General features: G+C 74.2%; 47 protein-coding genes (1 of these 47 running past the window's edge). 27 read left to right on the top strand and 20 right to left on the bottom strand.

Going from position 1 to position 57,671, the window contains the following annotated elements; genetic code table 11:
* Positions 1-60: the 3' end of a polysaccharide pyruvyl transferase family protein gene (locus Q6347_RS14870; protein ID WP_304607753.1), read on the top strand. Its footprint begins 738 nt before the window's first position; the window shows 60 of its 798 coding nt (coding positions 739-798); its start codon lies off the left edge, out of view; its stop codon occupies positions 58-60.
* A 48-nt stretch (positions 61-108) separates the two neighbouring features.
* On the opposite strand, the gene Q6347_RS14865 is transcribed toward Q6347_RS14870, so the two are convergent.
* Both Q6347_RS14865 and Q6347_RS14860 read right to left on the bottom strand, forming a co-directional pair.
* Positions 109-801, bottom strand: coding sequence for a 2-C-methyl-D-erythritol 4-phosphate cytidylyltransferase (locus Q6347_RS14865; RefSeq protein WP_171247677.1), 693 nt, complete (start codon positions 799-801; stop codon positions 109-111).
* Between the two features lie 99 nt (positions 802-900).
* Positions 901-1,689 carry an NAD-dependent epimerase/dehydratase family protein gene (locus Q6347_RS14860; RefSeq protein ID WP_304607752.1) on the bottom strand — a complete coding sequence of 263 codons (789 nt, stop codon included), beginning with the start codon at positions 1,687-1,689 and terminating at the stop codon, positions 901-903.
* A 220-nt stretch (positions 1,690-1,909) separates the two neighbouring features.
* On the opposite strand from Q6347_RS14860, the gene Q6347_RS14855 reads away from it, so the two are divergent.
* Positions 1,910-3,205 (top strand): SpoIID/LytB domain-containing protein, encoded by a 1,296-nt coding sequence (locus Q6347_RS14855; protein ID WP_304607751.1) that lies wholly within the window; start codon positions 1,910-1,912, stop codon positions 3,203-3,205.
* Here the strand turns inward: Q6347_RS14855 and Q6347_RS14850 are convergent.
* Together Q6347_RS14850 and Q6347_RS14845 are read right to left on the bottom strand one after the other, a co-directional pair.
* Complete coding sequence (locus Q6347_RS14850; RefSeq protein WP_171247687.1) at positions 3,199-3,387, bottom strand: Trm112 family protein; 189 nt, start codon at positions 3,385-3,387, stop codon at positions 3,199-3,201. The two genes, Q6347_RS14855 and Q6347_RS14850, sit on opposite strands and share 7 nt — an antisense overlap.
* A 17-nt stretch (positions 3,388-3,404) precedes the next feature.
* Positions 3,405-4,832: a phosphomannomutase/phosphoglucomutase gene (locus tag Q6347_RS14845; protein ID WP_304607750.1), complete on the bottom strand. Its 1,428-nt coding sequence runs from the start codon at positions 4,830-4,832 to the stop codon at positions 3,405-3,407.
* A gap of 64 nt (positions 4,833-4,896) precedes the next feature.
* Here Q6347_RS14845 and manA point away from each other — a divergent pair, with 64 nt between their 5' ends.
* Positions 4,897-6,105: a mannose-6-phosphate isomerase, class I gene (manA, locus tag Q6347_RS14840; RefSeq protein ID WP_304603304.1), complete on the top strand. Its 1,209-nt coding sequence runs from the start codon at positions 4,897-4,899 to the stop codon at positions 6,103-6,105.
* Between the two features lie 5 nt (positions 6,106-6,110).
* Here the strand turns inward: manA and Q6347_RS14835 are convergent, their stop codons facing one another.
* On the bottom strand, positions 6,111-6,503 hold the full coding sequence (locus Q6347_RS14835) for a DUF3499 domain-containing protein (protein WP_171247672.1): 393 nt from the start codon (positions 6,501-6,503) through the stop codon (positions 6,111-6,113).
* Positions 6,504-6,570: 67 nt separating this feature from the next.
* Between Q6347_RS14835 and Q6347_RS14830 the strand changes: the two genes are divergently transcribed.
* A complete protein-coding gene (locus Q6347_RS14830; RefSeq protein ID WP_304603303.1) occupies positions 6,571-7,002 on the top strand; it encodes a metallopeptidase family protein in 432 nt (143 codons plus the stop codon).
* Positions 7,003-7,015: 13 nt separating this feature from the next.
* Here Q6347_RS14830 and Q6347_RS14825 read toward each other — a convergent pair whose 3' ends face one another.
* The 3 genes from Q6347_RS14825 to Q6347_RS14815 are packed head-to-tail and all read right to left on the bottom strand — an operon-like array spanning position 7,016 to position 12,264.
* Positions 7,016-8,626, bottom strand: coding sequence for a DUF5719 family protein (locus tag Q6347_RS14825; protein WP_304607749.1), 1,611 nt, complete (start codon positions 8,624-8,626; stop codon positions 7,016-7,018).
* On the bottom strand, positions 8,623-11,877 hold the full coding sequence (locus tag Q6347_RS14820) for a glycosyltransferase (RefSeq protein ID WP_304607748.1): 3,255 nt from the start codon (positions 11,875-11,877) through the stop codon (positions 8,623-8,625). Before Q6347_RS14820 ends, Q6347_RS14825 begins: the two co-directional genes overlap by 4 nt.
* Positions 11,878-11,925: 48 nt before the next feature.
* A complete protein-coding gene (locus Q6347_RS14815) occupies positions 11,926-12,264 on the bottom strand; it encodes a WhiB family transcriptional regulator (RefSeq protein WP_304603300.1) in 339 nt (112 codons plus the stop codon).
* Between the two features lie 175 nt (positions 12,265-12,439).
* On the opposite strand from Q6347_RS14815, the gene Q6347_RS14810 reads away from it, so the two are divergent.
* Complete coding sequence (locus Q6347_RS14810) at positions 12,440-13,162, top strand: TIGR03089 family protein (protein WP_304603299.1); 723 nt, start codon at positions 12,440-12,442, stop codon at positions 13,160-13,162.
* Position 13,163: 1 nt separating this feature from the next.
* Here the strand turns inward: Q6347_RS14810 and Q6347_RS14805 are convergent, their stop codons facing one another.
* Positions 13,164-14,471: a UDP-glucose/GDP-mannose dehydrogenase family protein gene (locus tag Q6347_RS14805; protein ID WP_304603298.1), complete on the bottom strand. Its 1,308-nt coding sequence runs from the start codon at positions 14,469-14,471 to the stop codon at positions 13,164-13,166.
* Positions 14,472-14,633: 162 nt separating this feature from the next.
* Between Q6347_RS14805 and Q6347_RS14800 the strand changes: the two genes are divergently transcribed.
* The 3 genes from Q6347_RS14800 (at position 14,634) to Q6347_RS14790 (ending at position 19,524) form a co-directional block, all read left to right on the top strand.
* Positions 14,634-16,721, top strand: coding sequence for an N-acetylmuramoyl-L-alanine amidase (locus tag Q6347_RS14800; protein WP_304607747.1), 2,088 nt, complete (start codon positions 14,634-14,636; stop codon positions 16,719-16,721).
* A 75-nt stretch (positions 16,722-16,796) separates the two neighbouring features.
* Positions 16,797-18,170 carry an LCP family protein gene (locus Q6347_RS14795; protein WP_304607746.1) on the top strand — a complete coding sequence of 458 codons (1,374 nt, stop codon included), beginning with the start codon at positions 16,797-16,799 and terminating at the stop codon, positions 18,168-18,170.
* Position 18,171: 1 nt separating this feature from the next.
* The gene (locus Q6347_RS14790) at positions 18,172-19,524 is read left to right on the top strand and encodes an LCP family protein (protein WP_304607745.1); all 1,353 of its coding nucleotides are present in this window, start codon (positions 18,172-18,174) and stop codon (positions 19,522-19,524) included.
* Here the strand turns inward: Q6347_RS14790 and purE are convergent.
* Together purE and Q6347_RS14780 are read right to left on the bottom strand one after the other, a co-directional pair.
* A complete protein-coding gene (gene purE / locus Q6347_RS14785) occupies positions 19,521-20,033 on the bottom strand; it encodes a 5-(carboxyamino)imidazole ribonucleotide mutase (RefSeq protein WP_304603294.1) in 513 nt (170 codons plus the stop codon). The two genes, Q6347_RS14790 and purE, sit on opposite strands and share 4 nt — an antisense overlap.
* Positions 20,033-21,265 carry a 5-(carboxyamino)imidazole ribonucleotide synthase gene (locus Q6347_RS14780; protein ID WP_304607744.1) on the bottom strand — a complete coding sequence of 411 codons (1,233 nt, stop codon included), beginning with the start codon at positions 21,263-21,265 and terminating at the stop codon, positions 20,033-20,035. Before Q6347_RS14780 ends, purE begins: the two co-directional genes overlap by 1 nt.
* Before the next feature lie 45 nt (positions 21,266-21,310).
* Between Q6347_RS14780 and Q6347_RS14775 the strand changes: the two genes are divergently transcribed.
* Entirely contained in the window at positions 21,311-21,799 is a 489-nt protein-coding gene (locus Q6347_RS14775) for a GtrA family protein (RefSeq protein WP_246246680.1), read from the top strand.
* 2 nt (positions 21,800-21,801) lie between these two features.
* Here Q6347_RS14775 and Q6347_RS14770 read toward each other — a convergent pair whose 3' ends face one another.
* Positions 21,802-23,148 carry an ATP-binding protein gene (locus Q6347_RS14770; RefSeq protein WP_171247663.1) on the bottom strand — a complete coding sequence of 449 codons (1,347 nt, stop codon included), beginning with the start codon at positions 23,146-23,148 and terminating at the stop codon, positions 21,802-21,804.
* A 6-nt stretch (positions 23,149-23,154) separates the two neighbouring features.
* Entirely contained in the window at positions 23,155-23,841 is a 687-nt protein-coding gene (locus Q6347_RS14765) for a response regulator transcription factor (protein ID WP_171247662.1), read from the bottom strand.
* Positions 23,842-23,984: 143 nt separating this feature from the next.
* Here Q6347_RS14765 and Q6347_RS14760 point away from each other — a divergent pair, with 143 nt between their 5' ends.
* The 8 genes from Q6347_RS14760 (at position 23,985) to Q6347_RS14725 (ending at position 35,577) form a co-directional block, all read left to right on the top strand.
* The gene (locus Q6347_RS14760; protein WP_304607743.1) at positions 23,985-25,328 is read left to right on the top strand and encodes a sensor histidine kinase; all 1,344 of its coding nucleotides are present in this window, start codon (positions 23,985-23,987) and stop codon (positions 25,326-25,328) included.
* Entirely contained in the window at positions 25,325-25,996 is a 672-nt protein-coding gene (locus Q6347_RS14755; protein ID WP_304607742.1) for a response regulator transcription factor, read from the top strand. Before Q6347_RS14760 ends, Q6347_RS14755 begins: the two co-directional genes overlap by 4 nt.
* A 43-nt stretch (positions 25,997-26,039) precedes the next feature.
* A complete protein-coding gene (locus Q6347_RS14750; protein ID WP_304607741.1) occupies positions 26,040-26,687 on the top strand; it encodes a hypothetical protein in 648 nt (215 codons plus the stop codon).
* A 19-nt stretch (positions 26,688-26,706) separates the two neighbouring features.
* Complete coding sequence (locus Q6347_RS14745) at positions 26,707-27,105, top strand: TIGR03618 family F420-dependent PPOX class oxidoreductase (protein ID WP_304603289.1); 399 nt, start codon at positions 26,707-26,709, stop codon at positions 27,103-27,105.
* Positions 27,106-27,308: 203 nt separating this feature from the next.
* Positions 27,309-28,139: an ABC transporter ATP-binding protein gene (locus Q6347_RS14740; protein ID WP_369810865.1), complete on the top strand. Its 831-nt coding sequence runs from the start codon at positions 27,309-27,311 to the stop codon at positions 28,137-28,139.
* Positions 28,139-30,700, top strand: a complete 2,562-nt coding sequence (locus tag Q6347_RS14735; RefSeq protein WP_304607740.1) for an ABC transporter permease — start codon at positions 28,139-28,141, stop codon at positions 30,698-30,700. The genes Q6347_RS14740 and Q6347_RS14735 overlap by 1 nt, the downstream gene beginning before the upstream one ends.
* A 79-nt stretch (positions 30,701-30,779) precedes the next feature.
* Complete coding sequence (locus Q6347_RS14730; protein ID WP_304607739.1) at positions 30,780-35,147, top strand: FtsK/SpoIIIE domain-containing protein; 4,368 nt, start codon at positions 30,780-30,782, stop codon at positions 35,145-35,147.
* Between the two features lie 181 nt (positions 35,148-35,328).
* Entirely contained in the window at positions 35,329-35,577 is a 249-nt protein-coding gene (locus Q6347_RS14725; protein WP_171247655.1) for a WhiB family transcriptional regulator, read from the top strand.
* Between the two features lie 100 nt (positions 35,578-35,677).
* Here Q6347_RS14725 and Q6347_RS14720 read toward each other — a convergent pair whose 3' ends face one another.
* Complete coding sequence (locus Q6347_RS14720) at positions 35,678-37,153, bottom strand: sensor histidine kinase (protein ID WP_304607782.1); 1,476 nt, start codon at positions 37,151-37,153, stop codon at positions 35,678-35,680.
* 63 nt (positions 37,154-37,216) lie between these two features.
* Here Q6347_RS14720 and Q6347_RS14715 point away from each other — a divergent pair, with 63 nt between their 5' ends.
* The 6 genes from Q6347_RS14715 (at position 37,217) to Q6347_RS14690 (ending at position 44,206) form a co-directional block, all read left to right on the top strand.
* The gene (locus Q6347_RS14715; RefSeq protein WP_304607738.1) at positions 37,217-37,717 is read left to right on the top strand and encodes a DUF2505 domain-containing protein; all 501 of its coding nucleotides are present in this window, start codon (positions 37,217-37,219) and stop codon (positions 37,715-37,717) included.
* Between the two features lie 274 nt (positions 37,718-37,991).
* Positions 37,992-39,320, top strand: a complete 1,329-nt coding sequence (locus tag Q6347_RS14710) for an ABC transporter substrate-binding protein (protein ID WP_304603285.1) — start codon at positions 37,992-37,994, stop codon at positions 39,318-39,320.
* 129 nt (positions 39,321-39,449) lie between these two features.
* Entirely contained in the window at positions 39,450-40,622 is a 1,173-nt protein-coding gene (locus tag Q6347_RS14705; RefSeq protein ID WP_171247652.1) for a carbohydrate ABC transporter permease, read from the top strand.
* Positions 40,619-41,536 carry a carbohydrate ABC transporter permease gene (locus Q6347_RS14700; protein ID WP_171247651.1) on the top strand — a complete coding sequence of 306 codons (918 nt, stop codon included), beginning with the start codon at positions 40,619-40,621 and terminating at the stop codon, positions 41,534-41,536. Before Q6347_RS14705 ends, Q6347_RS14700 begins: the two co-directional genes overlap by 4 nt.
* Positions 41,537-41,621: 85 nt before the next feature.
* Positions 41,622-43,175 (top strand): glycoside hydrolase family 1 protein, encoded by a 1,554-nt coding sequence (locus Q6347_RS14695; RefSeq protein ID WP_304603284.1) that lies wholly within the window; start codon positions 41,622-41,624, stop codon positions 43,173-43,175.
* Positions 43,176-43,195: 20 nt separating this feature from the next.
* On the top strand, positions 43,196-44,206 hold the full coding sequence (locus Q6347_RS14690; protein ID WP_304603283.1) for a LacI family DNA-binding transcriptional regulator: 1,011 nt from the start codon (positions 43,196-43,198) through the stop codon (positions 44,204-44,206).
* Positions 44,207-44,232: 26 nt separating this feature from the next.
* Here the strand turns inward: Q6347_RS14690 and Q6347_RS14685 are convergent, their stop codons facing one another.
* From Q6347_RS14685 to Q6347_RS14675, 3 genes are all read right to left on the bottom strand, one after another.
* Entirely contained in the window at positions 44,233-45,252 is a 1,020-nt protein-coding gene (locus tag Q6347_RS14685) for a 1-acyl-sn-glycerol-3-phosphate acyltransferase (protein ID WP_304603282.1), read from the bottom strand.
* A gap of 2 nt (positions 45,253-45,254) precedes the next feature.
* The gene (locus Q6347_RS14680) at positions 45,255-46,076 is read right to left on the bottom strand and encodes a patatin-like phospholipase family protein (RefSeq protein ID WP_369810864.1); all 822 of its coding nucleotides are present in this window, start codon (positions 46,074-46,076) and stop codon (positions 45,255-45,257) included.
* A gap of 135 nt (positions 46,077-46,211) precedes the next feature.
* Positions 46,212-49,838, bottom strand: a complete 3,627-nt coding sequence (locus Q6347_RS14675; protein ID WP_304603281.1) for a proline dehydrogenase family protein — start codon at positions 49,836-49,838, stop codon at positions 46,212-46,214.
* Positions 49,839-50,047: 209 nt separating this feature from the next.
* Between Q6347_RS14675 and Q6347_RS14670 the strand changes: the two genes are divergently transcribed.
* Both Q6347_RS14670 and Q6347_RS14665 read left to right on the top strand, forming a co-directional pair.
* Positions 50,048-51,325 (top strand): Glu/Leu/Phe/Val dehydrogenase, encoded by a 1,278-nt coding sequence (locus Q6347_RS14670; RefSeq protein WP_304603280.1) that lies wholly within the window; start codon positions 50,048-50,050, stop codon positions 51,323-51,325.
* Positions 51,322-52,146: a putative protein N(5)-glutamine methyltransferase gene (locus Q6347_RS14665; RefSeq protein WP_304607781.1), complete on the top strand. Its 825-nt coding sequence runs from the start codon at positions 51,322-51,324 to the stop codon at positions 52,144-52,146. The genes Q6347_RS14670 and Q6347_RS14665 overlap by 4 nt, the downstream gene beginning before the upstream one ends.
* Here Q6347_RS14665 and Q6347_RS14660 read toward each other — a convergent pair.
* The 3 genes from Q6347_RS14660 to Q6347_RS14650 are packed head-to-tail and all read right to left on the bottom strand — an operon-like array spanning position 52,112 to position 54,947.
* Positions 52,112-52,945 carry a tryptophan-rich sensory protein gene (locus Q6347_RS14660; RefSeq protein WP_304603279.1) on the bottom strand — a complete coding sequence of 278 codons (834 nt, stop codon included), beginning with the start codon at positions 52,943-52,945 and terminating at the stop codon, positions 52,112-52,114. The genes Q6347_RS14665 and Q6347_RS14660 overlap by 35 nt on opposite strands.
* A 54-nt stretch (positions 52,946-52,999) precedes the next feature.
* Positions 53,000-53,770 carry a hydrogen peroxide-dependent heme synthase gene (gene hemQ / locus Q6347_RS14655; RefSeq protein ID WP_171247645.1) on the bottom strand — a complete coding sequence of 257 codons (771 nt, stop codon included), beginning with the start codon at positions 53,768-53,770 and terminating at the stop codon, positions 53,000-53,002.
* Positions 53,771-53,798: 28 nt separating this feature from the next.
* Positions 53,799-54,947: a ferrochelatase gene (locus Q6347_RS14650; RefSeq protein ID WP_304603277.1), complete on the bottom strand. Its 1,149-nt coding sequence runs from the start codon at positions 54,945-54,947 to the stop codon at positions 53,799-53,801.
* Positions 54,948-55,106: 159 nt separating this feature from the next.
* Here Q6347_RS14650 and Q6347_RS14645 point away from each other — a divergent pair, with 159 nt between their 5' ends.
* Positions 55,107-56,996, top strand: a complete 1,890-nt coding sequence (locus tag Q6347_RS14645; RefSeq protein WP_304607737.1) for a hypothetical protein — start codon at positions 55,107-55,109, stop codon at positions 56,994-56,996.
* 154 nt (positions 56,997-57,150) lie between these two features.
* The gene (locus Q6347_RS14640) at positions 57,151-57,576 is read left to right on the top strand and encodes an Hsp20/alpha crystallin family protein (RefSeq protein ID WP_171247642.1); all 426 of its coding nucleotides are present in this window, start codon (positions 57,151-57,153) and stop codon (positions 57,574-57,576) included.
* Positions 57,577-57,671: the final 95 nt, after the last annotated feature.

The following is a 57,671-nucleotide window of genomic DNA, read 5'->3' as shown; positions in this document are numbered from 1 at the left end:
CGCCCGCCCTCGGGTATCGACCGGCTCAAGGAGGGCCTGGTCGCGGCTCTTCCTGTCTAGGGCCACGTCGGGCGTGACGGTCCGTCACGCCCGACGTGCCCCGCTCAGTCACTCCCAGTCGGCCTGCGCCATGATCTGGTCGGCGATGACCAGATCGGTCCGGGTGGTGATCTTGATGTTGTAGTCCTCGCCCTTGACGATCTTGACACGGTGGCCGGTGAACTCCGCCACCAGGTCGGCGTCGTCGGAGATCCGGTGGTAGTCCGAGGCGATGGCCTCCTCGTACGCCTTCTCGAGAAGCTCCCGCTGGAACACCTGGGGTGTCTGGCCGAGCCAGCTGTGCGAACGGTCCAGCGACCCGGTGATGAACTCCTCGTCGTCGACGGTCTTGAGCTGCACCACCGTCGGCATGCCCAGCATCGCCGCCCCGTTCTCCACCCCCGCGTCCAGCACGCGCTCGATCAGCTCGCCGTTGACGAACGGGCGCACCCCGTCGTGGACCATCACGATCGTCCCGGACGTGGCCTGGAGCCCGAGCTGCGCCGAGATGAACCGCTCCGCTCCGCCGTCGACGAGCGTCACCGGGAGCCCGGCGTCCTCGATGAGGATCTGGTGGTAGACCTCGCGGTTCTCGGGGCTGATCGTCACGATGATCTCGTCGACGAGCGGGTGCACGAACTCACGCACCGTCTTCTCGAGGATCGTGACACCGTTGATCTTGACCAGCAGCTTGTTCCCGCCGAAGCGGACGCCACGGCCGGCGCAGGTGACGATGGCCGAAACCTTGTGGGACTTGTACATCAGTGCTGTTCTCTCCTCGGGGGAATCCGCCTCGGGCGGGGTCGGACCGGCATCACGGGCGTGGTCGACGTGGCCGGTGATGAGGGCTGCCGCACCGGCTCAGGCGAGCAGCCCCTCGCGGGCATCGGCCACGAACCGACGGATGGCGTCGAGCTCGTCCTCGACGTCCATGAGGTAGCCCTCGGGCCCGCCGAAGAGCGCGGCGTGGCGGGTACGCATGTCGCGGGTGTACGCGAGCGGCGGTTCGGGCACGTCGGCGAGCTGACCGGTGATGTCCCGGCCGAAGACCTCCCGGGCGACCGTCGCGCTGTCGATCGCCGGCGTCGCCACGTTCAGCGACTCGAGCCCGTGGTCGAGCGCGACCCGGACGTCCGCCCAGAGCCGGCGCAGGTCGTAGTACTGGAAGCGGCCATCGGGACGGATGTGCTCGACGCGGTAGTCGTTCAGCAGGTCGTAGACGATGCCCTTCTTGATCGAACGACCGTAGAGCTGCGGCAGCCGGACGGGAAGCAGGTCGAAGGCGTCCCCGAGTCGTCGTTCCATGTGCAGCCTGTTCGCCCCGTACGGGGTCAGCCCTGCCTCGGTGAGCGGGGTCGACTCGTCGGGGGACGTCCCGCCGGGATAGACGCACACGGTCGAGGCGAGCACCAGCTTGTCCGCCCTGACCGTCGAGAGCAGGTCGACGTAGGCGTCGATCTCGGCGCGGTCGGCCGCACCGTCCTGGTTGATGCGGTGCGAGTCCGCACGGGCGGCCGCGGTGACGACGAGGTCGTACTCCTGACCACGGATGTCATCGATGTTCGAGGTGTTGTACAGATCGTCGAACGCGAACTCTGCCGCGAGGTTCGACCCGATGAATCCGGTGTAGCCGATCAGCGCAGTCCTCACGCCACTCCCTCCGTACGTCGCTCGCGGGCCGCGAGGTCCGGACCATCGTAGACGACGGCCCGGCGGCCGCCCGCGCGGTGACCCGGGACGACGCCGACGCGGACGGACCGGTCCGGGATGCCTCGTCGAGTGACCTGCGCCACAGTAGAATGAGCACATCACGCGGGGGGTCAGGACGATGCACCGCAGGACTCGGTCACACAAGGCTCTGGTGGCGGTCATGACCGCGGCCCTGATCGCGTCGTCGGTCGCAGGCCCGACGGTCGCGGCCGAACCCGTCACGGAACAGTCCGAGGCCGTGTCCGCGGCACCCGACGCGTTCCGGCTCGAGGGCAGCGGGTACGGGCACGGCGTCGGGATGCCCCAGTTCGGTGCGTACCAGATGGCTCGTGAGGGCCGCACGGCGACCGGCATCCTCAAGCACTACTACACGGGTGTCGGGACCCCGTACCGCGACGTGCCCGGCGCGATCCGCGTCCAGGTCTACGGGCCTGACCCCTACGGTTACGAGGGCTACGGCGACACCGGCGTCAAGACGTGGGTGTCCATCGACTCCGGTTCGTGGCGGGTACGGGACGGCCGCGGCGACACCCTGGTGGCAGGCAGCGGAGCGACGACCCTGGCGATCAAGGCCACCAGCACCGGGAAGGTCAAGGTGTGGACCCGTGGCGCCGCCTACTGGGCCAAGGTCGTCCGCATCTACTGGTCGGGCACCCGCTACTACCGGCCGGCAGGCACGCCGGCCGTGGCGACCGTCGTGGGTGCGCACGGCGCCTACCGGCACGGACGGCTGACCACGACCGTCAGGGAAGGGATCCCCAACCTCACCAACGACGTCCGGCTCAACACCGAGTACCTGTACGGCATCGCCGAGATGCCGTCCTCGTGGGGTGCCTCCGGCGGCGAGCGCGCCCTGCGGGCGCAGGCGATCACGGCGCGGTCCTATGCGCTCTCGCAGCGGACGAACAAGAACCTGTGCCGGTGCCACGTCGTCGACGACGTCCGGGACCAGAACTTCACCGGCTGGAAGAAGGAGAACGAGGGCACGAACGGCTACTACGGGACGATCTGGAAGACCGCGGTCGACCGGACGAGCTCGTCGACGATGGAGGGGCGCGTGCTGGAGCACGACGGTAAGCCCGTGGCGGCCCACTACTTCTCCTCCAGCGGTGGCCGGACCGCGAACTCCGAGGACGTCTGGTCGTCCGTGGTCCCGTACGAGAGGTCGGTATCCGATCCCTACAGCCTGCGAGCCCCGGGGAACTCGTACTCGTCGTGGACCCGTACCCTCACCCAGGCCTCCGCCAGCAAGCTCTTCGGCCTGCCCACGGTGGTCTCGGTGGAAGTCACGGCACGTTGGAGCAGCGGTCAGATGCGCTCGATCACCGCGACGAACCTCCACGGCACGACGTCGACGATCTCGGGAAAGGCCGATCAGATGCGCCGGTGGATCGGCCGGGCGACCACGGCCGGCAACCTGCCCGCCGCGTGGATCACCGGGATCCGCGGCTACTGACCGGGACGGACCTCGCGCGCCTCGCTCTCCAGCAGGACCGGGATGCCGTCGCGGACGGGGTAGGCCAGCGGGCGGTCCGGGTCGGTCGAGCGCAGCTCCGGGGCGCCGTCCGGACCGACGGCGTCGACGAGCTCGGCGCCCGTCACGGGGCAGCGCAGCACGCTGCGCACCCAGGGGTCCATCCAGGGGGTCTGGTCGTTCACAGGGCCTCCTCGTGCACGAGGGACAGGACGTCGTCCCGGAGCTTGGTCATGATGTCGTGGTCGGCGGCCTCGACGTTGAGGCGCAGCAGGGGTTCGGTGTTGGACGCGCGCAGGTTGAACCACCACTTGGGGTGCTGGTCGTCCCAGTGGGTGACGGTCAGGCCGTCGAGGGTGTCCACGACGGCCTCGGGGTAGGCGCGCTCGTAGGCGTCGCGCACCCGCTCGGTGGTCGCACCCGGATCGGTGACCCGCGAGTTGATCTCCCCCGACGCGCTGTAGGGGGTGTACATGTCGGCCAGCGCGCTGGCGGGGTGGGGCTGCGAGCCGAGCGCGGCCAGCACGTGCAGCGCGGCCAGCATGCCGGTGTCGGCGAACCAGAAGTCGCGGAAGTAGTAGTGGGCGGAGTGCTCGCCGCCGAAGATCGCCGAGTGCTCGGCCATCGTCTCCTTGATGAAGGAGTGCCCCACCCGGGTGCGCACCACGGTGGCGCTCTCGCCGAGCAGGTCGGTCACCGCCCGGGAGGTGATGAGGTTGGCGATGACCGTCGCGGGCCGTCCGGCGGCCTGCTCGCGGGCGATCTCGCGCATCCCGACCAGGGCGGTGATCGCGCTCGGGGAGACGGCCGCGCCGGTCTCGTCGACGACGAAGCAGCGGTCGGCGTCCCCGTCGAAGGCCAGGCCCAGGTCGGCGCCGTGGGACACCACGGCGCGCTGCAGGTCGGCCAGGTTCGCCGGCTCCAGCGGGTTGGCCTCGTGGTGCGGGAACGTGCCGTCCAGCTCGAAGTACAGCGGCACCACCTCCAGCGGCAGGCCGGGGAGCCCGGCGGCGTCGCCCAGGACGGCGGGCACCGTCAGCCCGGCCATGCCGTTGCCGGCGTCGACCACGACCTTCAGCGGCCGGATCCCGGACAGGTCGACCAGCGAGCGCAGGAAGGCGGCGTAGTCGCCCAGGACGTCCTGCTCGACGACCTCGCCCGGCGTGCCGGCGGCCTCCGGCTCGGCGCCGTCGAGGATCTGCTGGGCCCGGTCGCGGATCTGCGCGAGGCCGGTGTCCTGCCCCACGGGCCGCGCCCCGGCCCGGCACATCTTGATTCCGTTGTACGCGGCCGGGTTGTGCGAGGCGGTGAACATCACCCCCGGCGCCTGCAGACTGCCCGAGGCGAAGTACAGCCCGTCGGTCGAGCACAGACCCACGTCGACCACGTCCACGCCGCGAGACGTCACGCCCGCGGCGAACTCCCGGGCCAGCGCGGGGCCGGTGTCCCGCATGTCCCGGCCGACCACCACCCGCGCCGCCCCGTCGGGCACCGCCGCGACCTCGGCGAAGGCCACCCCCAGGGCCCACGCCACCCGCGGCGACAGCTCCGCGGGCACCAGCCCCCGCACGTCGTAGGCCTTCACGATCTTCGTCAGGTCCGTCGTCACCCGCCCAGCCTACGGCGCGGAGGACGGGCGTCCGGCACGACGACGAGTGTGGTTGGGTGGGTCCGTGACCGTGCTGCACCCGCTCGCGAACCCCGTGCAGCGCTACGACTGGGGATCCCCGACGCGCATCCCCACGTTGCTCGACCTCCCGGTCGACGGCCTCCCCGTCGCCGAGCTCTGGCTGGGCGCCCACCGCAGCGCACCCAGCACGTCGGCAGGGGTCCCGCTGCACGAGATCGTGCGCGCCGACCCCGCGGCCGTCCTGGGCGACCGGGTCGCCGACCGCTTCGGCCCGCGCCTGCCCTACCTGCTCAAGGTGCTCGCCGCCGACAGGTCGCTCTCCCTGCAGGTCCACCCGCGGCCGCACCTGGCCCGGGCCGGGTTCCACCGGGAGAACCGTCTCGGGATCCCGGTCGACGCCCCCGAACGCTCCTTCCACGACGACCAGCACAAGCCGGAGATGGTCGTGGCGCTCACGGAGTTCGACGGCCTCGCAGGGTTCCGTACCCCACGCAGCACCCTGGCGCTCCTGGAGGGTCTCCCGGGCCCGCTCGTGGCGGAGGTCCGGTCGGCGCTCCGTGCCGACCGGTCGGCGACCGGTGTGCGGGCGGCCTTCTCGGCCCTGCTCTCGAGCCGCGGCGCGGCGTCCTGCCGTCAGGCCGTGGACGAGACCGTCGCGGCGGTCCGCGCCCGCCTGGAGGCCGGGTCACCGTCGGAGCGTGCCGACGCGACCGTGGTGGCGCTCTCCGCGGAGCACCCGGGCGATCCCGGGGTGATCGCCTCCCTGCTGCTCAACCGGGTGACGCTCGACCCCGGTGAGGCGCTCTACCTGCCTCCGGGCGAGGTGCACGCCTACCTGTCCGGCGTGGCGGTGGAGGTGATGGCGTCCAGCGACAACGTGCTCCGCGCCGGGCTGACCAGCAAGCACGTGGACGTCGAGGCGTTGCTGGAGTGCGCGTCGTTCGCGCCGCGCCGCCCCGCGACCCCGGAGATCACCACGTCGGGCGGCCGGGGACAGGTGGTGACCTATCGCGCACCGGTGCCGGAGTTCGCCCTGACGACGGCGGACGTCGACCCCTCCGAGGCGGTCGACCTCCCGGCCTCGGGCCCGCGGATCGTGCTCTGCCTGGACGGTTCGGTGGAGCTCACCGCCGGCGGTTCCGGAGCGGAGCCGCTCCGGCTGTCCCACGGGGCGTCGGTCTTCGTCCCCCACGACGCCGGGACCCTCTCGGTGGCCGGGGCGGGGCACGTCGTCTGCGCCTGGGTGCCCTGACCGGCTCAGACGCCCGCGGCCGGCCCGCCGTCGGACTCCGCCCGGAGCACCCGGAGGTGGCCACGGCGCGCCGTCTCGGTCACGGTCGCCGGCTCCGCGGACACCGGCGTCCGGGTGGCCCGGCCGCCCCGTCCGGCCTCCCGCACGGCCTCGGCCAGCGCCGAGAGGTCGTCCTTGGAGGGGGCCGGCGTGTGGAACTCGGGCTGCAGCCGCACGACCTCCCAGCCGCGCGGCGCGGTGAGGCGCTCCGCGTGCTGGGCGCACAGGTCGTAGCTGTGCGGTTCGGCACGCTGCGCGAGCGGCCCCAGCACCGCGGTCGAGTCCGCGTACACGTAGGTGAGGGTCGCCACCGCCGCCTGCGTGCATGCTGTCCGCGAGCACTGCCTCACCGATCTCACCCACGGAGAATACGTGCCGCGCACGGACCTGCGCTCCAGGCGCGCCGTCGGTCGATAGTCTCGGAGCGTGAACCTCACCGCACCGGGGTCAGGACCGCGTCGCCGGGACCGGCGAGGGCGGGGACCACGGGGTCCTCTGATACCCGCCGACCTGCCCGCCCATCGCTCCCGCGCCGAGCGGTTCGACGACGCCGTCCTCGCGTCGCTCGAGTCCATCGAGCGCCGGTGGCCGGCCGTGGCCGGTGCGGAGCTCGGCGTCGAGGACGTGCCGCCCTCCGACCCCGCTCCCTGGGAGTCGTCCGGCGTGCCGCTCGGGCGGGTCTTCCCCGCGACGTCGGGCCGGCCGGCACGGATCGTGATCTACCGCCGGCCGGTGGAGACCCGCTCGACGGACCCCGAGGACCTCGCCGAGCTGGTGCACGACGTCGTCGTGGAGCAGGTGGCGCACCTGCTGGCGCGGACGCCGGAGGAGATCGACCCGCGGTTCGGCGAGCGCTGACCCGCACCGGTCGTCACGGCACGTCGACGCGGCGGACCTCCTCCAGGCCGTCCGTCTCGGCGGACGGCGTCGGGTCGAGAGTGGCCACCAGCGAGCCGTCCGTGCCGGTCCCGTCGGACGCCGTGAGGCGCACGGACCAGACCACCCGCGCGGCGGGGGCCGCGCCGTCGTCGGACGACGCGGGGTCGACGACGACCGCGACCTCGGCCGCCACGTCGTCCGCGGCGACCTCGACGGTCCCCCCGACCGGGACCTCGACCTGTTCCTCGCCGGTCAGGCTCCCGTCGGCCGCCACACCCCGCAGGCGCACGGGCACGACTCCCGAGGGATCCACGTCCGGGGAACGGTCCGCCGGGACGGCGGACAGCACCACCGTCGCACCCTGTGCCACGGCCGGGAGGCCGACCTGCCCCGCGTCGACGGGTCCCGCCGGCAACGACCGCCCCGCGTTCCACGCCACGTCGTAAGGGGTGCCGTCCACGACCGAGTCCTCCGGCTGCTCCCCGGGCAGCGCGAAGCGGGCCGCCCCGACCACCGGGACGTCGGCGTCGACGACGACCGTGTACGTCCCGGGCTCGAGGCCTCCCAACGGCACCGACGTCACCGCGCCCACGGCCAGGTCGACGACCTCGGCGCCGCGCAGCGTCACCCGGCCCTCCGGCCCGTACACGCTGACCCGGGCGACACCGGGCCGGCCGTCGGGGGCCAGGAGCCACAGCGCAGCCGCCTGCGGCGCGTCAGGAGCCTCGCCCCGGCCGACCACCCCGCTGGCCACCATCACCCGGGCCGGCGGGTCGCCCGGCTCCAGCAGGTCGACACCGGTCGGCACGAGCCCGTCGATGCCCTGGGTCTGCCACGAGGCCGTCACCCGGGCGCCGGTGGCACGGACGTGGACCGCGAGGCGGCGCTGCTCGGGGGCGAGCGAGTCGAGCCGGAGCACCTCCTGCTCCCCCGGCGCCACCGTGAACGCACCCTGACCGCCGATCGACACCGGGCCGTTCGGCCCGTACACCTCCAGGCTCACGGCGGCCGGCTCCACACTCGGGTTCTGCACCGTGAGCAGTGCGGTCCGGCCGACCTCGCTGCCGCCGCCCACCAGCCAGTGGTCCGTCGCCGGAGCGCGGCACGACGCGGCCGCAAGCCCCCGCAGGTCGCCCGCGGCGGTGCTCCCCGCGAGGGCTGCCGCGACGCGCAGCGGGGCACCGGCCCGCGGCTCGGCCCGGAGCACCCGGACGCCCCGGACCTGCTCGGACAGCACGTCCACCGCCGGACCCGCCGTGATCCCCCGTGCCCGCGTGCCGTCGAGACGCGCGAGGAGCGGCGTCCCGGCCGCACCCTCGACGGCGGCCGCCACGGCCGAGCGGCTCTCGACCGGGGCGGCCCCGAACTGGTCGTCCCCCACGTCGGAGCCGGCGGGCAGGCGCACCGGGCGCGGACACACGGCCACGGACGTCGGCGGCCGCACCTCGACCTGCCGCATGGCCGCGGCGACCGCGACCTCGTCCGCGGCCGTCCACCGCTGCGTCCACTGCTCGCCGACCGCCGCGGTCGCGACGAGCGCTGCGGCGACGAGCGTGCCGGAGACGACCAGGCCCGCGCGGCGCAGGGTCGGGGCGGCCCTCATCGGTTCCTCCGCCGGGACAGCGGCAGGGCCAGCAGCACGTAGACCACCAGCACCAGGCCGCACAGCGCGAACCAGGGCGGCCGTGACGGCGCGGCGTACCCGACGTGGACCTCACCGGCGTCCGCCCCGAGCACGAAGGCCTGCCGACCGTCGACCTCGGTCGCCGGCAGCCGCCGCCCGTCGACGTCCGCGCGCCATCCGGCACCGGCGGACTCCGCGAGGACCAGGACGCGGTCCGGGTCGCCGGTCCCCACGACGTCGTCCACGGTGCGGCCGTCGCTGTCGAGGGTTCGCACGGGGGCAGAGGCCCGTCCGTCCTCCGGGGCCGTGCGCAGCACGGTGGCCCAGGCGGGGCGCGGCCCCGCGGGGTCGACGCGCCACAGGAGCACGGAGCTCTCCGTCACCCGGCTCAGACCGGGCACGAGGTCGAGGGTCGTGACGAGCTCGGGGTCGCCGTCGGGAGGCACCTGGACGGCGCCCACACCGAGAGCGGACAACCGGTCCGCCAGCTCGGGGCTCCGGCCCGCGGCCACCTGGGCGGTGAGCGTGTCGAGCGCGGCGACGTCCGGCCGCTCCCGACCCGGCACGAGACCGGCCTCACGGGCCCGCACGACGACCGAGGAGTCGAGCATGCTCGAGCCGTCGCGACGGAGCAGCGTGTACTCCACCACCCCGTCGACCCGGTCGACCTGCAGGACGCGTGCCGACCGGGGGGCGGCCTGGAGCTCCTGCCCGACCGCCGGGACCACCCCGGCCGCGGCGGCCCGCAGCTCGCCGACGGCGGCGCCCCGGGCGTCGTCGTACCACCAGGCGCCGAGCCCGAGGACCGGGACGAGCAGGGCGACGACCGCCAGCGTGCCCGTGAGCAGTCGCACCGGACGACGGGTCCCGGGCTCCGGGACGGCGGTCAGCGCGGCGACCCCGAGCCCGAGCAGCACCACGGAGAGTCCGGGCGCCGCCCAGCCGTGCACCGCGCCGCCCGCGTCGTCGGCGGCCACGACCGTCCCGCTCGCGACGAGGGCCAGCAGGAGTCCGAGGACGGCGACACCGACGGCGAGCTGCGCCGCGCGGCGGTGGCGACCCCGGAGGAGTCCGGCGGCCGCGAGCGCCAGGAGCCCGGTCCCGAGCACCCACGGCCCGGCCTCCTGGAGGGGCTGCCACGGCAGGTCGAGCCCGGCCGCCCACGGCTGCGGCGGGGTCGGGTGGCCCAGCAGCAGGGTGAGACCGTCGACGGCCCCGGCAGGCGTCGGCGTCCCGACGGAGGCCAGCAGCGGACGCCATCCGCCGGTGGTCCAGGTGGCGACGGCGTGCCACCAGAAGGGCAGCGCGAGGACGACCGTGGGGAGCAGCACGACCAGGACGCGACGCCAGTGCGTCCGGGCGACGACCAGTCCCACCACGCCGGTGAGCAGGGCGACCGCGGCGAGCGCCGGGGCACCGGCGACGACGACGCCCAGCAGCAGGCCGGCCGCCGCGGCCGCACCGAGCGACCCCCGGGGCGCCGCCGGGGGGCCGACGTCGTCGCGGGCCTGGCGGCCGAGCGCACGCAGCACCGCCAGGAGCAGCCACGGCAGGGCCAGGTGGGCGAGCACCGCGCCGAGACGACCCGTGGTGAGGGACTCGAGGAAACCGGGCCATGCCGTCCACACGAGCGCCGCCGCGACCCGCGCCCACACAGACCGGCTGACCGCTCCGGACCCGAACCAGGCGCCGAGCGCGGCCAACGGCAGCGCCGCCAGGACGAGCGCGTTGACCGCCGTCTGTGCGGCACCGCCGACCAGGGCGGTGAGGATCACCAGCACCGCCAGCCACGGGTCCGCCGGGGCCCCGGTGCCGAGACCGTCCTGCACCCATCCGGAGGTCGCCGCGTCGGCCACCTCGCCCAGGGCGGCGGGGGCGGGGAGCAGCGCACCCCCGACGACGCGCCCGCCGTCGGCGAGCACGCCCTGCCAGGACCCGAACGCGGCCAGGGCCAGCAGTGCCGTGCTCACCAGCACGACCGACAGGCCCGTCCGGCGGCGTCGGGCCAGGGCCGTCAGCTCGGCACGTTCGAGGTCGGTGACCGCCCGCCGGGTCCGGTGCGCCTCGGCCCGGGTGAGACGGGCGTCCCGACGGCGGGCGACGACGTCGCGCCAGCCCGCCTGCAGCGGGCGCAGGACCCGCCGCGGCATCCGGCGCGTGCGGGCGGCACGCCGCCTGCCCCTGATCAGCGGGACCAGCCGCAGCACCGTCGCCACCGGGGCGACGAGCTCGTCGCGCGCCTGCGCCGGACGGGTGAGGGCCAGCCGGTAGGCCGCGGCGACGGGCGCCCACACGATCATGGCGACCATGGCCAGCGGGAGCACCGGCAGGGGGACACCGACGAGCCGGGTGTACAGCTGGCTGCGCCGCCGCGCGTAGGCGGAGGCGGACCGGCGTCCGCGGTGCCGGTGACCGCGGGACCCCCGCAGGCCGCGCAGCGATGCCTGTGCGTGATGGACGACGGCGTCCGGGACCACGACGACACGGTGCCCGGCGAGTCGCGCGCGGCGGCACAGATCGAGGCTGTCGCCGAACCGGCCGAGCTCCGGGTCGGTGCCACCGAGGTCGGTCCACACCGTCCGCCGCACGAGCGCCCCGGCCAGGCCGACGGCGAGGACGTCCTCGCGGGCGTCGTGCTGGCCCTGGTCGATCTCCGAGTCGTCGATCCCGGTCATCCGACGGCCGAGCGGCGAGACGGTGTAGCCGACCTCGACCAGGACACCGGGCCGGTCGGGGTCCGGGGGCAGCGGCTGGCCGTCGTCGTCCAGGGGCCACCGCCGTTGCTTGCAGCCCGCGACCGCGACCGCCGACGAGTGCTCGACGGCGCGCAGCAGGGCCGCCAGGGCGTCGGGGGCCGGCGCCGAGTCGTCGTGGAGGATCCACAACCAGGTCGTGCTCTCCAGACCCAGCGCGGTCAGGGCCCGGTCGACGGCCTCGCCGAGGGTGCGCGAGCCGGACGCCCCGACGTACTGCCGGTCCCCGAGGCGCAGGTCGGGATGCTGTCCGGTGGAGGGGGCGGCGTCGACGTCGACGACGACGACGTCCTGGGGTTCCCGGACCTGCGCGGCCACCGCGTCGAGGGTGGCCGGGAGGAAGGGGGTGCGTCCACGGGTGACGACGACGGCCGCCACCGTCACGGACTGCCGGGCCGGCACGCCCGTCACCGACCCGGGGGCCACGTCGTCGCGCGCGGCCCCGTCAGGTGTCCGGGTCAGGTGCGGTGCAGTCATCCTGAGCGCCATGATGCGGCGCCCCGACCCCGGCGTGTGGGATATCGGTCAGACGGCGCGCCGCTTGAGCTTTCGCCGTTCGCGCTCCGAGAGCCCGCCCCAGATGCCGAAGCGCTCGTCGTTCTCGAGCGCGTAGTCCAGGCATTCCGACCGGACCTCGCACGAGGCGCAGACCTTCTTCGCCTCGCGGGTGGACCCGCCCTTCTCCGGGAAGAAGGCCTCCGGGTCCGTCTGGGCGCACAGGGCTCGTTCCTGCCACCCGAGCAGGGTTTCCTCCTCGACGACGTCGTCGCTGCCGAAGAGCGGGAGGACCGGGGCGACCCGATCCGTCTCCTGACCGATGTCAGACGGGAAGGCCCCCTGGTCCCCGTCGAGCAAATTCCACATGGCGTGCCCCTCCATGCCGTCCTCGAAGAAACTGCATACCTGGAATTACACGCGTGTCATCTCGGGTCGTCAAGCCGAAATGTGCTAGGTGGCGCATTTCCATGACGTGTTCACACGGCACTGAGGTCCCGTTGAGGTACCTCTGAGGTTCCTGGACACCTCGTAGGGTGGTCCGGTGACCACCCCAGACACCACCGCGACCGGCCTCCTCGCCCGACTCACCGCCCTCGGCGGACGGCCCGCCCTGACCTGGTACGGCGACGACGGCGAACGGATCGAGCTGTCCGGCGCCGTGGTGGACAACTGGGTCGCCAAGACCGTCAACCTGCTCGTCGAGGAGTTCGACACCGAGCCGGGCAGCGACGTCGTCGTCGACCTGCCCGTCGGCTGGCGGCAGGTCGTCTGGGCGCTGGCCGCCGCCCGGTGCGGGGCCGACGTGGCGCTGCTCGACCCGGCCGCGGACTCTCCGGACCGCGCGGACGCGGACGTGGTCGTCACCTCCCGCCCCGACGCGTGGACCGGGACCGACCAGCTCGTCGCCGTCGCGCTGCCGGCCCTCGCCCGTCGCTTCGAGGGTGAGCTCCCGCCGGGCGCCGTCGACGCCGCGGGAGCGGTCATGACCTACGGCGACGCCATCGTCGTCGACCCGGCGGCCGGTGCGGGCACCCCGCTGACCGCGCTGGCCGGCGGCGAGCCCGTACCGACCACCGACGACGATGCCGGGCGCGTCCTGGTGCGCGGGACCGGGGCGGTTGCCGAGGTCCTCGCCCAGGTCCTCACCGTGTGGGCAGCAGGGGGTTCGGTCGTCCTGACCTCGGCCGCGACGGCGCAGGCCCTGGACGGCGACCCCGAACGGCTCGAGCGGCTCGTGGCCACCGAGCAGATCACGCGGGCCTGACTCAGGGACGGCCGAGGGCGCGGTAGGTCCAGCCGGCGGCCTGCCAGGCGTCGCGGTCCAGGGCGCCGCGTCCGTCCAGGACCTGGGGACGGGCCACGAGGCCGGCGGCGCGGGCGGGGTCCAGGTCGCGGTAGTGGCGCCACTCGGTCAGCACCAGCACCACGTCCGCGCCCGTGAGCGCGGCCTCGAGGTCGCGCTCGTAGGCCAGGGAGGGTTCCTTGCGGCGGGCGTTGTCGATCGCCTGGGGGTCGTGGACCACCACGTGCGCGCCGAGCCCGTCCAGGCGTGCGGCCACGTCCAGGGCCGGCGAGTCGCGCACGTCGTCGCTGTCGGGCTTGAACGCCGCCCCCAGCACCGCCACCCGCGCCCCGGCCACGTCCCCGCCGAGGACCTCGACGGCCAGCTCGACCATCCGTGCCCGCCGCCGGGTGTTGATCGCGTCGACCTCGCCCAGGAACGCCACCGCCTCTCCGGCCCCGAGCTCGTCCGCGCGGGCCATGAACGCCCGGATGTCCTTGGGCAGGCACCCCCCGCCGAACCCGAGCCCGGCATTGAGGAACCTGCGCCCGATGCGCTGGTCGTGCCCGATCGCGTCCGCCAGCCGGGTCACGTCGCCGCCGGCGACCTCGCACAGCTCGGCCATCGCGTTGATGAACGAGATCTTCGTGGCCAGGAACGAGTTCGCCGCGACCTTGACCAGCTCGGCGGTGGCGTAGTCGGTGACCACCTGCGGAGTCCCCTCGGCCAGCGGGGTCGCGTACACCTCGTCCAGCAGCGCCGCGGCCCGCCGGCCGACCTCCCCCTCCGGGACGCCGTACACGATCCGGTCCGGGTGCAACGTGTCGGCCACCGCGAACCCCTCGCGCAGGAACTCCGGGTTCCACACCAACGTGGCGCCCACCGCCTCGACCCGGGCGGCCAGCCCGGTCGCGGTACCCACCGGCACCGTCGACTTGCCCACCACCACGTCACCCACGGCCAGGTGCGGCACCAACGAGGACACCGCCGCCTCGACGAACGACAGGTCCGCCGCCCCCGAGCCCGCCGCCTGCGGCGTGCCCACACAGACGAAGTGCACCCGCGCACCGGCCACCGCCGCCACGTCCGCCGACACCGACAGCCGCCCGGCACCCACCGCCCGCGCCAACAGCTCGTCGAACCCCGGCTCGAAGAACGGCGACTTGCCCAGCGCCAACGACTCCACCCGCGCGGCGTCGACGTCGACCCCCACGACCTCGTGGCCCAGCGACGCCATGGACGCCGCGTGCACGGCACCCAGATACCCCAGACCCACCACGGAGACCCGCATGCCTGCGAGTCTAGGTCGCGGACCCGCGCACCCCCAGGCGTCAGGGATGGCCGCTGTGTGAACACTCGGCGGCCGGCGGGTGCGGGTGAAACTTGCTGGTCGAGGCGCCGGACGGCCGCGTCGGGCGTGCGGGTGCCCAGGGGCGCTCGTAGCGTTCCTCGGGTGACCCACGCCGCACGCGCCGGGTGGAGGTCGTTGACGACCGCCCTCGTCGGCCTGCTGACGTTCTCACTGGTCGCCGTCCCCGGCGCTCAGGCGGTGCCCTCCGCCCCCGACAGCGGGACGCCGACGGCGTCCGGGGCGGCAGGACCGCTCGGGGCGGCACCCGACAGCCGGCCGGAACCGGTCCGGGCGACGACCGACCGGACGGCGTTCGTGCCGGATCCCCGCGGCGGACAGCGCCGGGGCGGCCGGGCGCACGACACCTCGGGAGACACCGGAGCCGCCGGCGACGCGCTCCTGGCCACCGCGGACGTCACCGGGTTCGGGGTCGTGGGCGTGACCTGGACCGGCGGTGTCGCCGCCCGGGCGCTCGACGTCGAGGTCCGCACCTCCCGGACGGCCGGTGCCACGTCCGACGGCGACACCGGCTGGGGACCCTGGGAGCACGTCGCCGTCGAGCCGTCGCCGCAGGGCACGCTGGACGGGACGGAACCGGTCGTCGTCGGTGACGTCGCGCAGGTGCAGGCCCGCGTGACCGGCCCGGCGGCCGGGTCCGTGCGCGACCTGGAGCTCTCCGTCGTCGATCCGGGGACGTCGCCGGCCGACGACGACGTGCCCGTACCGCCGACGGCGGCCTCGCCGCACGGTGCCGCCGTCGCCGCGGTACCGGTCCCGGACCGCCCCACGATCGTGTCACGCGCCGCCTGGGGTGCCGACGAGTCGATCATGAGCTGGACACCGCGGCAGGGCGACGTCCGCGCGGCCGCCGTCCACCACACCGCCGGCACGAACTCGTACTCCGAGGGTCAGGTCCCCGGGATCATCCGCGGGATCTACGCCTACCACGCCCAGACCCGTGGTTGGGGAGACATCGGCTACAACTTCGTCGTCGACAAGTTCGGCCGGCTGTGGGAAGGACGGGCCGGCGGGATCACCGCGCAGACGATCGGCGCCCACGCCCAGGGGTACAACAGCGTCTCCACCGGTGTCAGCGTCCTCGGCAACTACGAGACGGCGACCGTGTCGAACGCCGCCGTCGGCGCCGTCGTGGACCTCCTGGCCTGGAAGCTCGCGCTGCACGGCGTGCCTGCCGACGGTTCGACCACGGTCGACGGCACGCCCCTCGCCCACGTCTTCGGCCATCGGGACGTCGGCTACACGGCCTGTCCGGGCAGGACCCTGTACGAGAAGCTGGGCGAGATCCGGCGCCGCGCGGCCGCCATCCAGGAAGCGGCCGCAGCCCTCGACGTGCCCGACGGAACCTTCGTCGAGCGTCCGAACGGGACCTTCGCCCTGGTCGAGCAAGGCCGGAAGCACGTCGGCGGCTGCTCGATCGTGCGTGAGTACGGAGCCTCCTGCAGGAAGGCGATACCCATCACCTGGGCTCAGTCGAACGCCCTCGAGCCGGGTGGCCGGCTGCAGCAGACGGTCCGCACCACGGACGGTCGGCTCTACCGCATCGTGGACGGCACGAAGCGTGAGGCCCTCGACATGGAGTCCCTGCGTCGCATCAACAAGGAGACACCGGTCGTGCGGATGGCGTTCAGCGCGATCGACCGGCTGTCCTACGGGTCGCCCGTGGTGCGGTCGGCCGTGGTGGTCGTGAACCGGGACACCGGGCGGAAACGCCTCGTGGTGGGTGGCCGCAAGCACGGCTACCTCAACAACCCGCTGTACCGGCGAACCCCGCTGGGCGAGCTCGACACGGCACGACTTGACGGGCCGAGCGTGTCGTTGATGCCCCGGATCCCGCCCACCACCGGAGTGGTGGTCCGCAGGAACGGACGCGAGTTCCTCGTGTCACGACAAGGGCTCGTGCGCATCGACGGCACCGGCAACGTCCGCGCCTCGGCCGTGACCCAGCACTGGAGCAAGGCACTGATGCTCTCCGTCCCCCGGCTCCCCGGCCGGCCCGAGCTCGTCGTGGTGCGCGTCCGGAACCAGAGCCAGCTCTACGTCCTCCGGGACGGCGTGCTGCGTCCCGTCTCCCGGGCCCGCGCCGAGAACCTCAACGACGGCGTGAGGCCACCGGTCCACGTGATCCTCAAGGTCACGAAACGGCAGCTGCCGGAGGGCCCACCGCTCTAACCCTCACAGGATTTCTACGGGAACGGCGGTCCGCTGACGCAGAGATGTGGCCCGTGGCATCTATGCTCGCCTTTCGTGACCTACCCGCCTGCCCGCCACATCGCACCGCGAGACGGCTCCGCGACCGGGCCGGCGCACGCCCGCACGCAGCAGGGCACGTCCATCCTGCGCCTCGGCGCGCTGGTCATGACGGCCGTGCTCGCCTTCGTGGGTGTCGGCGCCGCGACGGCCGCCGTCACGCTCAGCGGGAACATCGCCGCCATCGACGCCGACGCCGCGCTGGGCGAGGACCGTCCGGAGAAGGTCGTCCCCGACGACCCCAACGCCGGCGCGCCGCTCAACATCCTCCTGCTCGGCTCCGACTCGCGCGAGGGGAACAACGGCAACGACGACGGCACCGAGGGTGCTCGGGCCGACACGACGATGATCATGCACCTGGCGGCGGACCGGTCCCGGGTGGAGCTGATGTCGATCCCGCGGGACACCACGACCGACATCCCCTCGTGCCCGACGTCGTCGGGTGGCGAGACACCCCCGCTGTACGGGGTGAAGTTCAACGCGGCGTTCTCCCAGGGGTACGACTACGGCCATGACGTCGAGTCCGGCGCGCTGTGCACGATGAAGACCGTCGAGACGATCTCCGACGTCCGCATGGACGGATTCGTGGTGGTCGACTTCTCCGGCTTCCGGAACATGATCGACGCGCTGGGTGGTGTCGAGATGTGCATCCCGAACGACATCGACGCCCCCAAGGCGGACAACCTGGTCCTGTCGGCGGGCGTGCAGAACCTGGACGGCAAGACAGCGCTGCAGTACGCCCGGGCACGCACGGGCCAGGGCCTGGGCGACGGCTCCGACATCGGACGCATCGCCCGCCAGCAGGAGATGATGGCCGCGCTGGCGCGCACGGTGCTGGAGCAGAACATGCTGACCGACTCGGCGCGACTCCTGCAGTTCCTCGGCGCGACCACGGGTTCCCTGACGATGAGCAGCAACTTCGCCTCGGTCCAAGGACTCGCCGGGCTGGCGTACAGCGCGCGGGGGGTGCGGCCTGGGAACATCGCCTTCATGACCGTCCCGTGGCACTACGACCCGGACAACCCGGCCAACGTGGTGCTCGACGCGGAGGCTGCCTCCGTGTGGGACGACCTGCGGCACGACCGTCCGCTGAGCGAGGTCGTCGCCGGTGCCGACGAGTCGGGCTCCACCGCGGGGGACGGGGACGGCGGGTCGTCGGAGGGCGGGTCGTCGGACGGCGGGTCCGGGACGCCCGAGGGCGACGCGGCCGCCGAGTCCGACGTCACGACGACGTCGGCCACGGACTCCGGCGCCGACGGGTCCGGCGGATCGACGGCGACGCCGAGCGACGAACCATCCCCCGGCCAGACCCGCGACCCCCGCGAGGAAGCCTTCACCGGGGCCGACGTGACCGCGGTCTGCGAGGGTTGACATGACCGACGAACGACGTATCCCGCCGAGCTTCACCCCCGCCGGGGGACGCAGCTCGCGACCGGCGTCGACCAACGACGCGATCTCGGTCGGCGGTTCCGAGCGACCGTCCCGCCCCACCGGGCGGGTCGGTCGGCGCGACGACGCCGTCCCGATGGAGCCCCGGGAACCCCGCGTCCGCCGCCAGTCGTCGCGCGAGATCCCCGTGGCGCCCGACCGACGCTCCGCCACGCCGGACCGCGCACCGCGCTCCTACCCTCCGGGCGGCGGCCGCACGGCGCGACCGGCGTCCCACGCGCCGGCCGCGCGCTCGAGCCAGCCCTCCGCGGCACGCGCGGGCGCCGCCCCGCAGCGCCGCACGCCGCCGCCCGCCGGCCCGCCCGCCGGGCCGCGCACGGGTTCCGGCGACGACGGCTTCCGCGTGCGCAAGGGGCGCGTCGCGATCCTCGTCCTGGCCGGGGTGCTCGTGCTGCTCCTGGCCTGGCCGGTCGGCCTGCTCGTGTGGGCCAACGGCAAGATCCAGCACACCGAGGCGCTCTCCGACGCGTCCGGGACCCCGGGGACCACGTATCTGCTCGCCGGGTCCGACGCCCGCGGGTCCGGGGGCGTCGACGACGGGACGTCCGGCGCCCGCACCGACACGATCATGGTGCTGCACTCCCCCCGCAGCGGGCCCGCCTCCCTCATCTCGATCCCCCGGGACACCTACGCGGAGATCCCGGGCGAGGGCGCCAACAAGATCAACGCCGCCTACGCGTGGGGCGGCCCGCCGCTGCTGGTGGAGACGGTCGAGGGCCTGACCGGCCTCACCGTCGACCACTACGCCGAGGTCGGGTTCGGCAGCCTCGAGGAGATCGTCGACGCCGTCGGCGGCGTCGAGCTGTGCTACGACGAGACCGTCAAGGACAAGCGCAGCGAGCTCGACTGGGAGGCCGGCTGCCACGTGGCCGACGGCGCCACCGCGCTGGCGTTCTCCCGGATGCGCTACTCGGACCCGAAGGGCGACATCGGCCGGGCCGAACGGCAGCGCCAGGTCATCGGTGCCGTCGCCGACACCGCCGTCCAGCCCGGCGTGCTGCTCAACCCGCTCGACCAGGTCCAGCTCGTCGACGCGGGCACCGGCGCGCTGGTCGTCGACGAGGACACGGGGATCGTGGACCTCGGGCGGCTGGCCCTGGCCTTCCGGGCGGCGACGGGACCGGAGGGCGTCACCGGCACCCCGCCGATCGAGAGCCCGAACTACCAGCCCGGAGGCGTCGGCTCCACCGTGCTGCTGTCCGACGACGCCGACCAGTTCTGGCTCGACGTCCGCGACGGCGACCTCGAGCCGGGCAGCACGGTCGGCGGGCTCTAGCCGCGGGCGGCCCGCAGCCGGTCGCCCTTGGCCCGCGCCGCCTCGCGCAGCTCGTCCTGGAAGGCCACCATCCGCTGCCGCAGGGCCAACGACTCCGCGTCGGTCCCGGCCCCGAGGATCTGCGCGGCGAGCAGACCCGCGTTGCGGGCGCCGCCGATCGAGACCGTGGCCACCGGCACGCCCGCGGGCATCTGCACGATCGACAGCAGCGAGTCCATGCCGTCGAGGTGCTTGAGCGGCACCGGCACGCCGATGACGGGCAGCGGCGTCACCGCGGCGAGCATGCCCGGCAGGTGGGCCGCACCGCCGGCCCCGGCGACGATCACGCGCAGACCCCGGTCCGCGGCCGTGCGGCCGTAGTCGATCATCTCGGTCGGCATGCGGTGGGCGGAGACGACGTCGACCTCGCAGTCCACGCCGAGCTCGGCCAGGGCGTCGGCGGCTGCCTCCATGACGGGCCAGTCGGAGTCCGACCCCATGACGATGCCGACGGCGGGAGCGGTGCTCATCAGTCCTCCTGCGAGGTCTCGGGTGACTCGCCGCGCAGCAGGGCGGCGGCGGTGGTGGCACGACGGCGGACCTCGGCGAGGTCCTCGCCGCAGACGTTGACGTGGCCCAGCTTGCGGCCCGGGCGGACGCCCTTGCCGTACAGGTTGACGTGGGCGTCGGGGACCCGCTCGCCCACGGCGGGCAGGGCGTCGGTGAGCCGCTCGAGCGAGGATCCCAGCACGTTCGCCATGACGGTCCACCGCGCGACCGGCTCCGTCGACCCCAGGGGCAGGTCCAGGACGGCGCGCAGGTGCTGGGCGAACTGGCTGGTGACGGATCCGTCGATGGTCCAGTGCCCGGAGTTGTGGGGCCGCATCGCCAGCTCGTTGACCAGGACGTGCCGGGCACCGTCCGGCCCGGTCGTCTCGAACATCTCCACCGCGAAGACGCCGGTGACGTCCAGGCCCTCCGCGATCCGCACCGCGACCTCACGGGCCTCCTCGGCCTCCCCGGCCGACAGGTCGGGTGCCGGGGCGATCACCTCGGCGCAGACGCCGTCGCGTTGGATCGACTCCACGACGGGCCAGGTCCGGATCTCGCCCGAGGGGCGCCGGGCGACGAGCACGGCGAGCTCGCGGGTGAAGGGGACCTTGTCCTCGACGAGCAGCTCGGGGCCGCCGTCCAGGTGCGCCGCGATCCAGTCGTCGGCCTCCTCGGCGCCGCGGACCACGCGCACGCCCTTCCCGTCGTAGCCGCCCCGGGCGGTCTTGACCACGGCCTCGCCGTCGGCCGTCCCGGCGAGGAAGCCCGCCAGCGCCTCGCGCGCCGCGGCGGGGTCGCTCGGCAGGGCCGTCCACCGCGGGCAGGGCACGCCGAGCGCAGTGAGCCGACGGCGCATGACGATCTTGTCCTGCGCGTGCACGAGGGCCTCCGGACCCGGCCGCACCGGGGTCCCGTGGTCGATGAGGTCGGCGAGGAGCGCGTTCGGGACGTGCTCGTGCTCGAAGGTCAGCACGTCCGCGGCGGGGCGCCCGTCGGCCGGTGCGATCAGGTCCCGGATCGCCGCGTCGTCGGACGCCGCGCCCACCGGGGCGTCGACGACCACCTGGGCGGCGGAGGTCGAGGGGTCCTCGACGAGCACGCGCAGCCGCACGCCGAGCGCGGCGGCGGCGGGCGCCATCATGCGGGCCAGCTGGCCACCGCCGACGACGGCGACGACCGGGGATGCGGGATGCGGGGTGGCGGCAGTCACGGACGACGAGAATACCGTCCCCGCCCGGGCGATAGGCTGGCGGCCATGTCCCCGTCGGCCCCCGCACCCGCGCCCCCCGGGCCGTCGATCTGGCCGGTCCGGTTCGTGACGCTGATGTGGCGGCGTCGCGTGGAGCTGCTGCGCTTCGGGACCGTGGGCGGCCTGGCGTTCGTGGTCGACCTCGCGCTGTTCAACCTCATGCTGCACGGTCCGGTCGACGTCCTGGCCGACAAGCCCGTCACGGTCCGCGTCATCGCCGCGGCGGTCGCGACCCTGGTGTCGTGGATCGGCAACCGGTACTGGACGTTCGCCGCCCGACGCACCCGGCGCCGGGTCCGCGAGCTGGTCGAGTACGCCGCGGTCAACGTCGGCGGGGTCGCCATCTCGGCCGGCTGCCTGGCCTTCTCGCGCTACGTGCTGGGGCTGGACTCGGCGCTGGCGGACAACGTCGCCGCCAACGGCGTCGGCCTCGTGCTCAGCATGATCTTCCGCTACGTCATGTACCGCACGGTGGTGTTCCGCGGCGAGGGCTGACGTCAGCCCTCCTCGTGGTGCAGCCACCCGCGCCGGCGCCCGCGCGACGAGATCGTCGTGCCCGGTGGCAGGACGACCCGCGGGTCGAGGGTGCGCGGGACGCCCGCGAGGAAGATCCGGAAGACGGGCGGGCGGCGCTGCGCGAGCTCCAGGCGCCCGCCGTCGGCGGCCACGAGGTCGCGCGCCAGCGCGAGGCCGAGACCGGTGCTGCCCCCGGTGGAGGCCCCGCGCTCGAAGATCCGCGGGGCGATCTCGTCGTCGACCCCGGGCCCCTGGTCCGAGACCTCGAGGGCCACGGCGTTCTTCGGTCCGGAGGGCTTGGAACGGATCGTCGTGGTGCCGTCGCCGTACTTCAGGGAGTTCTCCAGCAGGGTGGCGATCACCTGGGCGAGAGCCCCGGGCGTGGCGAGCACGCGGTGGTCCTCGGCGACGTCGATCACCAGCTCACGGCCCGCCCCGGCGAACGTGTCCGCCCACTCCTCGTGCTGCTGGCGCACGACGTCGAGGAGCACGACGGCCTCCGTGGTCCCGCCCTGGGAGCGGCGTGACGTGGCGAGCAGGTCGTCGACGACCGTGACGAGCCGTTCGACCTGTTCGAGCGAGACCCGGGCCTCGTCGACGACCTCCTCGTCACGAGAGGTCAGCATGATCTCCTCCAGCCGCATCGACAGCGCGGTCAGCGGGGTGCGCAGCTGGTGGGAGGCGTCCTGCGTGAACTGCCGCTCGGCCGCCAGGCGCCCGGCCAGCCGGTCCCCGGACCGGGCCAGCTCGGCCGCGACGAGGTCGATCTCCTCGACCCCGGACGGTTCCAGGCTCGGCCGGACCTGGCCGGACCCGAGCTGCTCGGCCGAGGCCGCCAGGTAGACCAGCGGGGCCGACAACCGGTTGGCCTGCCAGACGGCCATCGCCACCCCGGCCGCGATCGCCACCACTCCGGCGACGACGACGAGCGCGACCATCTGGGCGGCCTGGATGTAGGCCCCGCTGGCGGACACCTCGAACGAGACCCAGGCGCGTCCGCTCTCGGTCTGGCGAGCCTTGACGATCACCGGGTCGGAGGCCTCGTCGCCGTAGGTGAGCTGTTCGCCCCCGGGCAGGCTGACGGTCACCCGGGCGGGCAGGTCACCCTCACGCCCCTCGGCAGCACGCTGCAGCTGGTCGTCCGTGGGCCGCTCGTCCCGTTCGACGGCGCGCGAGACGGTCAGCGTGAACGCGTCGACGCGGTCGGAGATCCGCTGCTCGGCACCGGCGACGACGTACCGCGCCCCGAAGATGCCCAGCGGGACACCCAGCAGGAGGACGGCGACGGCGAGCGCCGAGATCGTCGCCTGGAGGACGCGACGACGCACGGCGCCTCAGACCTGCTGACCGAGCTCGAACCGGAACCCCAGCCCCCGGACGGTCGAGATGTACCGCGGCGCGTTGGCGTCGTCGCCGAGCTTGCGCCGCAGCCAGGACACGTGCATGTCGAGGGTCTTGGTCGATCCGACGGGGTCGGACCCCCACACGTCCCGCATGAGCGTGTCCCGCACGACCACGGAGCCGGCGTTGGCCACCAGCACCTTGAGCAGGTCGAACTCCTTGGTGGTCAGGTGCAGCTCCCGGTCGCCCTGGAACGCGCGGTGCGCGGACACGTCGACGCGCACGTCCTGCGCACGCATCTCCTCGTCCTCGGCGGCCTCGCCGTGGGTCCGCCGCAGCAGCGCCCGCACCCGCGCGAGCAGCTCGGCCAGCCGGAACGGCTTGGTCACGTAGTCGTCGGCGCCGGCGTCGAGCCCGACCACGAGGTCGACCTCGTCGGCGCGTGCGGTGAGCACGAGGATCGGCGTCGACAGGCCCCGACCACGGATCTCGCGGGCGACGTCGAGCCCGTCGACGTCCGGCAGGCCGAGGTCGAGGACGACGATGTCCGCGTCTCCGGCGTGGTCGATCGCTCCTTGACCTGTTCCTTGCACGACGACGTCGTAACCCTCACGAGAAAGGGCCCGCGCCAAAGGCTCGGCAATCGCCGGGTCGTCCTCGGCCAGCAGTACGTGGGTCATTCCCTCATGCTAGCGGCATTACCCCTGGGCACGGCACGTCGGACACGACGGTGAGATCACCCGACGTGCGGCATGTCACGAACCGTCACGGATCAGACCCTGGGGGGACGTCCCCGGCCTTCCGTCTGCCTAGGCTAGCGGCCATGGGCTGGTCAGGACGGGTCAACCGGTGGTTCGAGGGGCACCGGTTCGGGGTCGACGCCGTCGGGGCCGGGACGCTCGCCCTGGCGGTGCTGGTCAGCGCCACCGATCTGTCGGGCGCCGGCCGGGGCCCCGCCGTGCTGGCCTGGTCCCTCGCCCTCGTCGTCCCCCTCGCCTGGCGACGTACCCACCCGGTCGCCTCCGTCGTCGCCGTGTACGCCGTGGGCCTCGCCCACCTGCTCTCCGGCCTGCCCCTGCTGCTGCCCGGGGACGTCGCGGTGCTCGCCGCCCTGTGGGCCGTCACCGTCTACGGACCACGCTGGGCCCACGTCACCGCGATCGTCTCCGCCGTCGCGGGATGCTTCCTCCTCGGTCCGGTGCTGGTTCTGCAGGACGCCTGGTTCGGAGGGCTCGCGGACACGCTCGGGATCAGCCTGTTCTGCTCGACCGTCGCGCTGGCCGTGTGGGCGCTGGCCCTGGTGCGCCGCTACCGGCGCGTCACCGTCGAGGCGCTGCGGGACCGCGCCGAGCGGCTCGAGGTCGAGCGCGACCAGCAGGCCCGGATCGCCACCGCCGCGGAGCGTGCGCGCATCGCCCGCGAGATGCACGACATCGTCGCCCACTCGCTCTCGATCGTGGTCGCCCAGGCCGACGGCGGCCGCTACGCGGCCTCGGCCGACCCGCAGGCGGCCGTCCGTGCCCTCGGCGTCGTGTCCGAGACGGGGCGCGCGGCACTGGCCGACATGCGCCGACTGCTCGGCGTCCTGCGCGACGACGACGCGGCGACGTCGCGCGCACCGGTCCCGGCCGGCGCCGGGCGGACGGCCGACGAGTCCCTGCCGGTCGGCCCCGACGGTCCGACCGGGCCGACCGAGGCTTCACCGCCAGCCCCCGCGCCCCTGCGCCCGCAACCGGACGACGCCGAGCTCGACGGGCTCGTGCAGCAGTCACGCGGTGCCGGGATGCGCGTCTCGCTCGTCCGGGTCGGGACCGCACGCCGGCTCCCCCCGGGGGCCGGGCTCACCCTGCACCGCGTGACCCAGGAGGCCTTGAGCAACGTGCGCAAGCACGCCGGTCCGCGACCGCAGGTGACCGTGGTGCTCCGGTGGACCGCCGACGCGGTGACCGTCGACGTGACCGACGACGGGCGAGGTGCCGCCGCGGTGTCGCACGGCCGCCCCGGCTTCGGGCTGCTGGGCATGCGGGAGCGAGCAGCCGTCTTCGGCGGGAACGTCACCGCCGGCCCCCGTCCCGGCGGAGGCTGGCGGGTACGGTTCGTCCTGCCGGTCCCCGCCTCGGCACCCGCCACCACGGGACCGTCCGAGGACATCGAGGAGCCCGTATGACCGCGCCGATCCGGGTCGCGCTCGTCGACGACCAGCAGCTCGTGCGCGCCGGGCTGCGGATGGTCATCGACTCCCAGGAGGATCTGACCGTGGTCGTCGAGGCCTCCGACGGCGCGCAGGCGCTGCGGCTGCTGGCCGACCACCGGGTCGACGTGGTGCTCATGGACGTGCGCATGCCGACCATGGACGGTCTGACGGCCACGGCCCGGCTCACGGCCTCCTCCGACGCGCCGACGGTCGTCGTGCTGACGACCTTCGACCTCGACGAGTACGTCCTCGAGGCGATCCGCGCCGGGGCGTCCGGCTTCCTGCTCAAGGACACCCCGCCGGAGGAGCTGCTCGCCGCGGTCCGGACGGTGCACCACGGCGACGCGGTCATCGCGCCGTCCTCCACCCGCCGCCTGCTGGAGCATCTCGTCACGGCGCTGCCGGCGTCGTCCGCCCCGGCCCAGCACGCGGCGCTGGCCGCGCTGACCGACCGCGAGCGCGAGGTGCTGGTCCTCATGGCGCGCGGGCGGTCCAACACCGAGATAGCGGCCGACCTGTTCGTCGCCGAGACGACCGTGAAGACGCACGTCGGCCGCGTGCTCGCCAAGCTGGGAGCCCGCGACCGGGTCCAGGCCGTGGTGACCGCCTACGAGACCGGGCTCGTCCGGCCCGGGGCCTGAACCGGCCGCCGGGCCCCCGGCGGCTGCCCCTACCCTGGGTGTCGTGTCCCGCGAGTCCTCCCTCGAGCCCAGGTCCTCCGCCATGGAGGACCCGGCGCCCGAGCCGACCGAGGACCGCTGGGAGCGGCGGTTCGCGTGGCCGGTGATCGTCGCGGCGCTGGCCTCCGTCCCGGCCGTCTGGCTGACGCTGCTCTCCGAGCCCTACTCGACGATCGGCACCGTGGGCAGCCTGCTCACCGGCGCCGTGCTGCTGTCGGAGACCGTGGTGCTGTTCGCGGTCTCCGGCGACAAACGGCAGTGGGTGCGGGAGCACCGCTGGCTGGTCGGGGTCACGCTGGCCATCGTCGTCTCCGCCGCGTTGGCGATCGGACCGGCCCAGCTCCTGCGGCTGATCCGTGCCGTCGGCGCGCTCCGGCTGCTGCGGGCCCGGCACATCGTGCGGGCCGGCAAACGCGTGATGGACCACTCCCGGATGGACAAGAGGTGGGAGCGGGCCCTGACCGGGGTGGTCGTGGTCGTCGTGGCGGCCTTCGTGGCCGTGGTGCTCGCCGACCCCACCTCGCAGAGCCGCGTCCTGCTGGAGAGCCTCGTCGGCGGGCCGGTCTACGTCTGGATCGTCCTCACCGCCGGTCTGCTGCTGTCGGCGGCGGTCTTCGTCCTCGTGCGGGCCCGCCTCCGCGACGACGGGTGACGCCCACCAGAATGGGCGGATGACGACCACTCCCCTGACGTCCGCCACCCTCGAGCTGCTCCGCCGTCCGAACCCGGCCGTGATGGCCACGGTGACGCCCTCCGGGGCTCCCGTGTCGGTGGCCACCTGGTACCTCTGGGACGACGAATCCCAGCGCGTCCTGCTCAACCTCGACGCCGGCCGCGCCCGCCTGCGGCACCTCCAGCACGACCCGCGCGTCTCGCTCACCGTGCTGGACACGAACTGGTACCACCACGTGAGCCTGCGCGGCGAGGTCGAGCTCGTCGACGACCCGGACCTGGCCGACATCGACCGCCTCGCCCGCCACTACACCGACAAGCCGTACGTGGTCCGCGACAACCCCCGGGTGAGCGCCTGGATGACCGTGACCTCGTCCCACGTCTGGCCGCCGCGCTGAGCCGACGCTCTCCGGTTCCCCTCCCCGGCGTCCGGGGGAACCCGGAGGTCACCCGGGGTGGACGTCCTCCCTGAGGATGACCTGGACGCCCGTCGGGACCAGCCTGCAGACCGACGACGGCGCGTCCGGCGCTCCGTAGCGTCGGTGCCGTCATCGCGCTCCCCGACGGGAGCCGCCAGCACCAGACATGCGGAGAGCATCCCGTGGACACCACCGTGTACGTCCCGATCGACGACGGCGCCCGTCAGGCCGCGGACCCCACCGACCACGTCCCGGCCGTGCGGGCCCGGGCCCTGACCAAGACCTACGGCACCGGCCAGGCGCAGGTCCGCGCCCTGGACGGTGTGGACGTGGACTTCGCGGCCGGCCGGTTCACCGCGATCATGGGCCCGTCGGGCTCGGGCAAGTCCACGCTCATGCACCTGCTGGCCGGCCTCGACAGCGCCACGAGCGGCCAGGCGTTCCTCGGGACGACGGACGTGACCGCCCTGGCAGACAAGGCCCTGACGAGGCTGCGACGGGACCGCGTCGGGTTTGTCTTCCAGCAGTTCAACCTGCTGCCGATGTTCACCGCCGAGCAGAACATCACCCTCCCGGTCGAGCTCGCCGGCGGCACCGTCGACCGCGCCTGGTTCGACACGCTGGTGACCACGCTCGGGCTGTCCGAGCGGCTCACCCACCGCCCGAGCGAGCTCTCCGGAGGCCAGCAGCAGCGCGTCGCCATCGCCCGGGCGCTCATCGCCCAGCCGGAGGTCGTGTTCGCCGACGAGCCCACCGGCAACCTGGACTCCCGCAGCGGCGTGGAGGTCCTGAGCTTCCTGCGCCGCAGCGTCCGCGAGCTGGGCCGCACGATCATCATGGTCACCCACGACCCGACGGCCGCGGCGTACGCGGACAGGGTGGTCCTCATCGCCGACGGCCGGATCGCCGGGGAGATCTCCGACCCCACGCCGGAGGCCGTGCTGGCCGGGTTGGACGCGTTGCGCTCCCTCGAGACCCCCGTGTCCGACGACGTCACGCCGGCAGGTGCCTGATGCTGCGGATCACCCTGGCCCAGATGCGCCGCAGCGCCGGCCGGCTCGCCGCCGCGGGCGTCGCGATCGTCATCGGGACGGCCTTCGTCGCGGCCACGCTGCTGGCCTCCGGCGTCATCACCCGCATGACGTACGACTCCGTCGCCGCGCAGTACGGCGACGCCGACCTCGTGGTCGGCGCCACGCAGGACGCCCCGCTCGACGTCGACGCGCTGGCCGCGACCGACGGCGTCGCGGCCGTCGCTCCGGTGACGGCCATCTACGCCGAGCTGACCGACGGGGCCCGCTCGGTCTACCAGAGCGTCGTCCCCACGGCGGACGACCGGCTCATGCCCCTCGAGGTGACCGCGGGCGCGATGCCGTCCGCCGCCGGCGAGATCGCGCTGCCGGCCGACGTCGCCGACCGGCTCGGCGTCACGCTCGGGGACACCGTCGACGTCGGGCGCGACGTCGTCGGCGACGACGGCTCGTGGCAACAGGTCACCGAGACGCCGGCCGTCGTCGGGCTGCTGGACGACCCGTTCGGGGCGTACGCGCAGACCGGCGGTGCCGCCGTCGTCGACGCCGCGACCTACACGACGTGGCAGACCGAGGCCCGGGGCGAGCCGGTCGCCGTCACCGAGGCCGCCGTCGTCGTGGCGGACGGCACGGACGTCACCGCGGCGCAGTCCGCGCTCGCCGGGACGGTCGGTGGAGCCACGAGCACGGACAGCGCACCGTGGGTGGTCACCACCGACGAGCGCGCGGCCGAGTCCGCCGCCGAGCTCACCGGCGGTCAGGACCTGATGTTCCTCGTGTTCGTGCTCACCTTCGCCGCGATCGCGCTGGTGGTGGCCGGGCTGGTCATCACCAACACCTTCCAGGTGCTCGTGGCCCAGCGGGCCCGCACGCTGGCGCTGCTGCGCTGCGTCGGGGCGGACAAGGCCCAGGTGGGTCGCAGCGTGCTCACCGAGGCGGCGATCCTCGGCCTGGTCGCCTCGGTGGCCGGCGTGCTGCTCGGCACGGCGCTCGGACAGGCGGCTCTGTGGGTCGCCCACGCCATGGACGTCCCCGTGCCGCTGCCGGGCGCCGTCGCGCTCACCTGGCAGGTCGTCGTGGTCCCGGTACTGGTCGGCACCGTCGTCACGGTCGGCGCCGCTCTGGTCCCCGCCCGGGTGGCGACCCGGGTGGCACCGCTGGCCGCGCTGCGTCCGGCCGACTCCCCCACGACCTCGCGTCGCGCCGGGAAGGTCCGCCTGGTGCTGTCGCTGCTGACCGCGGCGGTCGGCTTCGGGCTGCTCGCGGCGGGCGCCGCGCTGGGCACGGTCTGGCAGGAGCCGACGCTCGGCCTGCTGGCCGGGATCGCCGGCGGTGCGCTGTCGTTCGTCGGGGTGGCCGTCGGGGCCGTCTTCTGGCTGCCGAGGGTCGCCGCGGCGGCGGGACGGCTCGTCGCCGCCTCGGGCCCGACGGCGCGGCTCGCGGCCGCGAACACGCTGCGCAACCCGCGGCGCACGGCGACCACCAGCACCGCGCTGCTCATCGGCGTCACCCTGGTGGCGATGATGACCACCGGGGCCGCGAGCGCCCGGACGTCGCTGACGGCGGCGCTGGACGAGCAGTTCCCGGTGGACGTGATGGTCGCGAGCGCCACCCGGGACGACGACGGTGCGCCGGCGGCATTGTCGGAGGGCCTGCGCGCCGATCTCGCCGCGGTGGACGGGGTGACCGCGGTGGCGGACACCGCGCCCGTCATGCTCGAGCTGCCGCGCCAGGGCGTCACCACCGAATTCACCGCGATCGACGCCGAGACCGCGCCAAGCGTCCTCAACGACCCGGCCACGGTCGACGGCCTGGCCGCGGGCACCGTCCTCCTCGGGTCCGAGCGGGCCGAGGAGTTCGGCGTGACCAGCGGCCCTCTCGACGTCTCGGGCCCGGACGGAGCCCAGACGTTCGCCGTGGTCGTCAACGAGGCGGCGCCGTCCACCAGCTTCATCGCACTGTCCGACCTGACCGGGCTGGACGAGGAGGTCGGGGTGTCGGGGCAGTACCTCGCGCTGGACGACGACGTGGACGCCGCGTCCGCCGTCGGCGCGATCCAGGACGTCGTGGCGGACTCGGGCGAGTCGGCCCAGGTCACCGGCGTCGCGTCCCAGCGCGCCCTGTTCGACCGAGTGATCGACACGATGCTGGGCATCGTCGTCGGACTGCTCGCGGTCGCCGTGGTCATCGCCCTGATCGGGGTGGCGAACACGCTGTCGCTGTCGGTCATCGAACGGCGCCGCGAGTCGGCGACGCTGCGGGCGATCGGGCTGTCGAAGGCCCAGCTGCGCGGCATGCTCGCGATCGAGGGCCTGCTCATCGCGGGTGTCGGCGCGGTGCTCGGCGTCGTGCTGGGCCTGGTGTACGGCTGGGCGGGTGCCGGGGCCGCGCTCGGGATCATGGGTGACGTGACCCTGAGCGTCCCGTGGCTCGAGATCGCCCTGGTGCTGGTCGTCGCGCTCGTGGCCGGCCTGGTCGCCTCGGTGGCGCCCGCCCGCACGGCGCTGAAGGCCTCACCGGTGGAGGCGCTCGCCACGGAGTGACGTCCGCCGGAGCCGCGGTCGTCCACAGGGTGTGGACGACCGCGGCGTGGGTGGTGGCGGGGATGACACCGTCGTGCACATGCCCGTCCGCCTCACGCTGCACCCCGACGAGGACGTCGAGCTGCCCGAGGGCGCGCGGCTCGGTGACCTGCGCGCCCCGCTCGCCGACCTCGTCCGGAGACCCGAGCTGCTGCGCGCCGAGCTGATCGCCGACGACCGGCCCGTCGGTGACGACGCCCGCGTGGGCCGCCGTCCGCTGCTGCCGGGGGCGGTGCTCTCCGTGGCCGGCCCGTGCGGCGGGAGGCTGCCGGCGGCCGACGTCGCCGCGCTGCGCAGCCGGTGGTTCCTGACCGCGGCGTCGGGTCTGAGCGCCGGGGAGCCGCGGGTGCTCGCCGTCGGGGCACCGCTGACGCTCGGTCAGCGCGATGCGCGGGTCCGCGTGACCGTGGACACCCGGGACCGGGTGCGGGTGCGCCGGCTGCCGCGACGGGCCGCCCCGCACCGTGTCCCCCGCCCGGTGACCCGGGGGCCCTGGTGGCGGCAGCCCGTCGCCCTGGCCCCGCCCGCCGGGCGCACCCGGCGGCTCGGGCCCTGGCCGCGCCGCTGGCGACCGGGCACGGAGCTCCACCTGGACGGATCACGCTACGCGCTGCACGCCTCGGGTGACGTCGACGTCTGGCTCGGTCCCGCCGCGGCCGCGACCGACCGTCCGGCCGGTGCCGGGCCGGCGATGCTGATCACCGGGCTGGTGCCCGTGCTGGGCTCCGTGGTTCTCGCCGTCACCCTGCGCCAGCCGCTGTACGCCCTGTTCTCCCTGGTGGCGGTGATCGCCCTGGCACCCCAGGTCGTCGCGGCCGTGCGCCGACGGCGACGGGGCGCTGCGGACCCGGTCCCGCTCACGCCGCCCCCGGTGGGCGCGGACCCGGGCCGCACCGGCGCACGGACGGCCGCGGCCCACCAGGCGTCCGACGGTGCATGGCTGCGCGTCCGGCGTGCGCACGCCGCCGCCCGGTCGGCCGCCGGCACGGCCCCGACCGCGCCGACCCTGCAGACGCTGCTGCCCGACGGCGCCCTCAGCGTGCGCGGTCCGGCAGCGCCCGTGCGCAGCGTCAGCCGGGCGGTGGTGGTCGATCTGGCCGCCGCCGGGGCCGCCGTGCAGGTCCTCGGGGACGGACGGGACGCCTGGCGCTGGTGCCGGTGGATCTCGCCCGGCGACGACGGACCGGACTCGAGCGGGCCGTCCCGTGTCCTGGTCCTCGACTCCCCCCGGCCGGAGGACCTCGCCGCGGCGGACCGCGCGGTGCGCCGCGGTGACGTCGTCGTCCTCTGCCTGCCCGACGACGGGAGGGATCCGGCACCGCGGGAGCCCGCCTGGTGCCGCACCAGATGGGACGTCACCCCCGACGGCCGCGTGCTGCGCACCGCTCCGGACGGTACGGACACCGTCGTGGCCGCCACGGGAGTCACCGTCGCGTGGGCCGAGCGGACGGCCCGCCGCCTGGCCGGGCTGCGTGCGCTGGGTCGCGACCCGGCACGGCTCGGTGAGGACACCACCCCCGACCGGAGCGACGGCCGCTCCGATCCCACCGACCCACGCATCCCGGCGACCGTCGCGCTGCGCGACCTGCTGGACGGATCCGACCCCGCCGCGCGCTGGGCCCGCGCGCGAGGGTGGACGATCCCGCTCGGACGCGGCGCCGACGGGACCCCGGTCGTCCTGGACCTCGTGGCGGACGGTCCGCACCTGCTCGTGGCCGGCACCACCGGCGCCGGCAAGTCGGAGCTGCTGCAGTCGCTGGTGCTCGCCCTGGCCGCGACCCGCTCCCCCGCCGACCTGTCCCTCGCGCTCGTCGACTTCAAGGGCGGCGCCTCCTTCGGTCGCTGCGCCGACCTGCCGCACGTGGTCGGGCAGGTGACCGATCTCGAACCGGGGCTGGCCGGTCGGGCCCTGACGGGACTGCGCGCCGAGCTGCGTCGCCGTGAACGCCTGCTCGCCGACCACGGCGTCGCGACGTCGGATGACCTGCCCGCCGGGACCTTGCCCCGACTGGTCGTCGTCATCGACGAGTTCCGCGCCCTGGCCGACGACCTGCCGGAGTTCCTGCCCGGGCTGCTGCGGATCGCCGCGCAGGGGCGTTCGCTCGGTGTCCACCTCGTGCTGGCCACCCAGCGCCCGGCCGGTGCCGTCAGCGCCGACCTGCGGGCCAACGTCACCACCCGGATCGCCCTGCGCGTCGTGGACGTCGCGGACTCCCGCGACGTCGTCGAGCACCCGGCGGCTGCGGCCATCCGGGTCGGCGACCCCGGCCGGGCCGTCCTGCGCATCGGCTCCGCGCCGCCGCTCGCGGTGCAGTGCGCCCACGCCGGGGCGCGGGGCGACGGCACCGCCGGGTCCGTGCGACGGGTTCCGTCCGGGTGGACGGCGGGGAGCCACGACAGCCCGTCCGTCCGGGCGGACCGGCCCGCCGACGACGGTGACCCCGTGGCGGACCTCGTGGCGGCCCTGCGCCGCGCCGCCCACGGGCTCGGGCACCGGCCGGGCCCCGCGCCGTGGCTGCCGCCGCTGCCGGACCAGGTGGGTGCCGACGACGTCCGGCCCGGTGACGAGGACTCGCCGCCCGGCCCGGACCGGCTGCCGCTGGCGCTCGCCGACGACCCGGACGGGCAACGTCGTCGGCTCGCGTGCTGGCGGCCGCACGACGGCCACCTCGCCGTGCTGGGTGCGGCACGCTCGGGACGGACCACCGTCCTGGCCACCCTGGCGCGCGCGGCACTGGCAGGCGGGTGGTCCGTGCACGTCCTCGCGCCGGACGCGGCCCACCGGGCCTTCACGCCGTTCGCCGACCATCCGGGCTTCGGCACCCTGGCCGGCGCCGACGACCCGCGCCGGGCGCGCCGGCTCCTGCGGCTGCTCGCGGCCGCTCCCGACCGGGCCGACGGGTCGCGCACGCTGGTCCTCGTCGACGACGCCCCCGGGCTGCGCGCCGCGCTGGCGACCTCCGACCCCTGGGACCCGCTGGTGACGGCGCTGGCCGCGGGACGGGCGGCCTTCGCGGTGACGGCGGACTCCGCGACGGTGGGCGGCCTCGCGGCGCGTGTCGGCCCGCGGGTGGTGATGCTGAGGAACGACCCGCACACGGCGGTGATGCTCGGGGTGCCGCAGCCGTTCGCCGGTGCGGGCGGGCCGCCCGGCCGCGCCGTCCTGCTGGGGAACCACGAACCACAGCTGTGCCAGGTGCTGCTCCCGGGCCACTCCCCGGCGGCGGCACTCCCCGCACCGTCGGGAGGGGAGCGGACGCCCCGGGTGCTGCCGCTGCCCACGGAGGTCGCCGCGGCGGAGCTCGACCTGGCACGGCGGGACCGCCGAGCGACCGGTACGGCCGTCCTGGTCGGGCTGGGCGGCGACGCCGCGGAACCCGTCGCCCTGGACGTGGGCGCGGGCGCGCTGGTGGTCGGACCGCGCGGCGCCGGCCGCAGCACGGTGCTGTGCACGGTCGCCCGCGCGCTCGCCGCCTCGGGGCGGCTCGCCGGCGTCGTCTCCCGGGACCCGGCGGTGCGCGCGGCGGCGGGTGAGGCGCCCACGGCGGGCCGCACCTCGGTGGGTGTGCGAGAGCTGGTGGGGTCCCTCACCGCGCCAGGGGGAACCCTCGTCGTCGACGACCTCGACGTCGTGACCCAGTCCCGCCCGGTCGAGGTCGACCGCCTGGCCGCGCTCGTCGACGACGGACTGACGGTCGTCGCCTCGGCGACGACACAGGGCGCGGTGATGGCCCACCGCGGCGTGCTGGCCGAGCTGCGTGGCCGGCGGACCGGGGTGGTCCTGGCACCGGGCGAACGCGGTGCGGACGAGGTGCTGGGCACCGTGGTGTCGGAGGTCGCCGACCCCGGTCCGCCGCGCCCCGGACGGGGTGCCCTGGTGCAGGCCGGGCACGCGGTCTGCGTCCAGGTGGTGAGGATCGACGCGCAGCCCGACGGCTCAGCCGAGCGTGTGCTCGACGACCCCCCGCGTCATGAGACAGACCAGGACGACCGCAGCCAGCAGGAGCATCATCGCCCCGCCGAGCGTCGCGGCGACGGACCCGCTGGTGAGCAGCGCGATGCCGAGCAGGCCCTGGAAGATCTGCCAGCCGGCGACGGGCGAGCGGCCGGCACGGCGTCCCTGCCAGAGCGCACGCGAGGCCCAGGCCAGGAACCAGGCCAGCGCGAGGAAGAACGCCACCGCGAAGAGGCTGATCCCGAGGCTGACGGACCGACCTCGCACGAGGTCGACGACCATCGCGCCGGCGAAGACCACCATGGCCAGGACCTCGAGGCCGACCACGCCGACGACGGCGACCAGGGCCCGCGGAGGACGCGAGGAGGGACCGGCGTCAGCCGGGTCGGAGGGGGCGTCGGAGGCGGGCATCGTGGCGATGATAAGGCTGACCAGGCCCGTTGTGCAGTGTGATGAAACCCTCAGGGTTCACGCCGGAGAAATCTTTGCGTAACCCCTTGTGCGGCGGTTCACGAGGTGTGAGTCTTGTTGGCAGATTCCGAACCCCCCTGGACGACACCGGACCCGGACGGGCAGCCGTCGGCATGCGCCGGGACGGGCGCCCGCGGCAGGGGACGAGCACTGAGGAGATGACATGGACTGGCGCCACCAGGCGGCCTGCCTCGACGAGGACCCCGAACTCTTCTTCCCGATCGGCAACACCGGCCCCGCGCTCATGCAGATCGAGGAGGCCAAGGCGGTCTGCCGTCGTTGCGACGTCGTGGACACCTGCCTGAAGTGGGCCATGGAGTCCGGTCAGGACGCCGGTGTCTGGGGCGGCATGAGCGAGGACGAGCGCCGGGCCCTGAAGCGCCGCACGGCGCGCGCCCGCCGCGCCGGCTGAGCACGTCGCACCGCCAGGAAGGCCCCCTCACCACGGGTGAGGGGGCCTTCGTGCATGTCCGCCACCGCGGCGGCGTCCCGCCGACGGTGGACCCGACGGGTCAGCGGTGGGACTCCTCCCGCAGCACGATGTCGAGCACGACCTCGGTCCCGCCGTCGTCCCGCGGCCGCCAGTCGATCGTGCCCCGCAGCTCGTTGGTGACCAGGGTCCTGACGATCTGGGAACCCAGCCCGCTGCGCGAGGAGCGGCCGAGCTGGTCGATCCCGCCCTGCATCCCTACGCCGTCGTCGGCGACGACCACGCTCAGCGTGGCACCGTCGCGCCGGACGTCGATCCACACCGTGCCGGACTCGCGGTCGGGGAAGGCGTGCTCGACCGCGTTCGTCACGAGCTCGGTGAGCACCAGCGCCAGCGGCGTGGCGTCCTGGGCCGGGATCATGCCGAAGGACCCCTGCTGGGCGGTGTGCACGGAGGTGTGGGTCGAGGCGACGTCTGCCGCCATGCGCAGCGCGCGCTTGAGCATGTCGTCCAGACCGACCTGCTCGTCGAGGTTCTGCGACAACGACTCGTGCACCAGGGAGATCGTGGCGACACGTCGCATCGCCTCCTCCAGGGCCGCCCGCGCCTCGGGGACGTCCATCCGGCGGGCCTGCAGCCGCAGCAGGGCCGCCACGGTGGCGAGGTTGTTCTTCACCCGGTGGTGGATCTCGCGGATCGTGGCGTCCTTGGTCATGAGCTCGCGCTCACGGCGCCGCAGCTCGGACACGTCGCGGCAGAGCAGGACCGCCCCGATGCGCTGGCCGTGGTCGGTCAGCGGCAGCGCACGCAGCGACAGGGCGACGCGTCCCGCCTCGATGTCGGTCCGCCAGGGGGCACGGCCCATCACCACCAGGGGCAGGGACTCGTCGACGGTGTTCTGCTGCTCGACGATCCCGGCGGTGACCTCGATGAGCGACTGGCCCACGAGGGGCCCGATGACGCCGAGGCGGTGGAAGCACGAGAGCGCGTTCGGACTGGCGTACAGCACCTCGCCCTCGGAGTTGAGCCGGATCAGGCCGTCCCCGACGCGCGGCGCACCGCGGCGCGGGCCGGTGGCGGCGTTGCGCGAGGGGTACTCGCCACGCCCGATCATGGCCAGCAGGTCGTCGGCCGACTCGACGTAGTTGAGCTCCAGCCGGCTCGGGGTGCGCCCCGAGCCGAGGTTGGTCTGGCGGGCGACGACCGCGACGGCCCGGCCGTCGTGGACGACGGGGACCGCCTCCTCCCGCACGGCGTAGGCACCGAACCAGCGCGGCTCGCGCGACCGTTGCGCCCGAGCCTCCGTCATCGCGGCGACGAGCTGCGCCGTCTGGCCGTCCGGGGCGAAGGAACCCACGACGTCGTCGTAGTGGACGGTGGCGCCGGTGCTCGGGCGGCACTGCGCCACGGCGACGAAACGCCCGTCGCGGGTGGGCAGCCACAGGACCAGGTCCGCGAAGGCCAGGTCGGAGACGATCTGCCAGTCCCCCACGAGCAGGTGGAGCCACTCGCCGTCACCCTCGTAGAGGTCGGCGTGCTCGGCGATCAGGTCACTCATGGCGGACACGCCCACCACCCTACGGGCACGCACCGGCCCGGGCGGCGCCGGTAGGGTGTGGACGTGCACCTGACGGTGGAGCTGACCTACGCGGCGGACACGACTGCCGTGGCCGCCGCGCTGAGCGACCCGGAGTTCCTGCGCTGGCGGTCCCAGGACCGTGGCGCCGCGGCCGCGACGGTGGTCGACCTGTCCGGTTCGCACCATGCCGGGTTCACCCTCTCCCTGCGTCGCACGGTGCCCACCGACGTGATCCCCTCCCAGCTCCGTCACGTCGTCGGCGACCAGCTGGAGATCCGGCAGGCCGAGGCGTGGGAGGCCCCCGTGGACGGCCGGTACGTCGGGACGGTGGTGGTCGAGATCACGGGCGCACCGGTCCGGCTGACCGGCACGCTGCTGCTCGCCCCGACCGAGGACGGCGGGACCCGGCACGTCGTCGAGGGCGAGGTGCACGCCTCGGTCCCGCTGTTCGCCGCGGCCGTCGAGGAGGCTGCCGCGAGTGCCGTGCGGCGGGCCCTGGAGGCCGAGGCCCAGGCCGCTCGGGACTGGCTGGCCCGGGGCTGACCGCCCCCGGGGTCGCCCGACCGCCACCACTGCACCGCCCACGGCGTGGGATGACGCGTCACACTTTCATAACGGGAGCGCTCCCACACCACCTCTGACCTGCAGAGACGCGTGGACGACACGTCACCGTCCGACAACGTCCGCCCTGGCGGCTTGACGCGGAGGCGCTTGTGACGGAAGCATCACTCTTGGTCGTGGAAGCGCTACCATCCTCAGCAAGGTGGTCGCGCTCCCAAAGCGTCCGACACCGATCGAACCAGACAAGGGAGTCACCGTGCTCAGCAGCACCCGCCCCCGCCGGACTCGCCGCCTCGCTGCGGCCACCGCCGGCATCGCGTCCCTCGGCCTCCTCCTCGGCGCCTGCTCGGGCGACACCGAGGAGAGCACCTCCGAGGAGGGCAGCGGCGAGACCGACGAGGAGATCACCCTCACCGTCGCCACCTTCAACAACTTCGGGTACACCGACGAGCTGCTCGCGCAGTACACGGAGGAGCACCCGAACGTCACCGTCCAGCACACGACGGCGGCGGAGGCCGCGGACGCGCGCACCAACCTGTCGACCAAGCTCGCCGCCGGTGGCGAGGGTCTGGCCGACATCGAGGCCGTCGAGGTCGACTGGCTCTCGGAGTTCATGCAGTACCCGGACCTCTTCGCCGAGATGCCGGCCATCGACGGTCGCTGGGTGGACTGGAAGGTCGAGCAGGCCACCACGCCCGACGGCAAGCTCATCGGCTACGGCACCGACATCGGCCCGGAGGCCATCTGCTACCGCTCCGACCTGATGGAGGCCGCCGGCCTCCCCTCGGACCGCGAGGAGTTCGCCGAGTGGCTCGGCGGCGACAGCGCGACCTGGGAGAGCTACTTCGACGCCGGCAAGGAGTACCAGGAGGCCACGGGCAACGCGTGGTTCGACGGTGCCGTCGCCACCTACCAGGGCATGATCAACCAGGTCGAGGCCGCCTACGAGGACCCGGAGACCGGGGAGCCCAAGGACATCGCCTCCAACACCGAGGTGAAGGACCTGTACGACCAGGTCCTCGCGGCCTCGGTCGACGACAAGCTGTCCGCCGGTCTGGAGCAGTGGGGCGACGACTGGTCGGCCGGCTTCCAGAACGACGCCTTCGCCACCATGCTCTGCCCGTCCTGGATGACCGGTCCGATCGAGCAGAACGCCGGCAACGTCGAGGGCTGGGACATCGCTGACGTCTTCCCGGGCGGCGGCGGCAACTGGGGCGGCTCGTTCCTGACCGTGCCCGCCTCCGGCGAGAACGTCGAGGCCGCTCAGGAGCTCGCCGCGTGGCTGACCTCGCCCGAGGTCCAGACGCAGGCCTTCACCGAGGCCGGCACCTTCCCCTCGCAGGTCGAGGCGCAGGAGTCCGAGGAGGTCCAGACCTTCGTCAACGACTTCATGAGCGAGGCCCCGGCCGGCGAGATCTTCACCTCGCGGGCGCAGGCCATCGACGGTGCCGTGTACAAGGGGCCGAACTACTTCTCCATCCACCAGGAGGTCCAGAACGGTCTCAGCCGTGTCGACCTGAACGGTGAGGACCCGGAGAAGTCGTGGGAGACCACGGTCGCCTCCGTGAACGAGCTGGGTCTCTGATCCGACCCGCCGGAGGGTGACGGGCCCGCCCGTCACCCTCCCTCACCACCCTGTCGGGCCGGTCGCCGACCCCGGCGACCGGCCCGACACGTGTCCGCACCCACCGGAGAGACGTACAGGAATCACCTCATGGCCCTCATGTCCCCCACCAGGCCAGCGCACTCGCGCGGCAACCCCGACCGCCCGTCGCGGCGCATCGGGTTCTCCCAGCGGCTCGGCCGACTGGACGTCAAGGTCTCCCCCTACCTGTACATCTCGCCGTTCTTCCTGCTCTTCGCCGTCGTCGGGCTGTTCCCGCTGGGCTACACCGCCGTGGTGTCGGTCTACGAGTGGAACCTCCTCGGCGGCCAGGGCGACTTCGTCGGCATGCAGAACTACGTCGACGTGCTGCAGCAGCCGACCTTCTGGAAGTCCGTCGGGAACACCTTCTCGATCTTCCTGCTCTCCTCGGTCCCGCAGGTCATCATGGCGATCACCATCGCCGCCCTGCTCGACCAGAACCTGCGCGCGGCGACCTTCTGGCGCATGGGCGTGCTCGTGCCGTTCATCGTCGCCCCCGTCGCGATCTCGATGATCTTCGGCCGCCTCTTCGCCGACCAGTACGGCTTCATCAACGAGCTGATCGGGCTCGTCGGACTCGAGCCGATCGCCTGGCACGGTGACCGGCTGGCCAGCCACGTCGCGATCGCGACGATGGTCAACTACCGCTGGACCGGCTACAACACCCTCATCTTCCTGGCCGCGATGCAGGCCGTGCCCCGCGACCTGTACGAGGCGGCCGTCATCGACGGCGCCGGCCGCGTCCGCCAGTTCTTCTCGGTCACGGTCCCGCAGATCCGCGCCACCATCATCTTCGTGGTCATCACCTCGACCGTCGGCGGCATGCAGATCTTCGACGAGGTCCGCATGTACGACGCCGGTGGTCTCGGCGGCCCCAACCGTGACTGGATGACCACGGTCGTGTACCTCTACGACGTCGCGTGGGGCAACCAGAAGAACTTCGGCCGCGCCGCCGCGGTCGCCTGGCTGCTGTTCCTCCTCATCGTCATGATCGGCATGGTCAACTTCCTGGTGACGCAGCGGATCTCCACCGCCGGGCCGAAGCAGTCGAAGGTGAGCCGCAAGCACACCAAGCGCCTGCTCGCCGAGGCACGGGCCGCCGGTGCACCGGGCGGCGTCCGGATGCCGCCCACCCCGCCGGGGGCACCGGCCGGGTCCGGTATCCCCTCGCCACCGCCGACCCCACCCGCGCGACCGTCCACCGGCTCGCCCACCACGAACTCCGGGGAGGACCTCCGATGAGCTCCGTCGCCGTCACCGCACAGACCGCCGGTCCGGGCGCCGCGCGCGCCGCCGCCAAGCGCCGCCGCCGGGTGCCGCTCGGAGGGTCCACCCGGCGCGCAGGTCGCCTGACCTACTTCCTGCTGGGCGCGGTCCTGCTGATCTCGATCTTCCCGCTGTACTACACGCTCCTGCTGGGCTCGTCCGACTCGGTCTCGATCGCGCAGAACCCGATCCCGCAGTGGCTGCCGGACTCCAGCCTCTTCGCGCAGTTCCAGACGGTCATCGCCTCCGACAGCATCAACTTCTGGAAGGCGCTGTGGAACTCCACGCTGATCGGCGTCTTCTCGTCGCTGTCGGTGGTGTTCTTCTCGACCCTCGCCGGCTACTCGTTCGCGAAGCTCAACTTCCGCGGTCGGGGTCCGCTGCTCGTCTTCGTCATCGCCACCATGGCGGTGCCGGTCCAGCTCGGCATCATCCCGCTGTACATCCTCATGAGCGAGATCGGCTGGTACGGCAAGGTGCAGGCGGTCATCGTCCCGGGTCTGGTCACGGCGTTCGGCGTCTTCTGGATGACCCAGTACCTCTCGGAGGCGCTGCCGTACGAGCTCATCGAGGCCGCCCGCGTGGACGGCGCGTCGATGTTCCGGACCTTCTGGTCGGTGGCGATGCCGGCGGCCCTGCCCGCGGCGGCGATGCTCGGGCTCTTCCAGTTCGTCCAGCAGTGGACCAACTACTTCTGGCCGTCGATCATCCTCACCTCGCAGAACCCGACGCTGCCGCTCGTGGTCCAGTCGCTGCGGGACAACTACTTCGTCGACTACTCGCTGGTGATGGGTGGCGTGTTCCTCGTGACCCTGCCGCTGCTGGTGATGTTCTTCTTCGTCGGGCGCCAGCTCGTCGCCGGGATCATGGCCGGCGCGGTGAAGGGCTGACGCGGGACCTGCCGTTCCACATCTGGGGTGCCCGGACGGACCACCGTCCGGGCACCTCACCACTCCACACGGAAGCACTGCTGACATGACTCTCACCGCACCGGGCACTGGCGCCCGGCTCGCCGCCCCCGGGACGACCGTCCCCTTCGTCCCGTCGACGCCGCTGACCGGGACGACGCCCCACAGCAGCGGACGCGTGACGTTCCCCGAGGGCTTCCTGTGGGGCACGGCCACCGCCGCCTACCAGATCGAGGGCGCCGGCGCCGAGGACGGGCGCGGCGAGTCCATCTGGGACGTCTTCTGCCGCATCCCGGGCGCCGTGGTCCACGGTGACGACGGCATGGTGGCCTGCGACCACTACCACCGCTACCGCGAGGACGTCGCGCTGATGTCCCGCCTCCACCTCGGCGCCTACCGGTTCTCCACCTCGTGGGCCCGCGTGATGCCCGACGGCCGGACGGTCAACCCGAAGGGTCTGGACTTCTACTCCCGCCTCGTCGACGAGCTGCTCGAGGCCGACATCCTGCCGTGGCTGACGCTGTACCACTGGGACCTGCCGCAGGCGTTGGAGGAGGCCGGCGGCTGGCCCGCCCGTGACACCGCCTACCGGTTCGCGGACTACGCCGTCACCATGCACGAGGCCCTGGGCGACCGCGTGACCACGTGGGCGACCCTCAACGAGCCGTACTGCTCGGCGTTCCTCGGCTACACCGCCGGTGTGCACGCCCCGGGCCGGACCTCGCCGGAGCTCGGCCTCGCGGCGGCCCACCACCTCATGCTGGGTCACGGCCTGGCCGTCGACGCGCTCCGGGCGCGCGACCCCGAGGCCACGCTGGGACTGACGCTGAACTGCACGGTCTCGGACCCCGTCGACCCGACGAACCCGGCGGACGTCGACGCGGCACGGCGTGACGACGCCATGTTCAACCGGGTCTTCCTCGACCCGATCTTCCGCGGCGCCTACCCGCAGGACCTCCTGGACGACGTCGCGCACCTGAACTTCGCCGACCACGTCCGTCCCGGGGACCTCGAGGTGATCTCGACACCGATCGACGCGCTCGGGGTGAACTACTACCACGGCGGCGCGATCGCCGCGACGCCGCAGTCCGGGGAGCGCCCCGACGGGACCGCCGGCCCCGAGGGAGAGCGACCGGCCGACCCGTCGGCACCGGCCCGCGATCTCCGCTCGCCGAACCCGGTCCCGGAGGGCGTCCACGCGCACAGCCGCGGCCTGGCCCTGACCGACATGGGCTGGGAGGTGCAGCCGGAGGGCCTCACGCGCCTGCTCACCCGCCTGCAGCAGGACTACACGGGCCCGCGCGGCACGTCGCTGGTCATCACCGAGAACGGCGCGGCCTTCCCCGACGTCGTCGAGGCGGACGGCAGCATCGACGACCAGGACCGGCTGGACTACATCGACCGGCACCTGCGCGCCGTCAGGGACGCCATGGACGCCGGCGCCGACGTCCGGGGCTACTTCGCCTGGTCGCTCATGGACAACTTCGAGTGGGCGCTCGGGTACACCAAGCGGTTCGGCATCACGCGGGTGGACTACGCGACGCAGGAGCGTACCGTGAAGGCCTCGGGTCACTGGTACGCGGGGGTCGCCCGCGACAACGCCGTCCCGGCACGGGACTGAGCGGAAGGTAATCTCCGACCGTGGTCACGAAGCACATCGCACCGACGCTCGACGACGTCGCGCGCACCGCAGGGGTCTCCCGCTCGACCGCGTCGCGGGCGATCAACGGCGGCGACCGGGTGTCGCCGGAGGCGCAGCAGGCCGTGGACGCCGCGATCGTCCGGCTGGGCTACGCGCCCAACCGCGCCGCCCGGTCGCTCGTGACCCGGCGGACCGACTCGATCGCCCTGGTGGTCCCGGAGCCCGACGCCCGGATCCTCACCGACCCCTTCCTCGCGGGCGTCGTCCGCGGTGTGAGCGAGGGGCTCGGCGGGACGGACCTGCAGCTCGTGCTGCTCCTGGCCCGCCAGGGCGAACGGCCCGGCCACATCGCCCGCTACCTGACCAGCGGGCACGTGGACGGCGTCATCGTCGCCTCGCACCACAAGGACGACCGGATCGAGCAGGAGCTGCGCGGCGGCGCGCTGCCGGCCGTCTTCGTCGGCCGCCCCTTCGACTCCGCGGGCCTGCACTACGTCGACGTCGACAACCGGGCGGGAGCCCGCGTGGCGACGCAGCGGCTCGTCGACCGCGGCTGCCGCCGGATCGCGACCTTGACGGGTCCGCAGGACATGACCGCCACGCTCGACCGGTTCGACGGGTGGCGGCAGACGATGACGCGCGCCGGGCTGTCCACGGATGCCGTCGCCGAGGGCGACTTCACGGTCGAGGGCGGGACCGCCGCGATGGAGCGGGTCCTGGCCGAGCACCCGGACGTCGACGGCGTCTTCGCGGCGTCGGACCTGATGGCCACCGGTGCGCTCCACGTGCTGCACGCCCACGGCAAGCGGGTGCCCGAGGACGTGGCGGTGGTCGGTTTCGACGCGCTGGGGGCCGAGCGCACGACCCCGCGGCTGACCACGGTGCTCCAGCCGGTGGTCGAGATGGTCGCGGCGGCCACGTCGTCGCTGCTCGACATGCTGGGCGGGGAGGACGTCCACCCCGAACCGCGGATCTTCATCCCGCGGCTCATCGAGGGCGAGTCCGCGTAGCCCTCCGCCGCGGTGCACGCCCCGGCTCAGTCGGCCGGGGCGTGCGCCGCGATCCAGTCGTCCAGGACCTGCCACTGGTCGAACAGCCAGGCCTCGCGGGCGGCGACGTCCCGCGGCACGGCACCGGGCGGGTGCAGCCACGCCCGCATCGTGACCGTCTTGTCCATCGGCAGCTCGCGCCACACGTCCCGCACGTCGACCAGCCGGTCCAGACCGGTGTGCGCCACCACCAGCACGGCAGCCTCGGGTGCGCCCTCCAGCGCCGCGTCGAATCCCCCGACGTGCGGCGCCATCACCTCGTGCATCGCCTCCGCCCGGCGGGCGAGGTCCTCGTGCCCCGACCGGCGCAGCGCCTCGATCCGTGCCGCGCGGCGCCGCGGCGTGACGTTCCCGCCCTCCGGGAACAGCACGAGGGCGTCGGCGGCCGTCAGCCCGGCGGCGATGCGGTGCACGGTCTCGCGGGCGCCGGGGCGACCCGCGGGACGCCGCGAGGCGGGCGTCACGAACGCGGCGGGCAGCCGGTTCATGAGGACGTCGATCGCCGGGTCCCACTGCATCGTGTCCTTGAGCACGATGGCGGGGGCGCGTCCGGACAGCCCGAGCAGCCGGTCGACGATGATGAACGAGTCCCCCGGGCCGGCGTGCCTGCTCAGCACCACGAGAGGCGCCTCCGGCAACGACAGCGCGTCCGGCACGTCCAGCTCGATGCGCAGACGCAGGGTCCAGCGCACCTGCCAGAAGAACAGGGCCAGCATCCCGCGGGCCAGCCGGACGTGCGCACGCCGGTACCACGGCCGGTCGGCGAACAGGCCGCACCCCGCGGCGAGCCACAGCCCGAACATCGCCAGCAGGGCCGTCGCGTCCCACACGATGTAGAACGCGGTCATCCACAGCAGCCGCAGCACCCGCAGTCCGCCGGGCACGACCCAGGTGAGCACGCCGCCGACCAGCACGGCGAACATCAGGGTGGTCGGGACCATGACGACGGCGAGGGCCACGACCAGCGGCGCGAGGACGACCCGGCGGACCCACCGCGGCGGCAGCATGCTCAGACCTGTTCCGCGAGGTAGGTCCGGGTCCGCTCGTAGGAGCGCTCGATCCGGTGACGGGTCGCGTCGAGCCGCTTGTACGCCCGGACCTTCTCGTCACCGGGCAGCGAGCCGCCGGAGGGCAGGACGTGCACGGTGACGTCCGCGGGGACGTCGGCGAGCTCGCGGTGGAACCGGTGCCGGCGCGAGATCTCGAAGGCGACCTTCGCCACGTCGGACGGGCTGCGCGGGGCCGACAACGGCTCCTCGATGCGCCCGACCTGGAGCACGTACACGGTGGTGGCCCCCCGGCGCACGGCCTCGCCGAGAGGGATCGAGTTGACCAGGCCGCCGTCGACGAAGTGCTCCCCGTCGATGACGGTGGGCGGCATCGCCCCGGGCACCGAGGCCGAGGCCAGCACGGCCTCGACCAGCGGGCCGGTGTCGAACCAGTGCTCCGACGCCCGTTCGATGCTGGCCGCGGCGACGACGAGGGGCACCTCCAGGTCGGCGAACGTCCGGCGCTCCCCCACGGCCTCCTCGATGAGCGCGCGAAGCTTGGCCGGGTCGTACACGTGGACCCGGGAGCGGGCCAGGTGCCGGACCTGGCGGTACCAGGGCTCGGCGTAGACCGAGGCGGCCGTGGGCGACGCCCAGGCCTGCAGCAGCCGGTCGACGACCCCGAGGGTCGGGTCGGCGGCGACCGCGGCGCCGTTGATGGCCCCGACGGACGTCCCCACGATCAGGTCCGGGTGGACGTCCGCCTCGAAGAGCGCCTGCAGCATCCCGACCTGCACGGCACCGCGGACGCCTCCGCCGCCCAGCACGAACGCAGTCGTCACGTCCGCCATGCTGCCACGGCGGACGAGGACCGGCCGGGAGATCGGTCCGGTCACGGTCGTCCGTCCCCGACGTGGAGGGCGCGCAGCGCCCGGGAACGGGACCGTGGCCGGATCGATCTCCCGGCCGGGCGGGCCTCAGGCGCGCAGGTGCCCGTACCGGTGCTTCGTCCGGCTGACGGCCTGCTCGCGCAGGAACGGCAGGAGCTCGCGCCGCCCGGCGGCGAGCACCGGCTGGTCGAGCACGGTGACCTCGCCGACGCGCTCGACGGCGGCAGCACGCAGCCCCGGCGCCTCACCGACGACGCGGATCCGACCGGTGACCCGGCCCTCGGCGACGGCGGCGGCGAAGTCCTCGTGCGAGACCGGGGTCTCGTGCGGCACGCCCCAGCCCGCGTCGGACGCGGGGACGACGACGGCCCGCACCCCGGCCCGGCGGGCACCGGCGAGCACGCGACGCACCTCGACCGGCAGGGCGCCGTCACCGACGCGCACCGTGACCTCGGGGACCGGGCGGTAGCGGAAGCTGTTCTCCTCCACCGACAGACCGGTCGGGTCGTGCGCGACCCCGAACTCGGCGTCCCACGCGGCGGCGTCGGAGGCCTCGGCCCAGGCGAGCCAGGCCTCCGGGTCCGACGCGCGCGAGGGCACGTCGGCGCCGTCGCTCCAGCGGCCGAGCTGGGCGACGTAGTTCGGACCGCCCGCCTTGGCCCCCGGGCCCACGACGGAGCCCTTCCAGCCGCCGAACGACTGCCGCTGCACGATCGCGCCGGTGATGTGCCGGTTGACGTAGGCGTTGCCGACCTCGACGCGGTCCAGCCACGTCGCGATCTCGTCGGAGTCGAGGGAGTGGATGCCGCCGGTCAGGCCGAACGACACGGCGTTCTGCAGCTCGACGGCCTCCTCGAGCGTGGCGGCACGCATGATGCCGAGCACCGGGCCGAAGACCTCGGTGAGGTGGAAGAACGACCCGGGGGCCACGCCGTCGCGCAGCCCGGGCGACCACAGCCGGTCCGGGTCGATCCCCGCGGCGTCGGCGACGTCGTCGAGCCGCCGGGGCTCGACCAGCCAGGACTCACCGGGCTCCAGCGATGTCAGCGCCCGGTGCAGCTTGCCGGCGGCCGGCTCGGTCAGCGGGCCCATCACCGTCGACAGCGATGTGGCGGGTCCGACGGCGAGCGACCGCACGGCGTCGACGAGCTGTCGCCGGAACCTCTCCCCCGTCACGGTGGACTCGTCGCCGACGGACCCCACGAGGATCACCAGCGACGACGCCGAGCACTTCTGGCCGGCGTGGCCGAACGCGCTGCGCACGACGTCGGCCACCGCGAGGTCGAGGTCGGCGGAGGGCGTGACGATCAGCGCGTTCTTGCCCGAGGTCTCCGCGAGCACGGGACGGTCCGGGTTCCACCGGGCGAACATCTGGGCCGTCTCCAGCGCGCCCGTCAGCACCACCCGGGACACGTCGGGGTGGGTCACCAGGTGCTTGCCGGCCTCGCCGTCGGGCACCCGCAGGAACTGCACGGCGTCGCGGGCGACGTCGGCCTGCAGCCCGAGCTCGGGTGCGAGGGCCTCCAGGGCGTCCTGGACCGCCTCGACGGCGAGCTCGTAGCAGCGCGGTGTCGGGGGCGCCGGCTTGGCGAGCACGGTCGACCCCGCCGCGAGCGCCGCCAGCACGCCGCCGATGGGGATCGCCACCGGGAAGTTCCACGGCGGCGTGACGAGCGTGACGCCGTCCGGGGCGAAGTCCGCGCCGTCGACGGTGTCGAGCGCCTCGGCGGCCGCCGCGTAGTAGGCGGCGAAGTCGATGCCCTCGGTGACCTCGGGGTCGGTCTCGGCGACGGTCTTGCCGGCCTCGTGCACGGCGGCGGCCACGAGGTCTCCGCGCCGCGCCTCCAGCCGGCGGGCGGCCTCGCGCAGCACGCGGGCGCGGCCGCCGGGCGGGACGGCCGCCCACTGCTCGCGGACCTCGACGGCGCGGGCGACGGCCTCGTCGATCCGGCCGGTGTCGGTCGTCTCGGGGGTCCGCACGGGCACGAAACCGCTGTCGGGGCCGACCAGGCGGGCGGCCCACTCGCGGTGCGCCGCCACGGCAGGGTCGGTGTCGACGGCGTTGTGGAAACCGGTCGGCGATCCCGGTCGGTCGGGCGACCCGCTCCGCGGCCGGGTCCGCGGCCCGTTCTCCGACCCCGCGGTCGTACCGTCCGCGTCGCCGTCGTACCCGGCGGGTCCGTCCGCGGCACCGGAGGTACGACCGCGCGGCGGCGTGGCGGGCGTGTCGAAGCGGGAGGTGCGACGCGGGACGACGGCGTCCGGGTCCGGACGCAGCCCGTCGGTCACCGACGCGCGGAACGCGATCTCCTGCCGCTCCATCGGGGTGCCGCGCACGCCGGGCTCGTCGGACGCCGGGGCGAAGGCCGCGTGCACGAAGTTCTGCTCGGCGGCGTTCTCCTCGAGGCGGCGCACGAGGTAGGAGATGGCCACGTCGAAGTCCTCGTCGCGCACCGCGGGGGTGTACAGCACGACCTGGCCGCCGTCCCGGGCGACCTCGGCCCGCACCAGACGCGCCTCGATCGGGGCCATCCCCTGCAGCATCTCGATGTCGAGCCCGGCGCTGACGTCGCGCGCACGGCCGAGGAGGATCGCCAGGGCGACGTGGAACAGGTTGTGGGAGGCGACGCCGAGGCGGACGGCGGCGGTCCGCTCCGGGGTCAGGTGCGCGTCCAGGATGCGCACGTAGTTGGCGTCGACCTCGGCCTTGGTGTCGTACGTCGCCGGCGCCCAGTCGTGCAGCTCGGCCTCGACGTGCTCCATCGCGAGGTTCGCGCCCTTGACCAGACGCACCTTGACCGGGGCGCCGCCGGCGTCGACCCGCTGCTGGGCCCACGCGGTGAGCTCGTCCAGCGCCCCGAGGGCGTCGGGGAGGTACGCCTGCAGCACGATGCCGGCCGACAGGCCACGCAGCTCGGGGTGGTCCAGGACGTCCCGGAACACGGCCGTGGTCAGGGCGAGGTCCTTGTACTCCTCCATGTCGAGGTTGATGAAGACCCCGTGGTCGCGGGCCGCGCGGTACAGGGGCAGCAGGTGCTCGACCACGCGCTCGCGCGAGCCGTCGAGGTCCCAGGTGACGAGCTGGGCGGCCACGGAGGAGACCTTGACCGACACGTAGTCGACGTCGGGGCGCTGCACGAGCGCGACGGTGCGCTCGAGCCGGGCCGCTGCCTCCTCGTCGCCGAGCACGGCCTCGCCGAGCAGGTTGACGTTGAGGGTGTAGCCCTCGGACCGGGTCCGGGCGAGGTGCTTGCCCAGCCCGCGGCCCGCGTCGGCGACGAGGTGGCCCACGAGCTGGCGCAGCCGCACGCGGGCGGCCGGGACGACGACGGACGGCAGGACGGGGGCGACGGCGGCCCCGACCCGGAAGAGGGTGCGGTCGACGGGCGACAGGAACGACGCGGCGCCGGCGTCCCGACCGAGGCGGGAGAGCGCCTTGGCGGCGACCCGGACGTCCTGGGGCCGGGCGACGTCGTCGACGAACCCGACGGCGAGGTCGAGGCCCGCGGGGTTGGCGACCAGGGCGCCGAGGCGCTCGGCGGTCGCGCGCGTGCGGCGGTCCGCGCGGGTGACGACACCGTCGGTCCGCGTGGCCGCGTCGATCCAGGTGTGGGCGAGGGCGACGGCGTCCTCGACCAGGTCGGCCGGGCTCACGGTCGCCTCGGGGCGGGCGCCGGGGTGGCCGGTTCCGCGATCGGTGGCATGGGTGCTCATGGCACCAGGGTGCGCCCGATCACAGCGTCCCGTCTTGTACAGAACGGGTCGCACGGAGCGCACTTTGCGACAACCCGACAGCACGCAGGCCGTCACCAGGACCGCCCGTGGCCTGCGGGGTACGGTACCGGGACGGCCCACGACCCGGGCCGGTGACCATCCCGGGGCACCGCCGGGAGGCCCCTCCGACGCCTCCGAGGAGGAACCGCGTGACGACGACGTCGACCCGTCCGGAATCCGTGGGCGAGGCATCGCCCCTGGCGACGGCCCGGTCCCAGCTCGCGACCGCCGTCGCGCACCTGGACTACGACGACGGGCTGCACCAGATGCTGGCCACGCCGCGCCGCGAGATCCAGGTCGCGGTCCCGCTGCACCGGGACGACGGCTCGCGGGTGCTCCTGGAGGGCTACCGGGTCCAGCACAACGTCTCGCGCGGGCCGGGCAAGGGCGGGCTGCGGTTCCACCCGAGCGTGCACATCGACGAGGTGCGCGCCCTGGCGATGTGGATGACGTGGAAGTGCGGCATCGTCGACCTGCCGTTCGGAGGTGCCAAGGGGGGCGTGGGCATGGACCCCGCCGACTTCACCCCCGGCGAGCTGGAGCGTGTCACCCGCCGGTACACCTCGGAGATCATGCCGCTGATCGGCCCCGACACGGACATCATGGCCCCCGACATGGGCACCGACGAACGCACCATGGCATGGGTCATGGACACCTACTCCGTCAACCGGGGGTACACGATCCCGGCGGTGGTCACCGGCAAGCCGCTGGCCATCGGCGGTTCGCTGGGCCGTGGCACGGCGACCAGCGCCGGCATCGTGCACGTCACGGCGGCCGCGCTCAAGGAGGCCGAGGCCCGGATGGACGACGTGCGCGTCGCGATCCAGGGCTTCGGCAAGGTGGGCGGGAACGCCGCGCAGATCTTCGCCGAGCGCGGGGCACGGGTGGTCGCCGTCAGCGACCGGTACGGCGGGGTGCGGGCCGACGACGGGCTGGACGTGGCCCGGCTGGCCGAGCACGTCACCGAGACCGGCAGCGTCGTCGGGTTCGACGACGCCGAGGCGATCTCCAACGCCGAGCTCATCGGCCTCGACGTGGACGTCCTCGTGCCCGCCGCCGTCGAGGGCGTGCTGACCGCCGAGTCGGCGCGCACGGTGCGTGCCCGCTGGGTGGTCGAGGGCGCGAACGGGCCGACCACGACGGCCGGTGACGCCGTGCTCGCCGAGCGCGGGGTGACCGTCGTCCCGGACGTGCTCGCCAACGCCGGCGGTGTCGTCGTCTCCTACTTCGAGTGGGTGCAGGCGAACCAGACGTACTGGTGGTCGGCGCACGAGATCGCCGAGAAGCTGGCGCGGCGCATGGCCTCGGCCTACGGCGACGTCTCGGCCCTGGCCCGGCGCGACGGCATCTCCCTGCGGGACGCGGCGACGGTGATCGGCGTGCGGCGCACCGCCGAGGCGCACGAGATCCGGGGGCTCTACCCCTGAGACCCGCGGGGGACCCGACGGCGGCGCTCGCCGACCGGCTGCGGGACGCCGGGTGCGTCTTCGCCGAGGACGAGGCCGCGGTGCTGCTGCGCGCCGCCCCCGCCGGGTCGGCGCGGCTGGAGCAGCTCGTGGCGCGCCGCACCGCCGGTGAGCCCCTGGAGCACGTGCTCGGCGAGGTGGAGCTCGCCGGCAGGACGTGGACGGTGGGACCAGGCGTCTTCGTGCCCCGCCGTCGCAGCGAGGCGCTGGTCGAGGCAGCGCTGGACCGCCGGCCCGGGTCGGTGGACCCGACGGTCGTCGACCTGTGCTGCGGCTGCGGCGCGCTCGGCGGCGCCGTGCTCGAGGGGTTGACCGCGGCCGGTGCGCGCCCCGCGCTGCACGCCGTCGACGTCGACCCCGTGGCGGTCGGCTACGCCCGCCGCAACCTCGAGCCGCTCGGCGCCGCCGTGGCGACCGGCGACCTGTTCGACCCGCTCCCGCGCAGCCTGCGGGGCCGCGTCGACCTGCTCCTGTGCCACGCCCCGTACGTGCCCACCGCCGCCCTCGCCACCATGCCGCCGGAGGCGCGGGACCACGAGCCACCGACGGCGCTCGACGGCGGCGCCGACGGCCTCGACGTGCTGCGCCGGGTGCTGGGGCAGGCCCCGCGGTGGCTCGCACCGCGCGGAGTGCTGCTGTTCGAGATCGCGGCGCGGCAGTGGCCGGCAGCGCGGGGGACCGTCGTCGCCGCGGGGCTGAGGGCCGAGCGGGTATGGGACGAGGACCGGGACGCTACCGTGGTGGTCGCTAGGCGCGAGCGCGGCGACGACGGACCAGGGTGACCACGACCGGGCCGACCACGGCCACGGCGGCGGCGACGCCGGCCGCGACCGCCACCGTCTGGTCGGTCAGCGGCCCCGTCGTCCGCCCGACGGCGATCCAGGCGAGACCCCAGCCGATCGCGAGGCCGACGGGGACCACCACCGCCGGACGGACGGCGCCGTACCGGGCGACCGCCAGCGCCAGCACAGCGCCCACCGCCACGAGCGCGACGCCCCACCCGGTGGCGCCCAGGCCCAGCTCGCCGACGTCCGCCGCCTTCAGGGCCGCGGCGGTGTTGGCCAGCGTCGCCACGGAGACCCAGCCGAGGTAGAGGCCGACGGTGACGTCGGTGACGACGGCGTCGAGCACGCGGGGGGCGGGGGTCCGCACGAGACGCACGAGCACCAGGGACAGCACGGCGACGAGACCGGCGATGACGGCGACGCTGGCCCACAGCCAGCCGGCCTGCACGACGCCGATCCAGGCGGCGTTGAGCAGCATGGAGACGAGGATCCACCACGCCACGGACCGCAGACGGGGGTCGGCCGCGCGACCGGGCAGCGCCTGCACGACGGCGAACAGCACCAGACCGGTGTAGATCACCGACCAGATCGAGAACGCCGGGGTGTCGGGCGCCAGGACCGTCGCGTCGGCGGACAGCGCACCGTCCGCCGCCTCCTGGATCGGCTGGCCGCCGAACGCGCCGGAGCCGACGGCGGCACCGAGGATGGCGAGGAGCGCGCCGACGGCGACCACGACCTGCCGGACGCGGTCCCGGGCGGTGGCGGGGCGCTGGGGTGTGTCCTGAAGCGTCGTCATGCCCTCAGCATGCCAAACCTCAGCATGCTGAGCATCTCGACCGGCCTGCCGGCGCTACGCCCGGGTGCGGGGCTGCCGGTCGACCCACGCGGCCAGCGGCACCCGCGGCCCGGTGTAGAACGGGACCTCCTCGCGCACGTGGAGCCGCGCCTCGGTGGCCCGCAGGTCCCGCATCAGGTCGACGATGCGGTCCAGGGCGTCCGCCTCGAACGGCAGCAGCCACTCGTAGTCGCTCAGCGCGAACGTGCTCATCGTGTTGGCCCGCACGTCCTTGTACCCCGCGGCGGCGATGCCGTGGTCGCGCAGCATCGTGCGGCGCTCGGCCTCCGGGAGCAGGTACCACTCGTAGGACCGCACGAACGGGTACACGCACAGGTAGTCGCGCGGGGCCTCACCGGCCAGGAAGGCCGGGACGTGGCCCTTGTTGAACTCCGCGGCCCGGTGCAGGGCCACCACGGACCACACCGGCGTCAGCACGGCACCCAGGCGCGAGGCGCGCAGCCGCTGGTAGGCGCCCTGGACCGACTCGACCGTGGGGCCGTGCACCCAGACCATGAGGTCCGCGTCCGCACGCAGCCCGGCGACGTCGTAGACGCCGCGCACGACGACGTCACCGTCGGCGCGGGAGGGGTCACGGTCGGCCTCGGCAGCGCCGCCCCACAGGGCGTCCTCGGCCTCGGCGGCGAGCGCGGCGCGCTCGGCGTCGTCCGCCGGCACCGGCCCCGCGAGCGAGAACACCGAGATCATCGCGTAGCGGATGGACTCGTTGATCGCGGCGGTGTCGACGGCCTCGCCCGTGTCGGCGTGGATGTGCTGGTCGCTCACGGATGCTCCTCCAGGATCGCTCGGTCGCTCAGCGGTTGACGTCGCGCGAGCACAGCGCCGGGACGCCGCTGGGCTCACCGTCGCGGCGCAGGCAGCAGTCGACCTCGCAGACGGACCGGAACGGGGGCAGGGTCCCGACGGTCGCCTCGTCGACGTCCTCGCCGCGGGCCTTGGCCGCCCGCTCGAGCAGCAGGTCCACCAGCCCGGCCACGAAGGCGGGCCGGGTGCCCACCGTGCCGGCGCGCACCGCCGTCATCCCGAGCTCGGTGGCGGTCTCCATCGCCTCGGTGTCGAGGTCGTAGGCGACCTCCATGTGGTCCGAGATGAAGCCGATCGGCGCCATGACGACGTCACGCAGGCCCTCGCCGGCACGCTCGGTCAGCAGGTCGTTGACGTCCGGCTCGAGCCACGGCTGGGTCGGCGGGCCGGACCGCGAGCAGTAGGCCAGCTCCCACGAGACCTCGTGGCCGCGCGCCTCGGCGACCCGGGCGGCGATGACGGCGGCGACGTCCAGGTGCTGGGTGGAGTAGGTGGCCTGCGAGATGCGGGACGCCGCCTCCATCGTGTCCGGGATGGAGTGCGTGACGAACACGAGCTTCGCGTCCGCGGGCGAGCCGCCCTTCTCCTCCAGCGCGGCGTAGCCGTCGAGGACGGCCTCGACGTTGGCCTGCACGAAGCCGGGGTGGTTGAAGTACGACCGGATCTTGTCGAACTGGACGCCCGTCGACCCGTTCTCGTCGAGCTGACCGCGCTGCTGCAGCGTCACGGCCAGGTCCTCGCGGTACTGCCGGCAGCCGGAGTAGCTCGAGTAGGCCGAGGTGACGAGCGCGACCGCGCGCTCGGCACCGAGCGCCTCGAGCTCGGTGACGGCGTCGTCGGTGTACGGCTCCCAGTTACGGTTGCCCCAGACGACCGGCAGCTCGATCCCGCGCGCGGCCAGCTCGGCCTCGATCGCGGCCTTGAGCGCGAGGTTCTGGTCGTTGATCGGGCTCTTGCCGCCGAACGCGTAGTAGTGCTCGCCGACCTCCTCCAGCCGGGAGTCGGGGATCCCCTTGCCCGCGGTGACGTTGCGGAGGAACGGGACGACGTCCTCCGGCTTGTTCGGGCCGCCGAAGGAGAACAGCAGCAGCGCGTCGTACGGGGTGGGATCGGCCGTCGGCCGGGGGGTCGTCGACATGGTCCCATCATCCACCGAGCCCAGGGGTGCTCCGGACCGGCTCGCCGCCGCCCCGCCGTGACATTGAACGGACAGGACGTCATCTTCGACCCCGCGCCGACCCGGACGTGCGCGGGTACTCTCGACGGACCCGGTCCGGACCGTGAGCGAGGAGGCCCCGTGACGAGCACCCGCACCGCCTCCGCGCCGGGCCGGACGGGACCCGCGCGACCCCCCGCCACGGTGGGCCAGGTGCGCACCACCGTGCAGGCGGAAGAGCTCGCCGCCCGCCTCCAGCACCCCGACCGCACCTGGCCCGTCGTGGTCGTCTCCACCCCGCAGGACCGGGGCCGCCCCTTCGTCGACGCGGACCGCGTGCTCGACGACGTCCAGGGCCTGGCCGAGGTCGTCGTGATCCACGCGGGCGACCCGTCGTGGGCCTTCTCGCACGGCATGCCGGACGCCACCCAGGTCTACGGCGGCGCCTCCCGGGTCTACCCGGTGGGCGTCGGCTGGGTGCACGACGTCGCCCGCTCGCCGCTGTGGATCGCGTACGACGCCGCCGAGGGCACGCGGGTGCACGACCGGCTCGTGCAGGACGCCCTGACGGCGGCCACGCGCGCCGGCCTCGTCACCGTGAGCCTGCTGCCGACCGCTCCCGCCGCGACCAGCGGCACGGTGCTCGGTCTCGTCGGCACGCGCGCCCTGGTGCAGACCGCCGACGGCGCGACGGCGCAGGTGGCCCAGGAGCTGACGCTGCCCGTCGTGCCGATCGACCGCCTCCTGGCGCCGGGCATGGCGGTGCACGGCGTGCTGGACGCCGGGACGCGGCGTCTGGACGTGCGCGGCATGCTGCCCGACCCCGTCGCCCAGACCTCGCGCGTGCTGGCCGCCTACCCGGCCGGCGCCGTCGTGCCGGCGCAGGTGCACCGCGTGGAGGCCGACGAGGTCACCCTCGCCCTCGCACCGGCGGTGGCCGTGCGCGTGCACCGCGAGCACGCCAGCCGGGGCGACGACGACCTGCGCGACCTCTTCACCGTGGGCGAGGTGGTCGCGGCCCGCATGCAGCCACCCCGCCCCGTACCCGGTCCTGCCGGCGGCCACCGGCAGCCGGCGCTGCGTCTCGACGACGTCGACGACACCGCCGGCGTGCTGCCCGCGATCAGCCTGCTCGACGGCGGACCGCCCTGGCTCCCGGCGCCGACCGTGCCCCCGGACGAGGACCTCGGCCCGGAGCCGACGACGGTCCCCGAGCCGCCCCCTGCTGCCCGCCCGACGCCCGGCCCCGGCCCGCGCCGCGCCGTGCCGCCACCGGGGCGGTCCTCCGCGCCGGTGCCCGCCGCCTCGACGTCCTGCCCGGACGACAGCACCGAGGTGGACGCCTCCTCGCCCGGCGAGCGCAAGGCCCTGGTCCGGCAGCTCGAGCGGTCCGTGCACGAGTACCGTGCCCGGGCGCACCTCGCCGAGCGGGAGAACGTCGAGCTGCGCGCCGCGGTCAGGACGCTCGAGGTCGAGGTCGCGGGCCTGCGCGACCTGGCGCGCGAGCAGCGGGACCACCTCGACCGGATGCACCGCGACGCCGAGCGGTACAAGGCGCGGATCCGGTCCGCGCGCAAGCAACGTGCCGGGGAACCGGCCACCGCGGCGGTACCCGACCGGCTCTTCACGGACCCGGAGGACCAGCTCCGCCACGACGTCTACCGCGCCTGGGCCGAGCTGATCGGGCCCGACGAGAAGGTCGACTACCCGTTGCCCGACTACGACGTCGGTCCCCGGTTCTGCGACTCGCTCGCGGGACCGGGGCGCGGCTTCGAGGACCGTGTGCACCGGGCGATCGTCATGGTGCTGACCGGCCGGGCCCACGACGTCGCGGGCTACGAGCTGCACCGCCTGCGACGCGGGGACGGCGGCAGCGACCCGTACCGGGTCCGCGAGTCGGACGGTGCCCAGGCGATGCGCCTGTCGTTGCAGGTCAGCTCACCCCAGGCGCGCCGGCTGCACTACTGGCAGCTGCCCGGCGGCGGGGTCGAGCTGTCCCGGGTCGTGCTGCACGACGACGTCGCGCCCTGATCCCGGATCGTTCGCTCACGGCGAACATCCGACGCTGGCACTCTCGGGTCGAGAGTGCTAATTCTGAGGGTGTAGCCAGGTGACGCCGGACGGACCGGCGCACCCGTCGCGGATCGAGGTCGCGGGTGCGGCCTCGCCGAGGAGGTGATGCGCGATGGCTACGTACTGGGACCCGTTCCAGGAGATGGACCGGCTCTTCGGCTCCTTCCCCCTCACGGCGCGGAACGTCTCGGCCATGCCGATGGACCTGTTCCGCGAGGACGACCACTTCGTCCTGGCCGCCGACCTGCCCGGGATCGACCCCGGCAGCATCGACGTCTCGGTCGAGGACCGCACGCTGACCGTCCGGGCCGAGCGGACCGGACGCTCCGGCGAGGGCCAGTGGCTGCTCCGCGAGCGCCCGGCCGGCACCGTGGCACGTCAGATCACGCTCGGGCGCGGGCTGGCGCTCGACCACATCTCGGCCTCCTACGCCGACGGCGTGCTGACGCTGACCATCCCGGTCGCCGAGGAGGCCAAGCCGCGGCGCATCGAGGTGTCGCACCGCTCCGAACCCCACACCATCGAGGCCGGCGGCTGATCGTCGCGCCAGGCCGCGGGCGGGGGGGGGGGGGGGGGGGGCGGGCCCCCCCCCCCCCCCCCCCCCCCCCCCCCCCCCCCCCCCCCCCCCCCCCC

The organism is Isoptericola sp. b408, assembly GCF_030588085.1.
Taxonomy (GTDB): domain Bacteria; phylum Actinomycetota; class Actinomycetes; order Actinomycetales; family Cellulomonadaceae; genus Isoptericola; species Isoptericola sediminis.
This window is presented reverse-complemented; position numbering and strand designations above follow the sequence as displayed.

Coding starts and splice junctions, on each gene's coding strand:
- Q6347_RS14825 (WP_304607749.1), bottom strand. CDS start 8,626: ATGAGGGCCGCCCCGACCCTGCGCCGCGCGGGCCTGGTCGTCTCCGGC.
- Q6347_RS14820 (WP_304607748.1), bottom strand. CDS start 11,877: ATGACTGCACCGCACCTGACCCGGACACCTGACGGGGCCGCGCGCGAC.
- Q6347_RS14850 (WP_171247687.1), bottom strand. CDS start 3,387: ATGGACCCCTGGGTGCGCAGCGTGCTGCGCTGCCCCGTGACGGGCGCC.
- Q6347_RS14805 (WP_304603298.1), bottom strand. CDS start 14,471: ATGCGGGTCTCCGTGGTGGGTCTGGGGTATCTGGGTGCCGTGCACGCG.
- Q6347_RS14725 (WP_171247655.1), top strand. CDS start 35,329: ATGGACTGGCGCCACCAGGCGGCCTGCCTCGACGAGGACCCCGAACTC.
- Q6347_RS14765 (WP_171247662.1), bottom strand. CDS start 23,841: ATGACCCACGTACTGCTGGCCGAGGACGACCCGGCGATTGCCGAGCCT.
- Q6347_RS14720 (WP_304607782.1), bottom strand. CDS start 37,153: ATGAGTGACCTGATCGCCGAGCACGCCGACCTCTACGAGGGTGACGGC.
- Q6347_RS14790 (WP_304607745.1), top strand. CDS start 18,172: ATGACCGACGAACGACGTATCCCGCCGAGCTTCACCCCCGCCGGGGGA.
- Q6347_RS14700 (WP_171247651.1), top strand. CDS start 40,619: ATGAGCTCCGTCGCCGTCACCGCACAGACCGCCGGTCCGGGCGCCGCG.
- Q6347_RS14730 (WP_304607739.1), top strand. CDS start 30,780: ATGCCCGTCCGCCTCACGCTGCACCCCGACGAGGACGTCGAGCTGCCC.
- Q6347_RS14640 (WP_171247642.1), top strand. CDS start 57,151: ATGGCTACGTACTGGGACCCGTTCCAGGAGATGGACCGGCTCTTCGGC.
- Q6347_RS14755 (WP_304607742.1), top strand. CDS start 25,325: ATGACCGCGCCGATCCGGGTCGCGCTCGTCGACGACCAGCAGCTCGTG.
- Q6347_RS14705 (WP_171247652.1), top strand. CDS start 39,450: ATGGCCCTCATGTCCCCCACCAGGCCAGCGCACTCGCGCGGCAACCCC.
- Q6347_RS14865 (WP_171247677.1), bottom strand. CDS start 801: ATGTACAAGTCCCACAAGGTTTCGGCCATCGTCACCTGCGCCGGCCGT.
- Q6347_RS14855 (WP_304607751.1), top strand. CDS start 1,910: ATGACCGCGGCCCTGATCGCGTCGTCGGTCGCAGGCCCGACGGTCGCG.
- Q6347_RS14660 (WP_304603279.1), bottom strand. CDS start 52,945: ATGACGACGCTTCAGGACACACCCCAGCGCCCCGCCACCGCCCGGGAC.
- Q6347_RS14815 (WP_304603300.1), bottom strand. CDS start 12,264: ATGTGGAATTTGCTCGACGGGGACCAGGGGGCCTTCCCGTCTGACATC.
- Q6347_RS14695 (WP_304603284.1), top strand. CDS start 41,622: ATGACTCTCACCGCACCGGGCACTGGCGCCCGGCTCGCCGCCCCCGGG.
- purE (WP_304603294.1), bottom strand. CDS start 20,033: ATGAGCACCGCTCCCGCCGTCGGCATCGTCATGGGGTCGGACTCCGAC.
- Q6347_RS14745 (WP_304603289.1), top strand. CDS start 26,707: ATGACGACCACTCCCCTGACGTCCGCCACCCTCGAGCTGCTCCGCCGT.
- Q6347_RS14650 (WP_304603277.1), bottom strand. CDS start 54,947: ATGTCGACGACCCCCCGGCCGACGGCCGATCCCACCCCGTACGACGCG.
- Q6347_RS14685 (WP_304603282.1), bottom strand. CDS start 45,252: ATGCTGCCGCCGCGGTGGGTCCGCCGGGTCGTCCTCGCGCCGCTGGTC.
- Q6347_RS14735 (WP_304607740.1), top strand. CDS start 28,139: ATGCTGCGGATCACCCTGGCCCAGATGCGCCGCAGCGCCGGCCGGCTC.
- Q6347_RS14760 (WP_304607743.1), top strand. CDS start 23,985: ATGGGCTGGTCAGGACGGGTCAACCGGTGGTTCGAGGGGCACCGGTTC.
- Q6347_RS14675 (WP_304603281.1), bottom strand. CDS start 49,838: ATGAGCACCCATGCCACCGATCGCGGAACCGGCCACCCCGGCGCCCGC.
- Q6347_RS14775 (WP_246246680.1), top strand. CDS start 21,311: ATGTCCCCGTCGGCCCCCGCACCCGCGCCCCCCGGGCCGTCGATCTGG.